Origin of the sequence: Streptomyces sp. NPDC089799, from assembly GCF_040684755.1 — a bacterium.
GTDB lineage: Bacteria > Actinomycetota > Actinomycetes > Streptomycetales > Streptomycetaceae > Streptomyces.
The window spans coordinates 57672-113692 of the sequence record NZ_JBFBGR010000016.1 but is presented as its reverse complement, the minus strand read 5'-3'; the positions used below and the strand labels follow the sequence as shown (position 1 = coordinate 113692).

The window sequence follows — 56021 nt, the reverse complement described above, 5'->3', positions numbered from 1 at the left end:
CAGGACGGACATGCGGGAACCTCACGGAGCGGGACAGAAGGAGCGATCGGTCGAACCACCGAGTAGACCACACGGGCGTTCGACCACCGGAACCGCACGCTCCCCGACGTCTGCCCGACGCAGGCGTCTTTCCGCCCGCCCTCCGCTGCCGAGTCCCTCCGCCGGTCAGTCCAGCAGCGGGATCTCGATGGCGGGGCACTTGTCCATGACCATCCGCAGCCCGGCCGCGCGGGTGCGCTCGTACGCCGCCTCGTCGACCACGCCCAGCTGGAACCAGACCGCGTCCGCGCCCACCGCGGCCGCCTCGTCCGCCACCGGGCCGGCCAGCTCGCTGTTCACGAACACGTCGACCACGTCGACCTTGAACGGGATCTCGGCCAGCGAGGCGTACCCCTGCTCGCCGTGCACCGTCTCCGCCTTGGGATGGACCGGCACGACCCGCTTGCCGTACTTCTGCAGGACCCGGGCCACCCCGTAGGCCGCCCGGCTCCGGTTGTTCGACAGCCCCACGACGGCCCAGGTGTCGCCGAGTCCGGTGAGGATGGTGCGGATGGTTGCCGGGTCGCCGTACACGGGTGGTCCTCCTGTTGCCGGTCGGCGGGCCGGCCCGATGCCCGCCCGCACCCGTTCACAACCGGTCGGACACCGGTCCGATTCCCTTCACCGCTCCGCTTAGGGTGGAGCGGTGAAGGCAGACCAGTACGTGACGGTGGCCCATGAGGGCGTGCACGAGTCGGAGATCAACCGTTCGCGGTTCATCTGCTCGCTCGCGCCCGCCGCGACGGAGGAAGAGGCCCAGCAGTTCATCGCCCGAATCCGCCGGGAGCACCCCACCGCCTCGCACAACTGCTTCGCGTACGTCATCGGGGCCGACGCCTCGGTGCAGAAGGCCAGTGACGACGGCGAGCCCGGCGGCACCGCCGGGGTGCCCATGCTGCAGATGCTCACCCGGCGCGACATCCGCTACGCCGTCGCCGTGGTCACCCGCTACTACGGCGGGGTCAAGCTGGGCGCGGGCGGGCTGATCCGCGCCTACGGCGGGGTCGTCGGCGAGGCCCTCGACACGCTGGGCACCGTCACCCGCCACCGCTACCGGCTGGCGACCGTGACCGTCGACCACCAGCGGGCCGGGAAGATGCAGAACGACCTGCGCTCGACCGGCCGCGCCGTGCTGGACGTGCGCTACGGGGAGGCCGTCGCCATCGAGATCGGCCTCCCCGAGTCGGACGTCGACGCCTTCCGGGCCTGGCTGGCCGACACCACCGCCGGAACCGCCGGCTTCGAACTCGGCGGCGAGGCGTACGGCGACGGCTAGCGCCCGCTTCCGGGGGCGGTCACGGGGTGCCGAACAGGCGGTCCGCGTTGCGCAGGGCGTGCTCGCCGACGGCCCGGCCGAGCCGGACGCCCGCCTCGTCCGCGCTGCGGCTGTGGATCCCCGACCAGACCCGGGCGTCGACGTTGTCCCGGGTCAGCGCCCCCCAGCTGGTGTACGTCCGGGTCACCCCGGGCGCGGTGGGGCTGGTGAACGCGAACGGGGTCGTACGCGGCCCGGTCAGGGCGTCCAGCACGGCCTGGGCGGCACCGGCGTAGGTGGCGTGGCCGCTGGGGTAGTCCGGGTGCGCCGGGGTCTGGTGCAGCGGACGCCAGGCCGGGTCGGTCCCGATCGAGCCGGTGCGGATCGCGGTCACCGGTCGCCAGCGGAGGTGGGTGTACTTGCTGTCCGAGGTCGCGATCTGCGTGTCCACCAGTGCGGTGTGGAACAGCGCAAGCAGCTCGGCGCGGTCACCGGCCGAGCCGGCCGACCGGGCCACCGCCACCCGCAGCGGTTCGGTGTACAGGGTCAGCGAGGAGCCGTACCAGAAGGTCGCGGTCTCGGTCTGCCGCGCCGTACGGACGGTGCTGTCGGCAGCGCCGTACGCGCGCACCTCCGCCAGGTCGGCGCGGTAGCGGCGGGAGTCGAGGGCCGGCGGCGGGCCGAGCCGGTACTGGGACGGCGAGTCCAGCAGGAAGGGCTTCGCGATCCGGTTGCCGTACTGGACCGCCGGGGCGTAGCCGTCCGGCGTGGGCTGCCACACGCCCGGAGCGGCGGGCGGGACCGGGAAGGGGGCGTTGACCGAGGCCGGGTCGAGGCCGTCGCCGGTACGGGCGACGAGGACCGCGCGGGCCTGCCGGGCACCGGCGGCCACCCCACGGTCCTCGGCCGGGCCGTCCGGCACCCGGGCCAGGCTCGCGGCCAGGGCCGCGTCGAGCTCGGCCCTGCGGGACGGTGCGAGGGCGACCAACGCGTCGTGCACGGCGGAGGCCACGGCCGCGTCCTGGAAGGCGGCCCGGGAGCGGCCGTGCGGCGCTTCGCGCGCGGCCCGCGCGGCGGCGAGCCAGCTGATGGCCCAGGTGCGGCTGTTGGTGATCTGGGTGGGGGCGGGAGCGGCCTCCACCGTCCGCGCGGTGGTGTCGTACCAGTCCAGCACCACCGAGCCGCCCGCGGCGTCACGGGGCACCGCGTCCGCCGCGGTGCCGGCGGGGGCGGCCGAGGCACCCGCCGAGGGCAGGACGGCGGTCAGGGCGAGCAGCATCGCGGAGCCCGTGGCGATCAGACCGGGGCGCCGGGTGCGGGTGCGGGAGCGAGTACGGGTGGGGGTGCGTGTGGTCAGCGGCATGCGGGGAAGCCAACCAGCGCCCCTCCGGGCCCACAACCACACGGAACGGTCAGGGCGGTTCGGCCACGGAACCTTCGTGCGGGCGTGGCGCGGGCGTCGTACGCACGACACGCGTCAACACGGCCGACATCGTCCCGCAACGGCAGCGCCGGCCGGAACGGCTTCAGACGAAGTTGACCTCCGCCTCCGCCAGCAGCGGGTCATCGGTCAGCGAGAACAGCGGCACGGCGTTGTTGGTGCTGCGGAACCGCCCGCCGAAGTGCAGGCCGAGCACCCGGTGGTCGGCCAGGTCGAACACCGGTGAGCCGCTGTTGCCGCCGAGCGTCGAGCAGTCGTGGTGCATCGTCAGCCCGTCGGGCAGCAGTTGCGTGGCCATCCCCGGCTGCAGCCGCTTCACGTTGTAGACGTCCATGAAGATCCGGCTCATCGCCACCGGCTCGTTGCGGCGGCCGTCCGCCGCCGGATAACCGACCACGTACACCGGGTGGTTCGTCAGGTCGGGCGGCGCGTCCGCGGCCACGGCGAGGGGTGTCGGCAGGGCCGCGCCGCCGCCCGCCGTGGGCTCGACCCGCAGCAGCGCCATGTCCACCTCCCGGTGGATGCCCACCACCCCGGTCACCGTGAACTCGAAGGAGTGGTCGGAGGGCGGGGCCCCCAGTTCCTCCGCGGTGTCGACGCGGGCACCCATGCCGGGGCGGAAGGTGAACCCGCCCTGCCCGTCCGCGCGGGTGAACTCCGCGGCCACGTGCCGGTTGGTCATCACCACGTCCGGTGACACCAGGAAGCCGGTGCCCAGCCAGTCGAAGTCCGGGTGCCCGGTGACCTCGACCCGGCCCACCCGCATGAGGGACTCCCGGATCGCGGCCCGCTGCCCGTCCAGCACGGCCCAGTCGCCCTGCTGGGAGGCGAAGTCCTGGCCCTGGACGAGGATCGCGGGCCGGCCTTCGAGCAGCACGATGGCCTCCACCCCGAAGTCCTCGTCCTCGTCGATGTCGTCGGCGCGGCCGGCGGCCAGCTTCTCCAGGCCGCGCACACCCGCGTCCAGCACCCGGGCGCGTTCCTCGCGCGCGGCGAGCCGGATCCGTTCGGCCGCCGCCAGATCCGCGGGGAGTTCGACGTCCGACTCCTGGACTTCGGCCTCCGCCTCCCGGTCCAGGCCCTTGCGCACACGGGCGGCCACCGCCAGCAGGTCCTCTGCGAAGACCTGCTCGGGCGGGGTCGCCACCGGGGAACCACCGCGCATCTCACACCTCCTGGGGTCGTTACGGCCGGGGCAGGGCTGCCTGGGCCGCCGTGATCTCGGCGTGCACCTGCGGGGCCTTCTCCTGCAGGTGCCGCATGATGGCGCCGATCTGGGTGCCCACGTTCACGAATGCCGTGCTCTTGCCCTGGAAGCTGACGTCGGCGACCCGGCGGGTGCCGCGGTGCAGGGCCACCACCGTCCAGTCGTCCGTGAGCACCGGCGAACCGGAGGAGCCGCCCCGGGTGTCCGTGAAGTACTTCAGGTCCCGGTCGTCGGCCTCGAAGACCAGGTTGTTGCGCAGCGCGATCCGCTTCGGCTCCCCGCCCGGGTGCTGGATGATGTTGACCGCGACCGGCATGTCCGGGGTCACCCGCAGCGGCTCGGTGGCGATCCGGAGGAAGGGCCGCTCGGGTGCGCCGGACAGCCGCAGGATCGCGAAGTCCAGTTCCTCGTCGCAGGCGACGAGGTCGCCCGCGGTCACCTCGCCGTCGGTGTCCAGGTCCTCCTCGGCCAGGTAGTCGAAGCGGGAGCGGGAGTTCACCGCCTGGAGGCGCAGATCGGCCGGGTCGGCGACCGGACGCTCGTCGGCGGTGCGCTTGCGCGCGTTGACCACGTGGTGGTTCGTCACCAGCAGCCCGGGCGCGATCAGCCAGCCGGTGCCGTTGTGCGGCAGGGCGAGCGGCTGGAGCAGCGCGCCGCCCTCGTACGGCAGCACCTTGACGCGTGCGACCGAGGTGCCGGCGAGTGCCCCGCCGCCCAGGAAGCCGAAGGGGACCGTGTCGTCCCGGAACACGATCTCCTCCTTCGTCTCGCCCGTGGGCAGGTCCGCCGCCACGTCCGGTTCGCCGGCGGAGTCCCGGGACACCCGGTCCAGGGCGCCCTGGTAGAGGTCGCGGGCAGCCGCCTCGGTGAGCTGGTCCACGGCGTTGCGCAGCCACAGGGCCAGCGGGATGCTGCCGTCGATCAGCCGCTCCACCCGGTTCATCGAGTTGAGGTCGGAGAGGACCTGCTGGCCGGGCGCCGGGAACTGCGGCAGGGAGGCCCGGTACTTGGGCAGGATCCCGGCGAAGAGGAGCTGCCGGGTCATGGGGTCGGCCAGGCCCTGCTCCACGGCGGTGTCCTTCAGGCGGACGATCTCGTCCCAGGACAGGTAGCCGCCGGCGGGGGTGTCGCTGCCGGTGCTGCTGGTGCTGGTCTCGGTCATGCTCGCTCAGGCCGCCTGGCGGCCGCTCTCCCTTCCGGTGTCCCCAATGGCCCCACACTCACGCCGGTTGCCGGCGTACCCGCTGTTGCTGTCGTCTTCCCGACCACGCTGTCGGCGTCCCATGCCCCGCCCGGAGCCAGCCCTGCCAGTGCCCCCACGCTCATCGCCGCTGCGACTCCCGAAGCCAGTTCTCCGCTGCGGTCTTGCAGGTCCAGCAGCCGCCGCGCCAGCCCGTTGAGGGTCCCGAGCTGCTGGGCCTCCCGCAGGGAGTCGGGCGTTTCCCTCGGCGTCCGCATCTCGCCGGGCGTTGTCGGTGGGACCTGAGGGGCAGCGTTCTTCAGCAAGGCGTCCAGCTCGTCCCGCAGTCCGGGCTCCTGCGCGACAGCACGGTCGATCGCGAGAGCGAGGGCGGACACGACCTGCTGATCGTCCTGTGGCAGGCCCACGACCTCCAGGGCCCGCTCCAGCAGCTGCGGATGGGCGTGGGCGACCTCGGCCGCGGCCTCCCTCACCAGTGCTGCCTGGTTGGTCAGGTCGGCGTCCGAGAGCTCGTGCAGCCGTCCGGCGAGCTGATCACCTGCGCTGCCGCCTGTTTCCGCTGCGGCACCGAAGCCCAGATTGGCGCGGGCGAACCGCGCGCCGAGTGCCTCCAAGCCGTCGCCCAGCCCCGTGGCGACCCGCTCTGCATCGGCGAGGTCATCGGCGGCCGAGGCCAGGTCGCCGTCTGCCTCGGCAAGCCAGGCAGACAGCGTCAGAAGTTCCAGCTGGAGCCGAGGGAAGCCTGCCTCCTCGGCTTGGTCCACGGTCTCCGCAGCAACTGTGCGGGCCTCTGCGCGACGGCCCAGCCGGTCCAGGGTATCCACCCACAGAGGGTGCAGCGGGCTGCCCGCCGTCCACGGTCGGCGCTCCGCGAGCCGGGCGGCAGCCTCGTGCGCGTACCCCTGGGCCAGCAGATCCGCCACCTCATGGGCAGCGATCCGCTCCCAGTCCTCCTGGTCGGCCTCCTTGAGAACCTCGTCCGGGGTGTAATCGCCGAGCTGTCCGCTCAGGTAGGCGGCGGACCGCCCGGCCATGTCCTCCTCGGCCCCCTCCAGGAACTGCTCCACGCCCGGCAGCCAGCGCTGTTCCACATCCCTCGGGTTCTCGTTCAGCCGCAGCCGGTGGTAGATCTCCTCTGCTCGGGCCTCCAGCCCCTCGCGGGCTGAGTAGTAGGCGACCGCGTGCGCGCCGACGGCTCGCATCAGGTCCATCCGAGCCCTCTCGGCCAGCCGCAGCATGATCGCGCGCAGGTCACTGCGGTGGCGTACGGCACCGGGCCCGGCGGGCTCCACCAGGTCCAGTCGGGACAGCAGGCCGAAGAGCGCCCGGGCCTCGTCGTCGGAGTCCACGCGCAGCCCGCACGGTTCGGCGAGCACCTCCCGGATCAGTTCGGGGGTGATGCTCCGGAGCGCGAGTCCTGCATGGGCCAGGGCGCGGACCCGGTCGTCCCTGATGCGGTCCAGGATGCGGTCGTACAGAGTTCCCTGGATCAGCATCTGGTCGACCTGGCGGAAGAACTGCCGGCGCTGCGCGGGCAGGCTGTCGATCAGGTCCCGCAGCGACCCCACGCCGTTGTCGGACTGCTCGGCGGCGGTGCGTGCGGCCCGGGCTGCCAGCTTCAGGCTCAGGGGGTGGCCGCCCACCCGCTCGGCGAGTTCGCCGGCCAGCCCCTTGTCGGTGACGCCACAGGACATCAGCAGGGTGACGGCGGCCGCCGGGTCGAGCTCGCCCAGTTCGAGGGCGAGCGGCTGCACCACCCGTGCCGGGTGCTCAGCGAGCTTGCGGCCGGACACGACGACCCGCAGCCGAGGATGGGCTTCCTCGAGTGCGGACCAGATGGCCCAGAACCGGCCCAATAGGGGGGAGCCCCGGTACTGGGCTTCCTCGAAGGAGTCGATCACGATCACCAGCGGCGGCTGCGGCTCTCCCGTGGGAGCACCGACCGCCTCGACGACCAGGGCGGCCAGCCGCGCGGCCAGCTCGGCCTCCCGCTTCCTGGCCTGGCCGTGCAGGCCGGCAGAAGAGGACCGCCCCAGCGTCGACCGGGTGGTGGCGAGCTGCTGGAGCGCGTCGACGGAGGCCTGTGCGGCCTGGTGGGCGGTTGCCGTTTCCTCGCACTCGTGGGCCAGGGCGTCGAACGCCTCCCGGTCGTCGGGGTACTGGATGCCGAGCTGGCGGGCCATCTCCGCGATCAGAGTGGAGGGTTCGTGCACCGAGAGGGTGGGCCGCTCGAAGTCGATGTACGCGAAGGGGAACCCCGACGGGAAGTCGTGCAGGCTGTCCAGCAGGAACTTGGCGAGCAGGGTGCTCTTGCCGATGCCACCGGGCCCGTGGAGCACCACCGGCGGCGTGGGCCCGTCGCCCTGCGGCAGCGGACCGAGCAGGGCGGGCAGGTCCGTAGGGATGCCGATGTATGCGCGCAGCGTGGCCAGTTCGGTGGCGCGGCCCTGGAAGGAGTCCTGCACCAGGCGTTGCAAGGGGTGCTGCAGGCGGGCCCGGTCCAGCAGCCGCTGGACGGTCGGGATTTCCGGGATGTGTGCGACGCCCTTGATCAGGGAGAGCCACAGCACGGCCTGAAGGGTGTACGGCAACTCGTCGGCGCTCTGCCGAGGCAGGTCGGGGGGAATGCCGTTCAGGTAAGCGAGGGCGGTGCGTTCGATGCCGGGTCCGGGGGGTAGCTGGTCCATATTGGCGAGCAGGGCGAAGCGGGCCGGCGCCGGGCCGGGAAGGCTGCGCAGGGTCTGCTCGCGGATCTCGGGCTTGAGGGTCCAGCTGGCGGTGGCCATGTTCCCTCCACCACGGCAATCGTCCACCAGCTCCGTCATGGCCCGGCCGGTCGGCTCGTCCTCACCGGCCAGCCGCAGCCGCGTCGGGTCGAACTGGGTGAACAGGCAAGCAGCCTCACGGTAGGCCAGCCGGAGGTCCGACACCGGCGGCGGTTCCGGTTCGGGGGTGGAAATCTGCAGGTCCAGCCTGGAGATGAACGTGGCGTGATGGTCTGTGGCAGGAACCGGGGCAGGACCCGTCGCCGGTCCGATGCCCGGCCCCGAACCCGGACTGGTGTCAGGTTCCGGTCCCCCCGGTCCGGGGCCAGGACCGGAGCCGGGCCCGGGGCCCGGGCCGTGACCAGGTCCGGAGGACCGGTAGAGCCGGACCACCCTCACCGTCGCCGCGCACACCTTCCGCATGAAGCTCTCGGGCCCGGGGGCCTCGGCAGCCTGCAGTACGGCCGGGACGGCTGCATTGACCAGGGCTGCGACTGCGTTCTCCTCGGGCGGCGCTCCGTGGCCCGGAGGCGTGGTCTCGCGGAAGAACCGGCCGAAGAAATCCCGCAGGTCGTCGGGTGTGACGACCCGGGCCGTGTCCCGCACCTCGTTGTTGCGTATCTCGTCCCCGAGTTGCCGCATGCCGTCGGAGTATCCGAGCAGCACCAGACGTGGTGCACCCGCGCGGTCCCCGTACTCGTACACCATCTCGGCGAGCTTGCCGATGCAGTCCCAGACATCGGAGTTGAGGTCGAGGCGGTCGCAGTCGTCCAGGACGAACCAGAACTGTTCCTCGGCGGCGGTGGCCTGCATGACGATGCGGTGCACGGCCTTGTGGACCACGGGCAGTGGATCGTTCAACTGTGTGGGATTCAACGGTGATATGCCGGTGTGCGGGTCGGTCACGTAGTCGGCGAGCCAGTGGACCACCTGGTCGGCCGTCGACGTCTGGTTGAGCGTGACGCGTACCGGCTGGAACCCGTTGTGGGCGCCGAGGTGGCGGATGAGGTTGTAGGTGTAGGAACGGCCGCTGTCCGGGGCACCGTCCACCACCAGGACCGTCTTGTACGGGTCGTCGGCGAATTCCCGTAGCCGCTGCCGCAGATCCAGCCGGTCGATGAAGACCTCGGCCCCGTTCTTCAGGACGCCCGCCTGATAGGGGTCGCGCGGTGAAAGGTCCAGCTCCGCATCGGCTTCCAGTATGTCCCGGAACTGCCGGGCCATTCCGACAATGGGCAACACGGCCAGTGAGTCGACCGTGCAGAGCGCAGCCAGTAGTTGAAACTGTGCTTTGACGCCCCGGTTCCGTACGGCCCTGACCAGAGCCGTCGCGGCGCTCGAAGCGGTGTCCCCGTAGGGGATGGATGCGGCGAACTCCTGGGAGAACCCGAGGTTGACGACCTGGGACTGGTGACTGCTTGCCACGTTGAACACGTGGTCCCTGGCCCATTCCCTGACGAGGTCCCATTGCGTAGTGGTGAGCGGCATGGCGCACCTGCACAGAGCCGCTGAGACAGCGGCGGTACGGACTGCCTGACACCTGTCATGGTTTCACCGGCCCCGTTCGGCTGCAACGCGGCCGAGCGGGGCCGGCCCGGTCCGGCGGGTGGGGCTACTTCCGCAGGACCATGTCGTCGTAGGACTCCAGCTTCTTCCACCGTTCGGCCGGTGCCCGGGTGACGGGCATCAGGTCGGCGGCGGGCAGCGGGCCGAAGTCCAGCCCGGTGAGTTCGACGATGTCGGTGACCGGCACCTGGAAGGTGCGGAACGGGCCCAGCGGGGGAGGACCGCCCTTCGCGCCGGCCATGGCCCGGTCGCGGTCGCGGGAGAGGTCGGGGCTCTGGTCCAGGATGTACCCGGTCGAGGCCAGGACGCCGTCCTGGATGAAGGCGGCCACCTTCCAGAACCGGAGGGGGACCTGGATGCCGCGGTAGGGCGGGTCGGAGTCGTGCAGCACCGGTCCGGTCATCACGGACAGCTTGCGGTCGAACTGGGCGGCGTGGTCGAGGAGGTGGTTCTCCAGGCCCTGCCAGAGCTGCTTCCCCTGGTTGAACACGTCCATCTGGGGGGCCGCGTTGGTGTAGTGGAACGTGTCGGCGTTGGCCAGGTGGGCCTCCGCGTCGGCGCCCCAGACCGGGTCGAGACGGCGCACCAGGTGGCCGCGGTCCAGGGGGTTGTCGCGGTAGATGTCGTTGCCGCTCTGCTGGGACTCCGGCAGCCGGGGGTCGAAGTCCCAGGCGTCGTCGCGGGGTACGTCCTCCAGGAGCTGCGCGCCGTCGATGCAGACGGCGGTGGAGGCGGCGAGCCGGCGGTCGGGGCGGAAGACGACGGTGAAGTGCGTGTAGGGCAGGACCACCGTCCTGACGTCCGGGGTCGCGGGCACCGGCAGCGGGACGGCCGGCCCGAGGAATGCCTCGTCGTAGCCGGTGCGGGTGGCGAAGGAGTCCACACGGGCCTCGGGAGGCGTTTCGATGGCGTTCATATGATGGAAGTACCGCGTGGGGAGGGGCATTCACGGCGCGGTGCGACGGGCCACCCGAACAGCGGGCTTCCCTGATTCGGACGGCGGCGGACGCGGAACCGATGTTGTCGACCCCGCCCGTCCCCCCTGCCCCCAGGAGTCACCGTGCCCACTGGCCTGTCCATCCACGTCGGTCTGAACCGAGTCGACCCCAGCCGCTACGACGGCTGGGACGGCAGGCTCCTGGCCTGCGAGAACGATGCCCGCGACATGGCGGCCGCGGCCCGCGCCAACGGCTTCTCCGACACCGTGATCCTCACCTCCGACGGCACCGTGGACACGGTCACCGGAGCCCTGCGCGATGCCGCCGGCCGGCTGCGCTCCGGCGACATGCTGCTCTTCACCTACTCGGGCCACGGCGGCCAGATGGACGATCTGGCCGACGACGACGACAACGAGACCGACCGGCTGGACGAGACCCTGGTCTTCTTCGACCGCCAGTTCCTCGACGACGAGCTGCACCGCGAGCTCCAGCGGTTCGAGCAGGACGTCCGGATCGTGGTGGTGCTGGACTGCTGCCACAGCGGCACCAGCATCGAGTCGCTCCAGGCGATGCTCCGGCCGGAGGCCCTGGAGTCCCAGTTCCAGACCCGCGACCCGGGCGCCATCGAGACCGCCGTGCGGCTGATGCCGGTGGTCAAGCAGGCCGAGATCTTCGCCCGGGACCGCGACTTCTACGAGGGCCTGCAGCGCGAACTCAGGAACGGCAACGGCGGCCGGCCCGCGCAGAACGCCGTCCTGATCGGGGCCTGCCAGGACAACCAGCTCGCCTCCGACGGCCAGGTCAACGGACTGTTCACCGAACAGCTCCTCAAGGTGTGGCAGAAGGGTGCCTTCCGCGGCGACTACCGCACCTTCCACCGCGACATCCAAAAGCGCATGCCGGCCATCCAGAGCCCGAACCTCTACACCACCGGGCAGCCCACCTTCCTGGAGGAGAAGCCCTTCACCATCTGACCTAGGCTCGAAGGACGGGGGACCGCCGGCCCGCTCCTGTCCGCGGAGGTCCGATGCGCCAGCCCACACCCGTCCCGGCCGCCGGCCGGGCCCGCACCCCGGCGGCCCTGCTGCTGACCGCCGGACTGCTCTGCGGCGCGGCCGCCGCCGTCTCCCCGCCGGCCGCGGCCGCGGCTGCCCCGGCCGTGTCCGCCCCGCCGGCCCTGCCCGCCGCGGCCGCCCCCGGCGACTGCAGGCAGGGCTACGTCCACCGCGGCGCCTACCCCGGGGACCGGGTGTGCGTGACCCCCGGGACCCGCGACCGCACCGCCGCCGAGAACGCCGCCGGGCCCTCCCGGCGCGAGCCCGGCGGCGGGGCCTACGGCCCGGACACCTGCAGGCCCGGCTTCGTCTGGCGCGAGGCCGGTCCCCTCGACCTGGTCTGCGTGCCGCCCGCGAGCCGGGACCGGGCCCGGCGCGACAACGCCGCCGCGATCACCCGGCTGGAGGGCTACCGCTGACCCGTCCGCGTTACTGTGGTGGACGGTGCACTGCGGTGGTGCTGCCGGCCGCACCCGGCACCGGGCCGTGCGGCGGGCGCGAGGGTCGAGGAGCGGAACACATGCGGGTCGGGGCGGGAACCGGGGTGCGCGCGTGAGGCTCCTGCACACCTCCGACTGGCACCTCGGCCGGTCCTTCCACCGGGTCGGCCTGCTCGACGCCCAGGCCGCCTTCATCGACCACCTGATCGACACCGTGCGCGAACGCGAGGTCGACGCCGTCCTCGTCGCCGGGGACGTCTACGACCGCGCCGTGCCCCCGCTGCCCGCCGTCGAGCTCTACGACCGCGCCCTGCACCGCCTCGCCGACCTCGGCGTGCCCACGGTGATGATCTCCGGCAACCACGACTCCGCCCGCCGCCTCGGCGTCGGCGCCGGCCTCATCGGCCGCGCCGGCATCCACCTCCGCACCGACCCGGACGGCTGCGCCGACCCCGTCGTGCTGGCCGACGTACACGGAGAGGTCGCCTTCTACGGCCTGCCCTATCTGGAGCCGGCCCTGGTCAAGGACCGGTTCGCGGTCGACCGGGTCAGCCACGAGGCCGTCCTCGGAGCCGCCATGGACAGCGTCCGCGCCGACCTCGCCGGGCGCCCGGCCGGCACCCGCTCCGTGGTCCTCGCGCACGCCTTCGTCACCGGCGGCCGGGCCAGCGACAGCGAACGCGACATCGCCGTGGGCGGGGTCGAAGCCGTCCCTGCGGCGGTCTTCGACGGGGTCGACTACGCCGCCCTCGGACACCTGCACGGCTGCCAGACGATCAGCGACCGGGTCCGCTACTCCGGCTCCCCGCTCGCCTACTCCTTCTCCGAGGCCGACCACCGCAAGACCATGTGGCTGATCGACCTCGGACCGGCCGGAGAGATCACCGCGGAACGCGTCGGCACCCCGGTGCCCCGGCCGCTGGCCCGCATCCGCGGCCGCCTGGAACAGCTCCTCGACGACCCCGCCCTCGAAGCGCACCGGCACTCCTGGGTCGAGGCCACCCTCACCGACCCGGTCCGCCCCGAGGACCCGATGGCCAGGATCACCGCCCGCTTCCCGCACGCCCTCAGCCTGGTCTTCGACCCCGAGGGCCGCCCGGAGGACGGCACCGCCTCCTACGCGCAGCGCCTGCGCGGCCGGACCGACCAGCAGATCGCCGAGGACTTCGTCGCGCACGTCCGCGGCGGCGGCCTGCCCGACGAGGCCGAGCGGGCCGTGCTCCGCGAGGCCTTCGACACCGTCCGCACCGACACCGCCCGCGCCGAGGGAGTCGGCGCCGAGGGCCCCGGCGCCGCCGGCGCCCGCACCGCCCGGACGGAGACCACCCGATGAGGCTGCACCGGCTGGAGGTCACCGCCTTCGGGCCGTTCGCCCGCCCCCAGGAGATCGACTTCGACGTCCTCTCCGGCGCCGGGATCTTCCTCCTCCACGGTCCCACCGGCGCCGGGAAGACCTCCGTCCTCGACGCCGTCTGCTACGCCCTCTACGGCTCCGTGCCCGGCCCCCGCCAGGCCCCCGGCACCAGCCTGCGCAGCCACCACGCCGACCCCGGCACCCCCACCGAGGTCACCCTGGAGCTCACCGTCGGCGGCCGTCGCCTGGAACTCACCCGGCGCCCCGAACAGGACCGCCCCAAGAAGCGCGGCACCGGCACCACCCGGGACAAGGCGCAGAGCCTGCTGCGCGAGCACACCGCGGACCGGGGCTGGCAGCCGCTGTCCCGCTCCCACCAGGAGATCGGCGAGGAGATCGAGCAGCTGCTCGGCATGAGCCGGGAGCAGTTCTGCCAGGTGGTGCTGCTGCCCCAGGGCGACTTCGCCCGGTTCCTGCGCGCCGACGCCGAGGCCCGCGGCCGACTGCTCGGACGACTGTTCGACACCCGCCGGTTCGCCGCCGTGGAAACCCTGCTCGCCGACCGCCGCCGGGCCGCGGAGGCCAAGGTGCGGGCCGGCGACGAGAAGGTGCTCGCCACCGCCCAGCGGCTGGCCCAGGCCGCCGGGGACTGCGCCGACCTGCGGGACTGGCCGCTGCCCGGGCTCGCCCCCGGGGACCCCGGACTGGCCGGGGCGATCCGCGCCTGGGCGGCCGTCGCCCGCAGCTCGGCCCGGGAGCGCCTGACCGTCGCCGAGTACGCCCTCGCCGCCGCCGAAGGCCGCCACGCGGCCGCCCGCCGTGCCGCCGACGAGGCCCGCGAACTCGACCGGCTCCAGCGCCGGCACGCCGAGACCCTGAGCCGCGCCGCCGCCCTGGAAGCCGCCGCACCCGAACGCGACCGGGTCCGCGCCCGCCTGGACCGGGCCCGCCGCGCCGACCTGGTCCGGCCCGCCCTGCGACTGCGCGAGGCCGCGGCCGACGCCGCCGGGTCCGCCGCCCGTACCGAGGCCGACACCCGCGCCCGGCTCCCGCACACCCTGGCCGAAGCCGGCACCGAACAGCTGGGCGCCCTGGAACAGCGGCTGCGCGAGGACCTCGGCGCCCTCGGCGCCGCCCACCGCGACGAGCAGCGCAGCGCCGAGATCGGCCGCGAACGCGCCGCCCTCGACCGGGAGGCCCGCGCGGACGCGGAAGCGCTCCACGAGGACGCCGACTGGCTGGCCCGCTGGGACACCGCCCGCGCCGCCCTGCGGGGCCGTATCGACGATGCCCAGCAGGCCGCCACCCTCGCCGAGCAGCTCGCCGGCGCCCTCGAACCGGCCCGGCTCCGCCTGGAGGCCGCCCGCCGCCGCGACACCCTCGCCGCCGAAGCCGGCACGGCCGCCGCCGAGCTGCTCGCCGTACGGGAGGAGTCCGGGGCGGCGCGGGAACGCTGGCTGGAGCTCAAGGAGGCCCGGCTCCGAGGGATCGCCGCCGAACTGGCCGAGGCCCTGGTCACCGGCGAGCCCTGTGGCGTGTGCGGCTCGGCGGAACACCCCGCCCCGGCCCGCCCGGCCCCCGGCCACGTGGACCGGGCCGCGGAGGGCGCCGCCCACGCCCGCTACGAACGGGCCGAGGAGCGCCGGGCCGGGGCGGAGCGCAGGCTGGCCGCCGTACGCCAGGCCGGGACCGAGGCCGCGGCCGCCGCCGGCGAGACCGGCACCGCCGAACTGCTCGCCCGTACCCGGGAACTGACGGACCGACATGCCGCCGCGCAGGCCGTCGCCGGCAGGCTGCACGCTGCCCGCGAGGCCCTCGCCGCCGCCGAACGCGAGCACACGGCCCGCAGTGAGAACCGGCAGCGCGCCGAGCGCCTCGCCGCCGCCCGCGCCTCCCGCCGGGAAGCGCTCGAAGCCGAGCAGGACGCCCTGGAAGCCGGACTGCGCCTGGTCCGGGGGGACGCCGGGAGCGTTGCCGAACGGGCCCGCACCCTGGAGACCCGGGTCCGTCTGGTGGCCGCCGCCGCGGACGCCCTGCGCCGGGCCGAAGAGGCCGCGGAGCGCCTCAAGGAAGCCGACGACCAGCTCGCCGACGCCGCCTTCAAGGCCGGTTTCGACACCACGGGACAGGCCGCCGAGGCCCTGCTCGCCGAGGAGGAACGCGCCGCGCTGCAACGCCGCACCGACGCCTGGCAGGCCGAAGAGGCCCTGCTCGCCGACCGGTTCGCCGAGGCGGACGCGGCGGCCGCCGCCGAGCGGGAACCCGCCGACCCGGCCGGGGCGGCTGCCCGCGCCGACCTGGCCGCGACCCGGCTGCGCACCGCCGGTTCGGCCTGCGACGCCGCCCGCGACCGCGGCGCCGAACTCGACCGGCTGTCCCGGCAGGCGGAGGCGGACCTGCGGGCCATCGGTCCGCTGCGCGAGGCCTACGACCGGGTGGCCCGCCTCGCGGCACTCACCGCGGGCACCTCCGCCGACAACGAACGCAAGATGCGGCTGGAGTCGTACGTGCTGGCCGCCCGGCTGGAGCAGGTCGCCGCGGCCGCCTCGGACCGGCTCCTGCGCATGTCCGGCGGGCGGTACACCCTCGTCCACACCGCCGCACGGACCGGCGGCCGCGCCCGCTCCGGGCTGGGGCTGCACGTGGTGGACGCCTGGACCGGGCTGGAGCGGGACACCGCCACGCTGTCCGGCGGCGAGACCTTCTTCGCCTCGCTGGCGCTGGCCCTGGGCCTGGCCGACGTGGTCACCGACGAGGCCGGCGGGACGCGGCTGGACACCCTCTTCATCGACGAGGGCTTCGGCAGCCTGGACGACCAGGCCCTGGACGAGGTGCTCGACGTACTGGACTCGCTGCGGGAACGCGACCGCAGCGTCGGCATCGTGAGCCACGTCGCCGACCTGCGCAGCCGGGTCCAGGCCCAGCTGGAGGTCGTCAAGCAGCGCGGGGGCTCGGAGGTCCGGCACCGGACCGGGGGGCTCGCCGGCTGAGCGGATCCGGCGGCCGGGCGGGCTCACGGGCCGGGCGGTCTCACGGGCCGGGCGGTCTCACGGGCCGGGCCGGCTCACGGGCTGAGCGGCCGCCGGGGGAGGGGCGAGGAGTAGACGATGCTCGTGGTGACCGGGCCGAGACCGGCGATCCGGCCGGTGATCTCCTCCAGGTGCCCCATCGAGCGGGCGGCGACCTTCAGCACGAAGCAGTCGTCACCGGTCACGTGGTGCGCCTCAAGGATCTCGGTGGTGGTGCCGAGCAGGTCGTGGAACGGCTTGTAGTTGCCGTGCGGATAGCGGAGCCGGACCAGGGCCAGGATGGACTTGCCGAGCTTCTCCGGGTCGACGACGGCGGTGTAGCCGGTGATCACCCCGGCCTCCTCCAGCCGGCGGACCCGCTCGGTGACGGCGCTCGCGGACATCGAGACGGTGCGGGCGAGCTCGGCGAAGCCGGCCCGGCCGTTCTCCTGAAGGGCTTCGAGGATGCGCCAGTCCATGGCGTCCGGGGAATAACCTGTCATGTCCGCCATGCTGCCGGGCAATCCCCGGTCCAACAAGCGATACGCCGGGGAAAGTCGCTTCCCCGAGTCGATCACCGACCGTAGATTTCTGGTCATGACCACGACTGAGGCTGTGAACACCACGCCGGGCTCCGCGCCCGCCGCCCCCGCCAACCCCGTGCTGCGCGTGCCGCCGGCCTCACCGGCCGCAGCAGCCGCGTACTTCGCCGCCAGCCTCGCCTTCCACGCGGACGTGTCCGATGTCGCCGCCGCCTTCACGGCGCACCGCGAGCAGGGCGCCGAGCTCGGCTTCCAGCTGATCGACTCGCGCTCCACCGCCTCCTGGGACCAGGCCCACGTGCCCGGCGCGATCCACCTGCCCACCGCCCTCATCCCGGAGCAGGCCGAGCGGCTGCTGGACAAGAGAGTGCCGGTGGTGACGTACTGCTGGGGCCCCGGCTGCAACGGCGGCACCCGCTCCGCACTGGCGCTGGCCGAACTCGGTTTCCAGGTCAAGGAGATGCTCGGCGGCATCGAGTACTGGATCCGCGAGGGCTTCGAGGTCGAGACCTGGCAGGGCACGGACCGGCGCGCCGAGGCCGACCCGCTGACCGCGCCGGTGGACTCCGACGACTGCGGCTGCTGACCCGGCGCAGCGGCGTACGCGACCGGGCGTACGCGTCACCGGTGTACGTGCACCGGGCGTACGCGCACCGGCGTACGCATCCCGGCGCGCGGACGGGCCGCCCGCCCCGCGGGGCGGCGGGCGGCCCGTCCGGCGTACGCGTCGTGCGCCATACGCCGTGCGCCGTCCCGAGCGGTCAGAGCCGGGACAGCTCGTCCACCAGGTCGTCCAGGCCCAGCGAACCCTGCGACAGCGCGGCCATGTGCCAGGCCTTCAGGTCGAATGAGTCCCCGTGCGCGGCCCGCGCGTTGTCGCGGCCCAGCAACCAGGCCCGCTCGCCCAGCTTGTACCCGATGGCCTGGCCCGGCATGGACAGGTAGCGGATCAGCTCGCTCGCGACGAAGTCCGCGGGCCGCCCGCTGTGCAGCCCGAAGAACTCCTCCGCGAGCTCCGGGGTCCAGCGCTCGCCCGGGTGGTACGGGGAGTCGGCCGGGATCTCCAGACCCAGGTGCATGCCGATGTCCACGATCACCCGGCAGGCCCGCATCATCTGGCAGTCCAGGTAGCCGAGCCGCTGCTCGGCGTCCTTGAGGTAGCCGAGCTCGTCCATCAGCCGCTCCGCGTACAGAGCCCAGCCCTCGGCGTTGGCGCTCACGATCCCGACCGTCGCCTGGTAGCGGGAGAGCCGGTCGGCCACGTGGGTCCACTGCGCGAGCTGCAGGTGGTGGCCCGGAACGCCCTCGTGGTACCAGGTCGACACCAGGTCGTAGACCGGGAACCGGGTCTGGCCCATGGTCGGCAGCCAGGTCCGGCCCGGCCGGGAGAAGTCCTCCGACGGAGAGGTGTAGTACGGGGCCGCGGCGCCTCCGGGCGGGGCGATCCTGGACTCCACCTTCCGGACCCGCTCGGCGAGTTCGAAGTGCGTGCCGTCGAGGTTCTCGATGGCCTCGTCCATGATCCCCTGCAGCCACGCCCGGACCTCGTCGACGCCCTCGATGTGGGTGCCGTGCTCGTCCAGGTGCTTCAGCGCCTCCCACGGGGTGGCCCCGGGCAGGATCTTCGCGGCCTCGGTCTTCATCTCGCCGAGCAGCCGGTGGTATTCGGACCAGCCGTACGCGTACGCCTCGTCCAGGTCCAGGTCCGTGCCGTTGAAGTAGCGCGACCAGCGGGCGTACCGCTCCCGGCCCACGGTGTCGGGCTGTCCGGCGACCGCGGGCGCGTACACGTCGCGCATCCAGTCGCGCAGCCCGGCCAGGGCGGCGGTGGCGCCGGCGGCGGCCGCGTCGAGCTCGTCCCGCCGGGTCTCCGGGCCGTTCGCCACGAAGGCGGTGAAGAAGCCGGATCCGTCGCCGTCCTTGCCGTCCTTGCCGTCCTTGCCGTCCTCGCCGTGTGCGCCGGCCTCGCCCGCCCAGCCGGTCAGCTGCTCGATGAAGGTGGCGGTGGGGCGCGGGCCGCCGTACAGGCCCTTGGACAGCCCCAGTTCGAGGCAGGCGCGGTATCCGGCCAGGGCGTCCGGCACGGCCCGCAGGCGCTCCGCGACGGCGTCCCAGTCCTCGTCGCTGTCCGTGGGGGTCAGCGTGAACGCCTCCCGCAGCGAGTGGGCGGGGGAGTGGATGTTGCTGACCGCGCGCAGGTCCTCGTCGGCGTCGTGCACCGCGAGTTCGGCCGTCAGGCGCTCGCGCAGGAGCCGGGCGCAGCGCCGCTCGGCTTCGCCGTCGGCGTCCGGCAGACGCTCGGCGGCGTCCAGCCGGGCCAGCGTGGTGCGGGCCAGGTCGGCGAGCGCCGCACGGCCGGCCGGGGAGAAGTCGGGCAGCCGGCGGGCGCTGGCGGGGTCGCCCAGGTACGTGCCGGTGATCGGGTCGAGGACGATCAGGGCGTCGACGTAGGCGTCGGCGACCTGGCGGGGCAGCTGGTGGTCCTGCTGAGCGGTGGTGTCTGACATGCGGACATCTTCGTACGGAGGCACCGCCTCCGTCACTACCGTCCCGGCCCGGCCGCCTGACACCACCTGTCAGTGTTCCCCGCGCCGGGAGAACCAGTCCGGGACGCCTCCCGGGAGGGCACCCGGGACGGCACCGGGGACCGCGCGCGGGATGTCGTACGCGAGCCCGGACCGGGCGGCGACGGCGTCGAGCCGGGCGGTGATCACCAGGGTGCCCTCCTCGACCTGGTAGTCCAGGGGCAGCGAGAGGCCGCGCATGGCCGCCACCATCCCGGTGTTCGAGGACTGGGTGACGGCGTACACGCTGTCGCACCCGGCTTCCACGGCCATCGCGGCGAGCCGGCCCAGCAGTTCGGAGCCGATGCCGCGGCGCTGCCAGTCGTCCTCGATGAGCAGGGCGACCTCGGTCTCGTCGCCGTCCCAGAGCAGGTGACCGAGGGCGACCAGCCGGCCGGAGGCCGTGGTGGCGGCGAGGGTGCGGCCGAAGCGGGGGCTGAGCAGGTGGCTCAGATAGCGGTCGGCGTCGGCGACCGGGCCGTGGTAGCGCAGCCCGAGGGTGCGCTCGGAGCAGCGCCCGTGCATGGCCACGGCCGCCTCCAGGTCGGCGGGGCCGGCCCGGCGCACGGTGATCTCGTTGCCCTCGGGCAGCGTCAGCACGTCCCGGCCGTGCGGTACGCGCGGGCCGAGGCGGGCGTCGAGCTCGACCAGGGCGCGGGCGCGGGCGAACTCGGTCGGGGTGAAGGGCAGGTAGGGGCGTTCCACGGTGATGGCGCCCCCGGCGGGGTCGCGCAGCCGCATCACGGTGGCCTCCAGGACCCCCTCGACGGGGGCGTCGGCGGCGGCGTTCGGGCGGCCGGAGAGGGTGGTGGCGGGAATCGACTGAATGGTGCAGCGACCGAGCAGGTGGCGCAGCGCGAGGGGGAGTTCGGCGGCGTCGAGGGCGGTGCGGGTGGCCAGGCCGAGCACCCGGGTGGGGGTGTCGACCAGGTCGTGGGCGTCCGCCCGCTCGATCCAGGTGCCGTTGCCGCCGGCCGCGGCGACCGCCCGGGTGATCCCGGACGGCGGCAGCTCCCGAGGGGCGCGCAGCAGGAACTCGTCCACGGTGCCGCCCTCGGCGAGCGGGTGGGTCTGGAGGGCCAGGATGTCGACTCGGTGCGTGGCCAGGGCGGTGCACAGCGCGGCCAGGCTGCCAGGCTCGTCCCGCACGGTCGTCCGCATCCGCCACAGACCGGTGGCGGCGACGGGGCCGGCCGTGGGGACGCCGGTATCGGAGGGCGGGGCCGGCGCGCCCGGTGTGGTCGCGGCGGTCGGCGGTGGCGGCGGTGCGTGGCTGTGCCGGCGCGCCCACCAGGTGTGGAAGGCGGCCGTGACCAGCAGGGCGACGGCGGAGGCGATCAGGAGGAAGGGACCCTCGGGGCCGTGCACGACGAGGTTGGCGAGGGCGTCGGCCACCGCGACGGCGCAGAACAGGGCGGCCAGTTCGACGACGTCGCGGCGCCAGTGGTGCGCCCGGCGGTGCGCGTGAGGGGTGTGCGTGAGGTGATCAGTCATGCCCACCACTGTGGCGAAGCGGTGTTGCGTGATCACGAATGATGTGTGACCGCGCGGTTAAGGATCCCAATGGTCGATTTCGACCCCTTTTCGCGAGGGGACCAGAGGGACGATCCGCTCACCGCCCGTCCGGATCACCCGTCGTCCCCCTCACTGGCCGACGCGACCCGGCTGGAGGGTCCGTGAGAAGAGCACGCCCACGCCCTCGCCGCGCAGCCGCACGGTGAGCTCCCCGCTGTCGCCGTCGATGTCCACCTCTCCGTAGTACGGCGGGTTCTCCGCCGGGGAAAGGTTGGCGAACGGGGCCGACCGTACGAACTCCCGGCGCGGGCCGAAGGTGCCGTCGAGCGGGCCGTGCGGGAAGCCGCCGGCGCCCACCGGGCCGGAGACGAACTCCCAGAACGGCGCGAAGTCGGAGAAGGCGGCCCGCTCCGGCGCGTAGTGGTTGGCGGCGGTGTAGTGGACGTCGGCGGTCAGCCACACCGTCCCGGTGATCCGCCGGTGCTTGACGAACCGCAGCAGGTCGGCGATCTGCAGCTCACGGCCGAGCGGGGCGCCCGGGTCGCCCTGGGCCACCGCCTCGTAGTCGGTGGCGCCGTCGGGGACCACGATGCCCAGCGGCATGTCGGCGGCGATGACCTTCCAGGTGGCCCGGGAGCGGGCCAGCTCGCGCTTGAGCCAGGCCAGTTGCTCCGCGCCGAGGATGCCGACCGCGTCATCGGTCTGCCGGTTCGGCGAGTTGGCGTTGCGGTACGTGCGCATGTCGAGCACGAACACGTCGAGCAGCGGGCCGTGCTGGACCAGGCGGTACATCCGGCCCTCGGTCCGGCCGGGGCCCCCGGCGTACCCGCGGGCGCCCGGGTAGCCGGAGTGGCCGGTGCGTCCGGAGCGGCCGAGGTCGGTGACGGGGAAGTACTCCCCGAAGGCCTGCAGCGCGCGGCCGGCCAGCACGTCCGCCTCCTTGACCGTGTAGCGCGGGTCGTCCAGCAGCTGGCCCGGGTACCAGTTGTTGCGCACCTCGTGGTCGTCCCACTGGGCGACCACCGGGACCTGGGCGTTGAAGGCCCGCAGGTTGTGGTCGAGGAGGTTGTAGCGGAAGTTCCCCCGGAACTCGGCGAGGGTCTCGGCGACCTTCGACTTCTCCTCGGTGGTGACGTTCCGCCACAGGGTGCCGTCGCGCAGCGGGACCTCCGGCCGGATCGGGCCGTCGGCGTAGATCGTGTCCCCGCTGAACAGGAAGAAGTCCGGGGAGAGCCGCCGCATCTCCTCGAAGACGCGGTGGCCGCCCCGGTCGGGGTTGATGCCCCAGCCCTGGCCGGCCAGATCGCCGGACCACAGGAAGCGCACTCCGGAGCGGCGGGTGACGGGGGTGGTGCGGAAGGTGCCGTGGACGGGTTCGCCCGCGCGGCGCGGATCGTCGGGGTCGGTCAGCAGCACCCGGTAGTGGACCTGCCGGCCGGGCGGCAGGCCGTGCAGGCCGGTGATGCCGGTGAAGTCGGTGGCCGGGCCGAGGAAGGGGCCCGGGTGCAGGCGCACGCCGTAGCGGAAGGACTCGCTCGGGGAGGTCTCCACGGACATCCGGGCGGGCCGGTCGGACCGGGTCCAGACCACCGCCGAGAACGGGGTGATCTCGCCGGACTGGACGCCCCAGGGCGCGCCCGGGCGGCCCGAGCGGCTGAACGCGGGCGCGCCCGGAGCGGGCCCGGGAACGGAGGCCGCGGCGGCCGCGGCCGCCGCCGTGGACCCGGACGAGGCGCGTGCCACGGGCGCGCCGGGGAGGGCGAGCACGGCGGACGCGGCGAGGGAGCCGCGGAACAGGGACCGGCGGGTGTGCGGCATCGTTGCGCCTCCAGGGGCGGGGGTGGCCGGGCGGGCCGTACGGGCGGGGTCGGGCCAGTGTGCCGCCGCACTTCCGCCCGGCCGCGTCAAGGACACGAACCGCCGGTGAACAGCGGACGGCGCCGTCTGCACCGTGCCGTCCGCCGTGTCAAGTCCCGTGGCATCCGCGAACATCCCGTGAACGGCTTGATACGTATGCCCGATCTGCCCGGTCCAGGCGTGAGGATTGGTCTTGACCAAGGTGGTGCGTCGCCCTATGGTCACAGGGATAGTGCAGGAACCTTTAATAAACAAAGGCGCGAAACCACGGCATCGAGCTGCCGCTGGAACAACGGCGATTGCAGCGCATGCGGCGAACGCAGGAGGAGTCAGGGTGGGGACGACGCAGCTCGACACGGTGCCGGAGCCGAAGTACTGGCACCTCAAGACCGTGCTCAGCGAGGCGCTCGATCAGGACTTCGCGGTGGGCGAGGTCCTGCCGAACGAGCGCGAGCTCGCCGCCCGCTTCGGTGTCGCCCGTGCCACCCTCCGGCAGGCCCTGGAGCAGCTGGAGCTGGAAGGCCGGCTGCAGCGCCGCCGGGGTGTCGGCACCACCGTCGCCCCGCCCCGGGTCGGCGTGGACGTCGGCACCGCCCGCCAGAACTGGCCCGGAGAGACCGCCGACGGCTGGCAGCTGGTGACCGCCACCGAGGACGAGCCCGGCCCGGCCGTGGCCAGGCTCCTCGGCGCGTCCGCCGACCTGCCCGTGCACACCGTGCGCCGTACCCGGATCACCCACGGCCAGGCCGTCGCCGCGGAACTGCTCTACGTGCCCGCCGCCTCCGTGCCCGGCCTCTCCGCCATCGACGCGCCGTCCGGCCCGGCCCGTGCCCGCGCCGTGCTCCGGGAGCTCCAGCGCCTCGAACTGGAGGGCCAGGACCGGTCGGTGGAGCTCGGCTCGGCCCGCGCCGACGACGCCAGGGAACTGGACCGGCTGCCCGGCGCCCCCGTGCTCGTCGTGACCACCCGCTACATCGCCTCCGGCGGCACGGCCGCCGTGTCGGTGGCCACGTACCGCGCCGACACCTGCCGGCTGACCTTCGGGGACTCCGGCGACATGGAGATCAGCCACGACACGGAAGCCGAGCGCGTCGCCTCCTGAGGCCGCCGGTACCCCCGGCGCGGCCGGCCGATGAGCGCTGCCGCCGATGACTGCCGGTGCGGCCCGCCGGCGCGGCCGGTCAGCCGCGGCGGGCGGGTCAGCGGCGGCGGGCGGGTCAGCGGCGGCGGGCGGGTCAGCGGCGGCGGGCGGTCACCGACTTCTCCACTGCGAACAGCTCCTCCTCGGCCTGGTCGAGGGCCAGCCGCAGCGCACCGGTCGCCACCGCCGCCTCACCCAGCATCGACAGCGCCACCCGCGGCGGCCGCAGGCAGTACCGGGCGAGCTCCCGGCGCAGCGGCTCCAGTACGTCGTCCAGCCCGGCCGCCCAGCCGCCGACCACCACCAGCTCCGGATCCATCGCGAGGACCAGCGCGGCCACGTCGTGCACCAGCCGCTGCACGAACCGCTCCAGCGCCGCCACCGCCCGTTCGTCGCCGCGCCGGGCGCTGGTGAACACCTCCGCGACGGCCTGCTCGTCCAGCGGGTGCAGCGGCTCCCCGGTGGTGGACAGCAGCTTCTCCGGCGACACCTCGCGCCCCAGCAGGTGCAGGGCGCCGATCTCCCCGGCCGCCCCGCCGAACCCCCGGTGCAGCCGGCCGCCGATCAGCGAACCGGCTCCCGGACTCAGCCCCGCCATCACGAACACCATGTCGTCGGTGTCCCGCGCGGAGCCCTTCCAGTGCTCACCGACCGCCGCCGCGTTCGCGTCGTTCTCCACCTGCACCGGGCACCGGAACGAGCGCCGCAGCCGGTCCCCGAGCGGCAGCCCGGTCCATCCCGGCAGCGCCGTGCCCAGCCGTACCGTGCCGTCCGCCTCCACGATGCCGGGGCTCGCGACCCCCACCGCGCGCAGTGAGTCCCGCGGCACCCCGGCCCGGCGCAGCAGGTCGGCGACCGTCGCCCGGACCTTCTCCAGCCGCTCGTCGGCGGAAGCGGTCTCGGAGACCTCCTTGGTGCCCGCCCCGATCACCCGTCCGTCCAGCCCGGACAGCAGGGCGGCGATGCGGTGCGAACCGATCTCGATGCCCAGCAGGTGACCGGCCTCCGCCCGGAACCGGAACCGGCGGGCCGGCCGGCCCTGCCGGCGCGCGCCCTCCTCGACGGCGGCCTCGACGACCAGCCCGGTGCCCATGAGACCCTCCACGACCCCTTCCACCGTCGGCCGGGACAAACCGGTCAGCCGTGTCAGGTCCGTGAGGGTGGGCGATCCGGCCGCGCGCAGCGCGCGCAGCACCACGGCGGAGTTGATCCGTCTGAGCAGAGAGGGATCCCCGCCGGTCAGCTGCCCCAACGTGTGTCCTCCCAGCTAGCGCGCCTGTCAGCCGGATCGTACTGCGCCCCCGGTGGGACGGCGAGAACGAGGGGGGTTACCCGCGGACGCCCACGTCAGGCCGGAGAGACGAACCCCGACTCGTACGCCGTGATCACCGCCTGCGTCCGGTCCCGCGCGCCCAGCTTCCCCAGCACCGCACTCACATGGGACTTCACCGTTTCCGTACCGACGAACATCTCGCCCGCGATCTCCGCGTTGGTCAGCCCCCGCGCCATCAGCCGCAGCACCGCCTCCTCGCGCTCGGTCAGCGCCGCGCGCTCCAGCCTGGTCCGCGCCTTGCTGTTCCCGTACTCCGAGGCCATCGACCGGACCGCCGCCGGGAACAGCAGCGAATCCCCCTCCGCGACCAGCCGCACCGCGTGCACGATCTCCGCCGGCCGGGCGCGCTTCAGCAGGAAGCCGTCCGCGCCGGCCCGCAGCGCCCGGTACACGTACTCGTCGTTCTCGAAGGTGGTCACCACCAGGATCTTCGGCGGCGCGTCGACGTTCCTCAGGACCGCCTTGGTCGCCTCGATCCCGTCCAGCAGCGGCATCCGCACGTCCATGGCCACCACGTCCGGCCGCAGCTGCCGCACCAGCGGGATCACGGCCGCACCGTCGGCGGCCTCACCCACCACCTCGATGTCGGGCTGGGCGTCGAGCACGGCGCGCAGACCCGCGCGCACCAGGGGTTCGTCGTCGACGAGGAGTACGGTGACCGGCATCCCCTCAGCGTATGTGCTCCAGCGGAAGCCGCGCGCGCACCCTCCAACCCCCCTGGTGCGGACCGGAGTCCGCGGATCCGCCCAGCAGCGCGGCCCGTTCCCGCATCCCGCGCAGTCCGCTCCCGCTGCCTCCGCCGGCTCCGTGGCCGACGCCACCCGCGCCGGCCGCCTCCTGACCGGCCGGCAGCGGATTCGTCACCTCCAGCTCCAGACGGTCCCCGGTCACCGCCACCCGCACCCGGACCGGGACCGGCCCGCAGTGCCGCAACACGTTCGTGAGCGCCTCCTGCAGGATCCGGTACGCCTCCCGGGTGACCGGACCGGGCAACGACTCCAGCGGACCGGTCAGTTCGGCGTCCACCCGGGACCCGGAGGCCCGCGTCGACTCCAGCAGCCGGTCCGCGTCGGCCAGCGTCGGGCGCTGCGAGGGCCGGGGCCCGGAATCCCGCAGCACCGCCAGGACCCGCTCCAGGTCCTCCAGGGCGGCGCGGCCGGTCTCCTCGATGGCGCACAGCGCCCGTTCGGTGAACTCCGGATCGCCCGCCGCCCGCGCGGCCCCCGCCTGGACCACGGCCACCGTCAGTGCGTGGCCGATCGTGTCGTGCAGCTCGCGCGCGATCCTGGTGCGTTCCAGCAGCTGTTCCGTCCGCGCCTCCAGGACCGACAGCCGCTCCGCGGCCGAAGGCCCCAGCAGCCGGGTCGCGGTGGCCGTGACGAGCTCGCCCAGCAGGAACACGATCACCAGCAGCACGACCAGCGGTACGGGCACCAGCACGGCCGCCAGCCAGGGCGGCGGCACCACCGGCAGCGCCATGTCCCCACCGACCGGATGGCCGAAGGCCACCGAGACCAGCTCGACGGTGAACGCGGGCAGCCAGACCGTGGGGAACATGGCCGTGAACGCCAGCACCAGCCGTATCTCCAGCCAGAGCACGGTCCGCCAGCGGTCGCCCCAGCGCTTCGAGGCCACCGTGGAGATGCGGCTCTCCTCCGATCCGCGTTCGCCGGGGGTGAGCAGGAACTGCGCCTGCAGCCCCTCCGCGGTCCGCATCCAGGGGACCAGACCGAACGGGGCGATGATCAGGGCCGGCACCCAGGGGGCATCGGACTCGATGAACATCCACAGGGCCACCAGCAGCACGGGCACGCACAGGTGCAACCAGCGCGAATACGTGAGCGGTTGGAGGGGGGCTCTGATCAGTCGGTACATGCCGACATCGTGACATCCGCACGATCACCGCCGTCTCCCCCGCACGGGGGAGACGATCCCCCCGCACGGGGGAGGAACGGGGGTGGGTCCGGCAGCGAAGCTCGATCCATGAACGCAGCGACGCACACCATCGAGATCCGCCGGCTGACCAAGGAGTACGGCGCCACCCGGGCCGTCGACCACCTCTCCTTCGACGTGCTGCCCGGCCGGGTCACCGGCTTCCTCGGCCCCAACGGCGCCGGCAAGTCCACCACCCTGCGACTGCTGCTCGGACTGGACCGGGCCACTTCGGGCACCGCCACCATCGGCGGCCGCCGCTTCACCGACCTCGCCCGTCCGCTCCACCACGTCGGCGCCCTGCTGGACGCCCAGGCCGCACACGGCGGGCGCACCGGCCGCGACCACCTGCTCGCCCTGGCCGTGGGCAACGGCCTCCCGGCGCGCCGGGTGGAGGAGGTGATGGAGCAGGCCGGCATCGCCCCGGCGGGCCGCAAGCGCATCAAGACCTACTCGCTGGGCATGCGCCAGCGACTGGGCATCGCCGCCGCCCTGCTCGGCGACCCCGGGGTGCTGCTGCTGGACGAGCCCACCAACGGCCTCGACCCGGAGGGCATCATCTGGATCCGCGAGCTGATGCGCGGCCTCGCCCGGGAGGGGCGCACGGTCCTGGTGTCCAGCCACCTGATGTCGGAGACCGCCTCCTTCGTCGACCACCTGGTCGTCCTCGGCCGGGGCCGGCTGCTCGCGGACACCCCGATGAAGGACTTCATCGACGAGCGGAGCACCGCGCGGGTCCGGCTCCGCACCTCCGACCCGGTGCGCCTGCGCGCCGCCCTCGCCCGGGACGGCCTCGAACCGACCGAGGCCGGAGACGGCCGCTGGACCGTCGACGGGATACGGGCCGAGCAGATCGGCGCGCTCGCCGCCCGCGAGGGCATCCCCGTGCTCGAACTGTCCGACGAGCGGGCCTCGCTGGAACAGGCCTACCTCGACCTCACCGCCGACCACGGCGAGTTCGCCGCCACCCGCTGACCATGACCGAAGGAATGCGTGCCATGTCCACCACCGCCCTGCCCACCCCGGCCGCCGCGCCCGCCCGAGCCGCCCTGCCCACCCGAGATGCCCTGCACGCGGAATGGATCAAGTTGCGCTCGCTGCGCGGCACCTCGGTGTCGCTCGTGGCCGTCCTCCTGGCGACGGCCGGGATCCAGATGCTCACCGCCGCCGCCATCGGCAGCGCCGAGGACGGCAGCATGGGCCAGGACCCGATGTTCGCCGCCTTCTACGGGCTGATGTTCGGGCAGATCGCCGCCATCTCCTTCGGCGCGAACGCCTTCGCGAGCGAGTTCCACGACAACGCCCTGCGCGTCACCCTGACCTCGGTGCCGAACCGCACCCGCTTCTACCTCTCGAAGCTGCTCGCCGTGGGCGGACTGGCCTTCCTGACGGGCCAGGCGACCGCCTTCACGACCTTCCTGGGCGGCCAGGCGTTCATGGGCCGGTACGCCCTCGGCCTGGGCGACGACGGCGCGCTCCGCGCCACCGTCGGATGCGGTCTCTACCTGACCCTGATCAGCCTGTTCGCCGCCGGGCTCACGGCGGTGTTCCGCAGTGCGGCCGCGACGCTGAGCATCCTCATACCGTTCATGCTGATCGTCTCCTTCGTCGTCGGCGATGTGGTGGGCGGTGCCGCGCAGTACCTTCCGGACCGCGCCGGGCAGATGGTGATGCGCGTCGAGCCGTACGGCGAGCTGGGCCCCTGGAGCGGCCTGGGAGTGATGGCGCTGTGGACGGCGGCCGCGCTTGCCGCCGGCTGGCTGGCGGTCCGCCGACGGGACGTCTGAGGGGCGTCCTCGGTGACGGTGGGCCAGTTGTCAGTGGTCGCCGGAATACTGACGGCATGACCACGGCAGAGCACATCGAGACGATCGACCGGCTCCGGGCGTGTGGCTTTCCGAAGACCCGGACCCGGTCCGGGCAGGTCACCAGCGGCCCCGGTTACCACCTGGCGGAACTGGGCGAGAGCCGCTGGTACGGGGACGAGGACCCGGCCGACCGGATCGAGGGGGAGGAGCGGGTGTCCGCCGAATACGGCGCGCTGGCCCAGGCGCTGACCGGCCGCTGGGGGGCGGCCGACCTGGTGTGGACGCGGGGGATGCTGGAGCGGGCCGGTACGGGGGACCGGCTCGCCGAGCCCTGGCAGGAGTTGAGCGGCACCACCGACCACCTGCACCTGTGGCGGGTGGCCCCCCACTGGGTGGCGCTCTACGCAGCCCAGTGGGGGGCCGACCACTCCCCACAGCTCATGGCCGCCGTCACGGTGACGGACCCGCCCTGAGCGCGGGCCGGGAGACGGAGGGGGAGGGGGAGGGGGAGGAGGGCGTGTGCGGAGGGCCCGCCACGCAGACCGCCCGTGACCCCGTCCGGGAGGACGCGGTCACGGGCGGCGTTCGGTCCGTCGGGGACCAGGGGTCAGAGGATGGACCCGGGCGTGTACCCGGCGGCCTCCGGGTGCTGCTTGGCGATCTCCTCGATGCGGGACACCACCGCGGCCACCTGGTCGCCGGCCGCCCCGGTGAAGGACAGCTTGTCGGCCATCAGGGCGTCGAGCGCGGCCCGGTCCAGCGGGATCCGCTCGTCGGCGGCCAGCTTGTCCAGCAGCTCGTTGCGCTCCGCGCCCTGCTCGCGCATGGCGAGGGCGGAGGCCACCGCGTGCTCCTTGATGACCTCGTGCGCCACCTCGCGGCCCACACCGGCGCGCACGGCACCCATCAGCACCTTGGTGGTGGCCAGGAACGGCAGGTAGCGGTCCAGCTCGCGGGCGACCACGGCGGGGAAGGCGCCGAACTCGTCGAGCACCGTCAGGAAGGTCTCCAGCAGGCCGTCGAAGGCGAAGAAGGCGTCCGGCAGGGCCACCCGGCGGACCACGGAGCAGGACACGTCGCCCTCGTTCCACTGGTCGCCGGCCAGCTCGGCGGTCATCGAGGCGTAGCCGCGCAGGATGACCATCAGACCGTTCACGCGCTCGCAGGAGCGGGTGTTCATCTTGTGCGGCATCGCGGAGGAGCCGACCTGGCCGGGCTTGAAGCCCTCGGTGACCAGCTCGTGGCCGGCCATCAGGCGGACCGTCTTGGCGACCGAGGACGGAGCGGCGGCCAGCTGCACCAGGGCGGTGACCACGTCGTAGTCCAGCGAGCGGGGGTAGACCTGGCCGACCGAGGTGAAGGCGTGCGCGAAGCCGAGGTGGCCGGCGATCCGCTGCTCCAGCTCGGCGAGCTTGCCGGCGTCGCCGCCGAGCAGGTCCAGCATGTCCTGGGCGGTGCCGACCGGGCCCTTGATCCCGCGCAGCGGGTAGCGGCCCAGCAGGTCCTCCAGGCGGCCGTAGGCGACCAGCAGCTCGTCGGCGGCGGTCGCGAAGCGCTTGCCCAGGGTGGTGGCCTGCGCCGCCACGTTGTGCGAGCGGCCCGCCATGACGAGCTCGGCGTACTCGCCGGACAGCTTGCCGAGCCGGGAGAGCACGGCGACCGTGCGGTTCCGGGCCAGTTCCAGGGAGAGCCGGATCTGGAGCTGCTCGACGTTCTCGGTGAGGTCCCGGGAGGTCATGCCCTTGTGGACGTGCTCGTGGCCGGCGAGGGCGTTGAACTCCTCGATCCGGGCCTTCACGTCGTGGCGGGTCACCTTCTCGCGCTCGGCGATGGAGGCGAGGTCGACCTGCTCCAGGACGCGCTCGTAGTCGGCCAGGGCGGCGTCCGGGACCTCGATGCCGAGGTCCTTCTGGGCGCGCAGCACGGCGAGCCAGAGCCGCCGCTCCAGGGTCACCTTGTACTCGGGGGACCACAGGACGGCGAGCTCCGGGGAAGCGTAGCGGCCGGCCAGGACATTGGGGATGCGGGGCTTGGCAGTCACGGATAGGGATTCTAGCCGTCGCCGGGCTGTGCGTTTACGCAGGTCCGGGCCCTGTCTCGGGTTGTGGGTTGCTACGAGTACGGGAGCAGCTCGGGGCGCTTGGCGGGGCGGCCGTCCCCGGAGGAGCGGCCGGTCAGCCGGCGGCCGACCCACGGGACAAGGTGCTGCCGGGCGAAGCGTAGGTCATCGGTCCGCCGGGCCGTCCACCGGGCGGGCCGTGCCGGGGGGAGTTCCGCGCGCCAGTCCTCGGCCGGGGGCAGGCCCAGGCTCTGCCAGACCGCCTCGGCCACCCGGCGGTGGCCCTCGGCGGTCAGGTGCAGCCGGTCCACCGCCCAGAGCCGGGGATCGCCGAGCACGGGCGCCCCGTACAGGTCGGCCACCACGGCGCCGTGCCGGGCCGCGAGCTCTTCCAGGATCCCGAAGAGCTCCTCCATGCGGGGGCGGAAACGCTCCATCACCGGGCCGTTGCGGCCGGGGGAGCGCATGAGGACCAGCGTCCGGCAGCTGGGGGCCAGGCGTTCCACGGCCTCCTCCAGATGGCCGCGGACGCGGCTCATGTCCACCCGCGGGCGCAGTGCGTCGTTGAGCCCGCCCACCAGGGTGACCACGTCGGCCCGCATGGCGGCCGCCGGCTCCACCTGGTCGGCGACGATCTGCCCGATCAGCTTGCCGCGCACGGCGAGGTTCGCGTACCGGAAGTCCGGTTCGAGGGCGGCCAGGCGGGCGGCGAGCAGATCCGCCCAGCCCCGGTAGGAGCCGTCCGACAGCTCGTCCGACATGCCCTCGGTGAAGGAGTCGCCGAGGGCGACGAAACTGGTGTACGGCGCATTCATCTCCATGGCGAAGCGATGTTACCGCGCGGTCGGTCCGTTCACGGGCCGGTCGGCGGACTCCTGCCGAACGGCCGGCGGTCGGTGCCGATCGGTCGGTGCCGATCAGTCGGGGCCGACCGGTTCGGTTGGGTCCGGTGCCGATCGGTTCAGTGGCCCTTTCCGAACAGCTCGCGCAGCACGTCCTCCATCGTCACCAGCCCCGCCATCGCCCCGTCCGCGTCCAGCACGGCCGCCAGGTGCGTACTGGTCCGCCGCATCGCGGTCAGTACGTCGTCCAGCGGGGTGTCCGCACGGATCCGGGCGATCGGCCGCACGGCCGAATCGGGGAACGGCTCCTCCCGCGACGGGGCGTCCAGGGCGTCCTTGACGTGCAGGTACCCGAGGATCTTCCGCTGCTCGTCGACGACCGGGAACCGCGAGTACCCGGACGACGCCGACAGCTGCTCCAGCTCCCCGGGGGTGATGCCCTGCCGCGCCCGGACCACCTCGTCCGCCGGCAGCACCACATCGGTGACCGGCCGCCGCCCCAGCTCCAGCGCGTCGTGCAGCCGCTCGCTCGCCCGGTCGTCGATCAGCCCCGCCTCGCTGGAGTCGCGGACGATCCGGGCCAGCTCGTCGTCCGAGAAGGTCGCCGACACCTCGTCCTTGGTCTCCACCCGCAGCAGCCGCAGCAGCAGGTTGGCGAAGGCGTTCACCGCGAAGATCACCGGCCGCAGCGCCCGGGCCAGCGCCACCAGCGGCGGCCCCAGCGCCAGCGCCGTGCGCACCGGCTCGGCCAGGGCCACGTTCTTCGGCACCATCTCTCCGAACAGCATGTGCAGGTACGTCGCCAGGGCCAGCGCCACCACGAAGGAGACGGCGTGCGTCAGCCCGTGCGGGACCCGGAGCAGCTCCAGCAGCGGGCTCAGCAGGTGGGCGATGGCCGGCTCGGCCACCACGCCCAGCACCAGCGTGCACAGGGTGATGCCCAGCTGGGCCGCCGCCATCAGCGCGGACACGTGCTCCAGGCCCCACAGCACACTGCCGCCCCGCCGGTCGCCGCGCTCCGCGTACGGCTCGATCTGACTCCGCCGGACCGAGATCATCGCGAACTCCGCCCCGACGAAGAAGGCGTTGACGACCAGCGTCGCCAGGCCGATCAGCAGCTGTACCGCGGTCATCGGGCCCCTCCCTGACCCCCGGCGGGCTCCACCGGCGCGTGTAGCAGCACCCGTGCGGCCCGCCGCCCGGAGGCGTCCACCACCTCGATGCGCCAACCGTCGAGCTCCAGGCTGTCCCCGGCGGCGGGGATGCGCCCCAGCTCGGTCGCTATCAGCCCGGCCAGCGTCTCGTACGGTCCCTCCGGCACCCGCAGGCCGATCCGCTCCAGCTGGTCGGTGCGCGCCGCGCCGTCCGCCGCGTAGAGGCGCCGCCCGGCGGCGTCCGTACCGGCCGGGGCCAGGTCCGGGGCCTCGTGCGGATCGTGCTCGTCCCGGACCTCGCCGACCACCTCCTCGACGATGTCCTCCAGGGTGACCACCCCGGCCGTGCCGCCGTACTCGTCGATGACCACGGCCATCGTCTGCCGGCCCGCCATCCGGTCCAGCAGCCGGTCCACGGTCAGCGACTCCGGCACCAGCAGCGGCTCGCGGAGCAGCCGCGCCACCGGGTACCCGTGCCGTTCGGAGGCCGGCAGGGCCAGCACGTCCTTGATGTGCACCGTCCCGACCACGGTGTCCAGGCTGCCCCGGTAGACCGGGTAGCGGGACAGCCCGGTGGCCATGGTCGCGTTCGCCACGTCCTCCGCCGTGGTCTGCACGTCCAGCGCGGTCACCTGCACCCGCGGGGTCATCACGTTCTCCGCGGTCAGGTCGGCGAGGTTCAGGGTGCGGACGAACAGCTCGGCGGTGTCCTTCTCCAGCGCCCCCGCCTTCGCCGAGTGCCGGGCCAGCGCCACCAGCTCCTGCGGGGTCCGGGCGGAGGCCAGTTCCTCGGCCGGCTCCAGGCCGAACCGGCGCACCGTGTGGTTCGCCGTGGTGTTGAGGTGCGCGATCAGCGGCCGGAAGACGCGGGTGAACACGCGCTGCATGGTCGCCACCCGCTTGGCCACCGCCAGCGGCGAGGAGATCGCCCAGTTCTTCGGCACCAGCTCGCCGACCACCATCAGCACCACCGTCGACACGGCCGTGCCGAGCACCAGGGCGGTGGAGGAGGCCACGGCCGGGGACAGGCCCATGGCCTCGAACGGCCCCTGGAGCAGGGCTGCGATCGACGGTTTGGCGAGCATGCCGATGATCAGGCCGGTGACGGTGATGCCGAGCTGGGCCCCGGACAGCTGGAAGGTCAGGCTCCTGACGGCCGACAGGGCACTCTCCGCGCCCCGCTCACCCCGTTCGACGGCGCGTTCGAGTTCGCTGCGCTCGACGGTGGTCAGCGAGAACTCGGCCGCGACGAAGACACCGCAGGCCAGGCAGAGCAGCAGCGCCACGATCAGCAGAAGCACTTCGGTCATCGGTCCACCTCCATCCCATGATCAACCAGGAGGCGGCGGGACGCGCGGCGGGAGGCCCCGGGGAGGGGATCGCAGGGCAACGGCGACGAGGGCTCCGGGGAGGGACCGCAGAGAGCTCCGGGAGGGGCCCGCGGGGGATCCGGCGGGGGCTCCGGGGAAGGGCCCGCGGGGACCCTGGTGAGGAGTCAGGGGGGGAGGGGGCCGGGGCAGGCGCCCGGGGCAGGCGTCCGGAGGAGGGGGCCGGAGGAGGGGTCCGCGGTGCGGAATCCGGTGGCGGCGCCGGCCGACCGGGAATGGGGCCCGCGGGGGACCCGGCGAGGACTCCGGGGCAGGGGCAGGGGCAGGGGCTGGGGAAGGGGTCCGCGGTGCGGAATCCGGTGGCGGCGCCGGCCCCCCGCGTGCTTGGCTGCCGGCCATGATCGAACCGCAGCTCCGGGCCGCCGTGCCGGCCGATGCCGAGAACGTCCTCGCCTTCTGGAAGGAAGCCGCCGAAGGCACGTCCATCACGGACGACGTGGCCGGAGTGACCGCCCTGGTCAGCCGGGACCCCGAGGCGCTGATCATCGCCGAGGCGGCGGGCCGGATCGTCGGCTCGGTCATCGCCGGATACGACGGCTGGCGCTGCTCGCTCTACCGCCTCGCCGTGCTCCCGTCGCACCGCCGCCGGGGCATCGCCGGCCGCCTCCTGGACGCCGCCGAACAGCGCTTCCTCGCGGCCGGCGGCCGCCGCGGCGACGCCATGGTGCTGGAGGCCAACGAGCCGGCCCACCACGCCTGGGCCGCGGCCGGCTACCACCGCGAGGACCACTGGCGCCGCTGGGTCAAGCCCTTCCGGCCCGCCCGCGCGGATGCGCCGGCCGACCCCGCGGGGGCCGGCACCACGCCGGCAGACACCATGCAGGCCGACCCCGCGCCGGCGGAGGCTCCGTAGGGGTGTACCGCGACCACGTGTATCGCGGGCGTATCGAAAACCGCATACGCCACCGCAACTGCCCTCCGCCTCCAATCGGGGCATGAACCACGACGCACCCCCGGCGGCACCTGCCCGCCCGGCCGGCCCGGTCCACCCGGCCCACCCGGCACCGCCCCGCCGCACCCGGCGGATCGTGCTCGCCGGCCTGGCGGTCACCGGTCCGGCAGGCGCCGCCTTCGTCCTGCGGCGGCCGCTGATGATGTCCGCTCCGAGGTGCATGGCCGGGCGGTGGCACGGCTGCTTCGACACCTTCAACGGAGTGGTGCTGATGACCCTGGTCACGCTGCCGCTCGCCCTGCTGGTGTCATGGTTCCTGGCGCACCGCCGGCGGCGCGCCGGCCTCCCGGGGGCGTGGCGGACCTCGGTGGCCGAGGTGGGGATGGTGCACGGAACGGTGCCGTTCGTGTGGCTGACCATGATGCCGGGGGCCGGAGCCGGCACCGTCCCCGGCCGGCTGAGCCCGGTGCCGCTGCGGGACCTGGTCACCATGGGGCCGCTCGGGATCGCCGGCAACCTGCTGGTCTTCGCCGCGCTCGGGTTCTTCGCCCCGATGCGGTTCGCGGCGCTCGCCTCCGCACCGCGGATCCTGGCGCTCGGGGCGGGCTGCTCGGTCCTGGTCGAGACCGCGCAGTACGTCCTGCGCCTGGACCGGGTGTCCTCGGTGGACGACGTCCTGGTCAACGCCGCCGGCGCGGTGCTGGCCGGAATGGCTTCGCGCCGCTGGTGGCGCACCGTGGCAGAAGCGCCGCCGGACCGTACCGGCCCCGGGCCGGCGCCGGCCGGCTGAGCCCCCATACGTCCGGGATACACGGCGCTGCCTAGGCTTCCGGCATGCGCGTACTGATCGTGGAGGACGAGCCCTATCTGGCCGAGGCCGTCCGTGACGGTCTGCGCCTGGAGGCCATCGCCGCCGACATCGCCGGCGACGGCGATTCCGCCCTGGAGCTGCTGAGCATCCACTCCTACGACCTCGCGGTCCTCGACCGGGACATCCCCGGCCCCTCCGGCGACGAGGTCGCCCGGCGCATCGTCGCGTCCGGCAGCGGCATCCCGATCCTCATGCTGACCGCCGCCGACCGCATCGACGACAAGGCGTCCGGCTTTGGACTCGGTGCCGACGACTACCTCACCAAACCGTTCGACCTGAGGGAGCTCGTCATGCGGCTGCGGGCGCTCGACCGCAGGCGCGCCCACGCCCGGCCCCCGGTCCGCGAGATCGCGGGCCTGCGCGTGGACCCCTTCCGCCGGGAGGTCTTCCGCGACGGACGCTACGTCGCGCTCACCCGCAAGCAGTTCGCCGTACTGGACGTCCTCGTCGCCGCCGAGGGCGGTGTCGTCAGCACCGAAGGGCTGCTGGAACGGGCCTGGGACGAGCACGCCGACCCCTTCACCAACGCCGTCCGCATCACCGTCTCCGCGCTGCGCAAACGGCTCGGCGAACCATGGATCATCGCCACCGTGCCCGGCGTCGGCTACCGCATCGACACCCCCACCGACACCGACACCGACACCGACACCGACACCCACACCCACACCGCCCCCGACGCCGCCCGCCCCGACCCCGCTGCCACCGACCGCACCCGCCCCGGCCCCGCGCATGCGTAGACGTCCAGGGCTCAGCGCCCGGCTCAAACTCACCCTCAGCTACGCCGGATTCCTCGCCGTCGCCGGCGCCCTCCTGCTGGCCGTGGTGTGGGTGTTCCTGCTGCGCCACGTCCCCGACAACCCCCGGGGCCTCCTGGGGATCTCGCCCAACCGCTACCTCCTGGTGCACACGTTCGCCCCCGCCGCGGCCTGGGCGATGGCCTTCCTGCTCGTGTTCGGCCTCGCCGGCGGATGGATCCTGGCCGGCCGGATGCTCGCCCCGCTCACCCGCATCACGGCCGCGGCGCGGACGGCCGGGACCGGATCGCTGTCGCACCGGATCGGCATGGAGGGCCGGCAGGACGAGTTCCGTGAACTCGCCGACGCCTTCGACACCATGCTCGAACGACTCGGATCGCACGTCGCCGAGCAGCAGCGGTTCGCCGCGAACGCCTCCCACGAACTGCGCACCCCGCTGGCCATCTCACGGACCCTGCTCGACGTCGCCCGCAAGGACCCCGCGCGGGACCGCGAGGAACTCCTTGCCCGCCTGCAGGCCGTCAACACGCGCGCGATCGGCCTCACCGAGGCCCTCCTGCTGCTCAGCCGCACCGACCGGGGGACCTTCACCCGCGAGAGCGCCGACCTCTCCCTCCTCGCCGAGGAAGCCGCCGAGAACCTGCTCCACCTCGCCGAACGGCGCGGGACCACCCTAGAGGTCACCGGGGGAGCGGCACCCACGAGCGGCTCCGCGGAGCTCCTGCTGCGGATGGTGACCAACCTCGTCCAGAACGCCGTCGTCCACAACCTCCCCGCCGGCGGCACCGTGACGGTCCACACCGAGGCGCGGCACGACGCGTGCGTGCTGCGGGTCGAGAACACGGGCGGGCCGGTGCCGCCGGAACTGATACCGACCCTCACCGAACCCTTCCGGCGCGGCACGGAACGCGTGCGCACCGACGAGCACGCCGGCGTCGGCCTCGGCCTCGCCCTCGTGCACAGCATCGTCCGCGCCCACGACGGGACGCTCGACCTCACCCCCCGCCCGGACGGCGGCCTCCTCGCCACGGTCCGGCTCCCCCGTCACCCCGTGAGCGAGGCCCGGCCCCGGGGCCCTTCCGGCCCTGATCCGCGGACAGGGACCCAGACCGTCTCCTTCGGAGATCCTGGAGAGACCGTTCAGGCGGCCGTCCCGGCCCGGGGGCACCGTCGTCGGGGGCGGGCCGCCTGGGGCGGGATGGCCCGATGATCGCCACAGTGCTCTGGGAGCGCGAACTGCACCAGCGGGGCGGCGCTTCCGTTTTCGTCGTGGGGCCGGACTGTGTCGTCCTGCACGAGCGGCACACCCGGCTGGTCTGCCTGGAGCGTGCCGACGGCGCGGTGCGCTGGGACGTCCCGCTCGGTACCCGGCCGCGCGGGATCGTCCTCGCGGGGGACCGCGTGCTGGTGTTGCCACAAGCACCGAACCTGCTGTCCTGCATCGATCTGCGGACGGGTGCGTCGCTGTGGAGCGCCCCGACACCGAGTGGACGGGAAACCTCGCCGTCCACTCGGACACCGTGGTGATGGGCGGTTGGCGTGGCTACACCCCGATGAGCGGCCTGGACCTCGCCGACGGGGGCGTCCGGTGGACGACTCCGTCGCCGGCGACGTCCGTACGGACCCTCGCGTGGGCCGGCGGGGTGCTGACCGGCAGCGGGTACGAGGCGGTTCTCCTCGATCCGGCCGACGGGAGCGACCTGGCGCGGTGGCGGCTCGGGCAGGGGGTTCCTCGCGGTGGATCCCGCCGTCGGGACGTCGCGGTGGTCGGTCGGGGCGGATCGGCGGATGGTGGCCGACCCGCTGCCGTACGCCGACGGCCTCCTGGTGGGGGACGCCAACGGCGGCATCCGGCGGCTGGGGCCCGACGGCCGGACCGTGGAGGGGTGTTCCCTGCCGGGTCGGCGTCTTGACGCACTGGCCGCCGCCGGTGACGGGGGTCTGTTCTTCACGGCGAAGGGCAGCTTCGGCTCCTTCACCCTCACCCCGAAAGCCCGGCGGCCGACCACGTCTGCAGGCAGCGTGGGAGGCCTCTCCGTCCACGAGCCCACTCGGCAAGATCCGAAAGAGACGGCCTAGTCGTCCAGCGGGCGTCGTGCCGAGCCGATCACGCAGTACGAGGTCGGCAGCGCGGGCCCCCGCTCCGGAAGCCGGAACCGCCGCTGGCCGGTGATCCTGAAGCCGGCCGCCTCGATCGCCGCCACCGGGTCCCGCGAGGTGTGGCAGCCGCCGAACAGGTGGGGCCACACCGTCCGGTCCAACGCCTGCTGCACCGCCGCCATCCCCGGTCCCGGCGCCAACCCGTGCTCGAAGAAGCGCAGTTCGGCCCCGGGGCGCAGCACCCGCCGCATCTCGGCCAGCGAGCGCGGCAGATCCCGTACGGTGCACAGCACCAGCGAGGCCACGACCCCGTCGAACGCCTCGCTCTTCACCGGCAGTGCCTCGGCGGCCCCGGGGACCACGTCCACCGGGACCTCCGCCCGCAGCGCAGCCGTACGTGCCAGGCCGCGCAGGCTCCGCTCCGGCTCCACGGCGACGACCTCAGAGACGGCACGGGGGTAGTGGGCGAAGTTCAGGCCGTTGCCCGCGCCGATCTCGATGACCCGGCCGGAGAGCCCCGCCAGCAGCTCCTCGCGGAGCGCGGCGACCCCGGCGTGCGCGTCGGCCCGCACGCTCAGGCGGGCGTAGAACCGGGCGAACAGGGGATGGTGGACGGAATCCTGTGGAAGCGGCCGTTTCGGGCGCCACGGCATGGTGGTCCTCCTCGCAGCGGAACGTCTCCTACCGCGAGTCTTCCCCGGGGGCGGGCCGGAGAACACCCGACCCGCCCGGCAGCCGGAGCGCCCGGAGTGGCCCGGGGCCCGTCCGGCGGATCGTGACCGGGGCCCCGGCGGCGGATCGTGACCGGGGCCGCGGCGTCCGGCACGGCGCCTCGTCGGGTTGCCGGAAGGCCCCGATGGCTCCGCCGTCGATACGCTCCGGCGCGCCTCGCGGTGCACCGCACCGGACGCCGGGGCCTGTCCCGCCCTTGATCCGCCGCCGGACAGGCCTACGCCGTCCAGCGGGCCAGGAACCCGGCGGCCGGCCAGCCGCCGCCCAGCACCGGGTCCAGCCAGCCGGCCGCCGCCGCGCGGAACTCCGCCGGGGCCAGCGCACCCGCACCGTGCGGCACCGCACCCAGCAGCGGCAGCCCCGAGACCGCGGGCAGGTCGGCCAGGTTGCACCGCGAGGCCAGGTCCGGTTCGGCAGGCCAACTGCCCACCACCACACCCGGGGACCGCAGCGACCGGGCCCGCAGGGCCTCGGCGGTCAGCGCCGTGGAGTTGAGGGTGCCCAGGCCGGCCGGGGCCACCACGAGCACCGGAGCGCCGAGCAGCCGGGCCGCGTCGGCCAGCGTGTGCCCCTCCTCGTCGAACCGCACCAGGAGTCCGCCCGCACCCTCGACCAGCACCAGGTCGTGCGAGGCGGCCAGCTTCTCGGCGGCCTCCGCGACCCGCTCCGGCGACACCGTCGCCAGACCGGACCGGCGGGCCGCCGCGGACGGCGCCAAGGGCTCGGGGTAGCGGGCCAGTTCGGCGGTGGTCACCCCGGGCCCGGCCAGCCGCGCGACCTCCGCGGCGTCCCCGGGCTCCTCGGGACCGACCCCGGTCTGCGCGGGCTTGAGCACCGCCACCGACCGGCCCGCGGCCAGCGCCAGCGCGGCCACCGCCGCGGTCACCACGGTCTTGCCGATCTCGGTGCCCGTCCCGGACACCACCACGATCCGGCCCGCGCCCTCGCCCGTGCCCTCGCCCGCGCCGTTGCCCGGGCCGGCGGACCCGCCCGCCGGCCCGCCCGCGAACCCGCCCATGTCCTCGCCCATCTCAGCCCTCCCGTGCCGCCGCGCACACCGCACGGCAGATGCGTGCCACGTCCGCGTCACCGGTCACGAACGGCGGCATCGTGTAGATCAGGTCGCGGAACGGGCGCAGCCACACGCCTTCCCGGACCGCCGCCGCGGTCGCCGCGGCCATGTCCACCGGGTGGTCCAGCTGGACCACGCCGATCGCGCCCAGCACCCGTACGTCCTTCACGCCCGGCAGCGCCGCGGCCTCCGCCAGCCCCTCCCGGAGCCCGGCCTCGATCCGCTTGACCTCCTGCGTCCAGTCCCGGCCGAGCAGCAGGTCGATCGAGGCCAGCGCCACCGACGAGGCCAGCGGGTTGCCCATGAAGGTCGGGCCGTGGGCCAGCACCGGCACCTCGCCCTGTGAGATCCCGTCCGCCACCCGCGGCGTGCACAGCGTGGCGGCCATGCTCAGGTAGCCGCCGGTCAGCGACTTGCCCAGGCACATCACGTCCGGCGTGATGCCCGCGTGGTCGGCGGCGAACAGCGCCCCGGTGCGCCCGAAGCCGGTGGCGATCTCGTCGAGCACCAGCAGGACGTCGTACTCGTCGCACAGGTCGCGCAGCACCCGCAGGTACCCGGGGTGGTGGAAGCGCATGCCGCCCGCGCCCTGCACCACCGGCTCCACGATCACCGCGGCCAGCTCGTGCGCGTGCGCGGCCATCAGCGTGCGCAGGTGGTCGGCGTACGCCGGGTCGACGGGCGTGTCGAAGTCCCCGGGCGGGGCGTCGGCGAACAGCTGCTTCGGGAGGTGCCCCGACCAGAGTTCGTGCATGCCGCCCTCGGGGTCGCAGACGGCCATCGGCTGCCAGGTGTCCCCGTGGTAGCCGCCGCGCCAGGTCATGAGGCGGGTCTTGCCGGCCCGTCCCACCGAGCGCCAGTACTGCAGGCACATCTTGACCGCGACCTCGACCGCCACCGAGCCCGAGTCGGACAGGAACACGTGCTCCAGGCCCGCCGGGGTCAGCTCGACCAGCCTGGCGGCCAGCCGTACGGCGGGCTCGTGGGTGAGCCCGCCGAACATGACGTGCGACATCCGGCCCAGCTGGCCGGTGACGGCCTCGTTGAGCACCGGGTGGTTGTAGCCGTGGATGGCCGACCACCAGGAGGACATGCCGTCGACCAGCTCCTCCTGACCCTCCGCGGGGGCGGCCAGCCGCAGCCGGACCCCCGAGGCGGAGGCGACGACCAGCGGGTCCTGCCGACCGGGCATCGGCCCGTAGGGATGCCAGACGTGCTGCCGGTCGAGGGCGATCAGCTCCTCGACCGGCAGCACGTGGTGCAGGTCAGGCATTGGGGGCGAGCTCCGTACCGGCCCCGCGGCGGCGCACCGCCACCAGCTCGGGACGCACGTCGCCGGGCGCGGCCTGCGCCGGGGCGGCCTGCTCCGCGGCGGGCGCGTCCGCCTCCGCCGTCACCTCGGCCGTCACCTCGGCCGTCACCTCGGCCGGCTCGCCGGCGGTCTGTGCGGCCGGCTCGTGGGAGCCGCAGCCCCCGCAGCCCGAACCGCAGCCCGCGCCGGCCTCGGCACCGGCGCCCGAGCCGCAGAGCGAGGCACCCCCGCCGTGCGACCCGCAGCCGCCGCCCGCCCGGGCGGCCGCCACGTCCGCGCGGTGCGCGGGAAGGGTCGTCGAACCGGCGCCCTCCACCTCGAAGCCCGCGTCCGCGATCATGTCGAGGTCGGCCTGTCCGGCCTGGCCCTCACTGGTCAGGTAGTCGCCCAGGAAGATCGAGTTGGCCAGCTGGAGGGCGAGCGGCTGCAGGGTGCGCAGGTGCACCTCGCGCCCGCCGGCCAGCCGCACCTCGACGTCGGGGCAGACGAACCGCACCATCGCCAGGATCCGCAGCGCACGCTGCGGCGTCAGGTTCCACTCCTGGGCGAGCGGGGTGCCCTCGAACGGGATCAGGAAGTTCACCGGCACCGAGTCGGGGTCGAGCTCGCGCAGCGCGTAGACCACGTCGACCAGGTCCTCGTCGGTCTCGCCCATGCCCGCGATCAGGCCCGAGCAGGCCGACAGGCCGGCGGCGTGCGCCTTCTGCACGGTGTCCACCCGGTCCTGGTACGTGTGGGTGGTCGTGATCTCCCCGTACGTCCCCTCGGACGTGTTGAGGTTGTGGTTGTAGGCGTCGGCGCCCGCCTCGCGCAGCCGCTCCGCCTGACCGTCCGACAGCAGACCGAGGCAGGCGCAGACCTCCACGCCCTCGTTCTGCTCCTTGATCGCCTCGATGGTCTGCGAGACCCGCTCCACGTCCCGGTCCGTCGGACCGCGGCCGCTGGCCACCAGACAGACCCGCTTCGCGCCGCCGGCGACCCCGGCCGCAGCGGCACGGGAGGCGTCCTCCGGCTTCAGCCAGGTGTACTTCAGGATCTCGGCCTTGGAGCCCAGGCGCTGGGAGCAGTACGAGCAGTCCTCCGGGCACAGGCCCGATTTCAGGTTCACCAGATAGTTCAGCTTGACCCGGCGGCCGAACCACCGGCGGCGCACCTTTCCGGCCGCGGCCACCACGTCGAGCAGGTCGTCGTCGGAGGTCGCCAGCACGGCGAGCGCTTCTTCGCGGGTCGGCAGCTCACGCCGCAGTCCCTTTTCCACCAGGGTGTTCAGCAGGTCCATGAGGGCGATCCTGTCCCACAGCACCCATCCCGGCCAAGGAGGAACCATCCAAGATGGCTGGAAGGGAGTGTGTGTATCGCCACACCAACCACGCCGGTCACGGGCCGATAGGGTCGGGGATGGCCTGTGGACAGCCGACAAAAGACGATGCGAGGGACCGGCATATGGACGTGTTCGCCTGGATCGACGACGAGGCGCTGGCCCGGGAACGGGCCGGACTGGTCCGCACCCTGCGTCCCCGCCCCGCCGTGTCGGACCTGCTGGACCTGGCGAGCAACGACTACCTGGGCCTGTCCCGGCATCCCGAGACGGTCCGCGGGGCGTCGGAGGCGGCCGAGCGCTGGGGGGCCGGGGCCACCGGATCCCGCCTGGTCACCGGCACCACCGAACTCCATGCCGAGCTGGAGCGCGAGCTCGCCGCCTTCTGCGGCTTCGAGGCCGCCCTGGTCCTGTCCTCCGGGTACGCCGCCAACCTCGCCGCCGTCACCGCGCTGAGCGGCCGCGGCACCCTGGTCGTCTCCGACGCCGGGAACCACGCCTCGATCGTGGACGCCTGCCGGCTCTCCCGCGCCGAGACCGCGGTGGTCCCGCACTCGGACCCGGAGACCGTGCGCAAGACCCTGGCCACCCGCCCGGCCGGCAGCCGGGCCCTGCTGGTCAGCGACTCGGTGTTCTCGGTGGACGGGGACGCGGCGCCCCTCGCGGAGTACGCCGCCGCCTGCCGGGAGGAGGGCGCGGCCCTGGTCGTGGACGACGCGCACGGGCTGGGCGTCCTGGGCGAGGGCGGCCGGGGCGCGCTGCACGCGGCGGGGCTGGCCGGGGCGCCCGGCGTGGTCGCCACCCTGACCCTCTCGAAGTCCCTGGGCAGCCAGGGCGGGGCGGTGCTCGGCCCGGAGCGGGTGATCCGGCACCTGGTCAACACGGCCCGGACCTTCATCTTCGACACCGGCCTCGCGCCGGCCGCCGCCGGTGCCGCGCTGGCGGCGCTGCGGCTGCTGGCCCGGGAACCGGAACGCGCCGGGCGGGCCCGGGAGGTCGCCGCGGAACTGTACGGGCGGCTGACGGCGTCCGGCCTGACCGCGGCCCGGCCGGACGCCGCCGTGGTGTCGGTACGGGCCCCGTCGCCGTCGGCGGCACTGCGCTGGGCCGCCGACTGCCGCGGGGCAGGACTGTCCGTGGGGTGCTTCCGCCCGCCGTCCGTGCCGGACGGCATCTCCCGGCTCCGGCTGACCGCCCGGGCCGATCTCACGGGGGACGAGATCTCCCGGGCCGTGGAGACGATCCTGCGGACCGCTCCGGAGGGAGCGGCGGCCGGGTAGTCCGCCGCGGCCGCGCAGCCGGTACGGGCGTCCGCGACCGGGCAGTGCCTAGCGGGCGTCCGCCCGTACCGAGGCGAGGAAGCCGTGCCAGGCCGGCCCGGTGAAGAGCACGGCCGGGCCGTCCGTCCGCTTGGAGTCGCGGACGGCCAGCAGACCGCCGTCGAGGACGGCGGCTTCCACACAGTTGTTCATTCCGGTGCTGCGGCTGCTCTTGCGCCACACTGCGCTGTTCGGAAGTCCGCTGGTGCTGGAGGGGGTTGCGGACACGGGATTGCCTCCTTACGCGCCGTCAGCGATCACGCTTCCTGCGATCCCGCTGATCAGTTCCGACGAGTCCTGGGGCGGGAGGGCGTGCGACTGGATGGTGCGGAACGCGGCGCCGTACGCCTCAAGGTCTTCCTTCCGCTCCAGATAGAGGCTACTCGTCAAATGGTCGAGTACGACCACATCCAGATCGGCGATGTTCGGAAATGAGAAAATAACGAACGGTCCGGTCAGGCCGAGATGGCCCCCCACGCTGAACGGCAGTACCTGGAGCCGGACATGGGGCAGTGCCGCCACGTCCACCAGGTGCCACAGCTGCTCCGCCATCACCTCCGGCCCGCCGATCTGCCGCCGCAGCACCGCCTCGTCGAGTACGGCGTCCAGCTCCAGCGGCGGATCCGCCCGCAGCACCGACTGCCGCGCCAGCCGTACGTCGACCAGCGCGTCCACCTTGGGTTCCGGAAGCCCGCCCAGCGCGGCCCGGGTGACCGCCCTGGCGTACGCGGGGGTCTGCAGCAGACCCGGGACCACCGAGAGCTCCACCGTGCGGGCGGACCGGGCGCCCGCCTCCAGGCTGATGAAGTCCCGGTACTCCTGCGGCAGCAGGCCACGGTAGTCGTGCCACCACTGCCGCCCCCGGCCGGTGTCCGCGCCGGCCGCCGGACCGGCCGCCGAGACCGACAGCGCCTCCAGCAGCGCCCGTTCCCGCTCGCCCACCCCTCCGTAGGCGTCCAGCAGCAGCCGGACGTCCTCCGGTTTCACGCCACTGCGCCCGGTCTCGATCCGGCTGATCTTCGACTGGTGCCATCCCACGATCCGGGCGGCCTCGCCGCTGGTGAGTCCCGACCGGTCGCGCAGAGCTCGCAGTTCCTCGCCGAGCTTGCGCCGGCGCACCGCGGGGCCGTGCTGCATACCCGCCTCCTTCCACCGGCACAGATCGCACCAGTCTGCCTTTCAAATACGGTCTCTCGTAGCAGAGTTCACCGCTTTGAGCGACAGATATATGCAGATCTTGGGGGAACGGCCGCACCGGCCGGGTGAAGAGTGGCAGTCTGGCGCGAAGAACAGATCCGGGGCCTATCACCCCCGGTGGGAAAGGGACAGCGCGCCATGGCAGACCACCAGGAAGCATCCGTCACTCTGCCGAGCGATCCCGCCTCGGTGTCGGCCGCCCGCCGCTATGTCGCGGACGTGCTCGGTGAATGGGGCCTGCCGGACGAACACGTCACGGCGGACACCGTCCGGCTGATCGTCTCCGAACTCGCCACCAACGCCGTCCAGCACACCTTCGGCAAATCCCCCACCTTCACCGTGGACGTCCGCCTGGAGCGCGACGAACTGCTGCGCGTCGGCGTCACCGACAGTCACCCGCGCTGGCCCAGACGGCTCCCCGCCGCCGTGCAGCAGGACAACGGGCGCGGGATGGTGATCATCCGCTGGCTGGCCGCCGAATCGGGCGGCAGGCTGTCGGTCACGCCGACGGCGGACGGCGGGAAGACGGTCTGGATCGCCCTCCCGTGGACGGTCGGAGCCACCGCCGAGCCACGGACCCGCTGATCCCCCGTACGTCCCCGGCTCCCCGTACGTCCCCGGCTCCCCGTACGCCCCCGGCCCCCCGTACACCCCAGGCCCCTCACCGCACCCGCCCGTACCGGACGCTGCCGGTCCAGATCTTCTCCAGCCTGACCCTGGTCCCCGGCTTGGGCGCGTGCAGGATCCGCCCGTCGCCCGCGTACATCCCCACGTGGTAGACCCGCCGCCCGGCCAGGAAGAAGACCAGATCGCCCCGCTGCGGGGCACGACCTCCTATCCGGGAGGTCCGGTTGTACTGCTGGGCCGCCGTGCGCGGCAGGTGCTTGCCGACCTGTTTGTACGAGTACTGGGTCAGTCCCGAACAGTCGAAACCGTTCGGCCCGGTGCCGCCCCACTCGTAGGGCGCGCCCTGTTTGGTGACGGCGACCGCGAAGGCCTGGGCGGCGCGCGTCGCGGCCTCCGCCTCCGGGGCGGTGCCGGCGAGCGTCAGGGTGAGCGCGGCGGTGAGGCCGGCGCAGGTCATCACGGACGGGAAGGCGTTCTTCAGCGCGGACATCGGGACCCTTCGCACCGGCCCGCCTGGGTGGCGGGCTGTCGTCCCGGATCCTGGCGTACGAAATGCCCGATTTCGGCATTGATTAGACGGTATGTGACCTACATCACTTATTTAGCCCTTACGGTGTTTCGTGCTTCCGGAGTCCGGGTCAGGGTGACCAAACCCGCTCCCGACCAGCGCGGTTGCGTCCACCCCCGGCCCGGGGTCCGGGTAAGTCCACTCCGCCGTCGCCCCGTTCCTCCGCTACTCCGAACGGGCGAGGGTGTCGTGTGACTCCGCGTCCCGCACTGTGTACGGTCCGCAATCACGGGCCACTCGAAGTTGCGCGGTCCGTATACGGAGCGCGCACCGGCGGGGACCCTGTGTCGAACCGGGCCGCCGCCCGAAACGTGGGTTAACGCAACGGAAAAGGGCGCAGTCTAGCGTGGCGTGGCCGTACCGGTCGGTCTGCAATGACCCATGGGGCGGTAAAGCGCTGGTAGTTGGCTCGAAAAGGCTTTCCATGCTTCGGCAAGGAGTTGCCCCTGGATGGAAATGCGAAGGTCAACAACTTGTTGAAGAGGGCTAACGTCGCGCCCGGCGCGCAGACCGATCATGTCATGGGAACTGGGGGATTCAGGTGCAGTTGACACCTCACGAGCAGGAAAGGCTGCTCATTCACGTGGCGGCCGACGTCGCAGAGAAGCGCAGGGCGCGAGGTGTGCTCCTCAACCACCCCGAAGCCATCGCCCTGATCACGAGCCATGTGCTCGAAGGCGCCCGCGACGGACGGACGGTGGCCGAGCTGATGGCCTCCGGCCGCACGGTACTCGGCCGTGCCGAGGTCATGGAGGGCATCCCCGAGTTGATCAGCGACGTCCAGGTCGAAGCGACGTTCCCGGACGGGACGAAGCTCGTCACCGTCCACCATCCGATCGTCTGAGTCCGGAGGGGACAGTCGCAATGATTCCCGGAGAGATCCACTACGGAGACGGCCCGGTCGCCATCAACGAGGGCCGGCCGGTCACCCGCATCACCGTGCTCAACGCCGCGGACCGGCCCGTCCAGGTCGGTTCCCACTACCACTTCGCGGAGGCCAACCCGGGCCTCGAGTTCGACCGGGCAGCCGCCCGCGGCCTCCGCCTCAACATCGCCGCGGGCACCGCGGTCCGCTTCGAACCGGGCATCCCGGCCGCCGTGGAGCTGGTTCCGCTGTCCGGCCTGCGCGTCGTACCGGGCCTGCGCGGCGAAACCGGAGGGCTGCTCGATGGCTGAACTCACCCGTGAGGCGTACGCCGACCTGTTCGGCCCCACCACCGGGGACCGGATCCGGCTCGCCGACACCGACCTGCTGATCGAGATCGAGCAGGACCTCGCCGGAGGGCCCGGCCGGGCCGGCGACGAGGCCGTGTTCGGCGGCGGCAAGGTGATCCGCGAGTCGATGGGCCAGGCCCTCACCACCCGCGCGGAGGGCGCTCCCGACACGGTCATCACCGGGATCGTCATCGTCGACCACTGGGGCATCGTCAAGGCCGACATCGGCATCCGCGACGGCCGGATCACCGGCATCGGCAAGGCGGGCAACCCGGACACCATGGACGGTGTGGACCCGGCGCTCGTGATCGGCCCGGAGACCGAGATCATCTCCGGCAACGGGAAGATCGTCACCGCGGGCGCCATCGACACCCACATCCACTTCATCTCCCCGACCGTCCTCGACGCCGCCCTCGCCTCCGGGATCACCACCCTGGTCGGCGGCGGCACCGGCCCCGCCGAGGGCAGCAAGGCCACCACCGTCACCCCCGGACCCTGGCACCTTGCCCGGATGTTCGCGGCGCTGGAGGCCCACCCCGTCAACATCGGCCTCCTCGGCAAGGGCAACACCATGTCCACCGAGGCCATGCACTCCCAGCTGCGCGGCGGCGCCCTCGGGTTCAAGATCCACGAGGACTGGGGGGCCACCCCGGCCGTCATCGACGCCTGCCTGAACGTCTGCGAGGAGACCGGCGCCCAGGTCGCCATCCACACCGACACCCTCAACGAGGCCGGTTTCGTGGACGACACCCTCGCCGCCATCGCGGGCCGGACCATCCACGCCTACCACACCGAGGGCGCGGGCGGCGGGCACGCCCCCGACATCATCACCGTGGTCGGCGAGCAGCACGTGCTGCCCAGCTCCACCAACCCGACCCGGCCGCACACCGTCAACACCATCGAGGAACACCTCGACATGCTGATGGTCTGCCACCACCTCAACCCGGCCGTCCCCGAGGACCTCGCCTTCGCCGAGTCCCGGATCCGGCCGTCCACCATCGCGGCCGAGGACGTCCTGCACGACCTCGGGGCCATCTCGATCATCTCCTCCGACTCCCAGGCGATGGGCCGGGTCGGCGAGGTCATCATGCGGACCTGGCAGACCGCCCACGTGATGAAGAAGCGCCGCGGCGCCCTCCCCGGCGACGGTCCCGCCGACAACAACCGGGCCCGCCGCTACGTCGCCAAGTACACGATCAACCCGGCCGTCGCCCAGGGACTGGCCCGCGAGATCGGCTCCGTGGAGGTCGGCAAGCTCGCCGACCTGGTGCTCTGGGACCCGGCGTTCTTCGGCGTCAAGCCGCTCGTGGTCATCAAGGGCGGACAGATCGCCTACGCGCAGATGGGCGACGCCAACGCCTCCATCCCCACCCCGCAGCCCATGCTCCCGCGCCCCATGTTCGGCAGCTACGGACGGGCCCCCGCGCTGAACTCGATCAACTTCACCGCCCAGGCGGCGATCGACGACCACCTGCCCGAACGGCTCGGTCTCGGCAAGCAGTTCGTCGCCATCGAGTCCACCCGCAAGGTCTCCAAGGCGGACATGCGCAACAACGACGCCGTACCCCGGGTGGAAGTCGACCCCGACACCTTCACCGTCAGCATCGACGGGGAGGCCGTGGAACCCGCGCCCGCGGCCGAACTCCCCATGGCCCAGCGCTACTTCCTCTTCTGATGAGTCGCGCTGCCCTGCTCGTGCTCGCCGACGGGCGCTTCCCCGCCGGCGGGCACGCCCACTCCGGCGGGGCCGAGGCCGCCGTCAAGGCGGGCCGGATCCGTGACGCCGCCACCCTGGAGGCGTTCTGCCGGGGCCGGCTGCACACCGCCGGACTCGTCGCGGCCGCGCTCGCCGCGGCCGCGGCCGCCGGCCTGGACCCGGCGGAGCTCGACGCCGCCGCCGACGCCCGCACCCCCTCGCCCGCGCTGCGCGCGGCCGCCCGCAGACTGGGCCGGCAGCTGCTCCGGGCCGCCCGCGCGACCTGGCCCGTGCCCGAGCTCGACGAGCTGGCCGCCGCCTTCCCGCGCGGCGCGCACCAGCCGATCGTGCTCGGGATCACCGCCCGCGCCGCCGGGCTGGGTCCGGCCGACGCCGCGTACGCCGCCGGCTACGAGAGCATCGGCGGCCCGGCCACGGCCACCGTACGCCTGCTGGGCCTGGACCCGTTCCAGGCGAGCGGGGTGCTGGCCCGGCTCGCCCCCGAGCTCGACGGCGTGGCCGGACGGGCCGAGGAGTACGCCCGCCGGGCCCTGGCCGAAGGAACGGACGCCCTGCCGGCCGCCGCCTCCCCGCTGCTGGAGATCGGCGCGGAGGCCCACGCGGCCTGGCCGGTACGCCTGTTCGCCTCCTGAGGTCCCGTCCGCCACACCCCTCCCCACCCCCCACCCCGGGCGGCGGGACCGCCGGCCGCGGTCCCGCCGCCCCCCTGACCACGAGGAACCCGCCATGCACCTGGACCACGCCGAGACGTATCCCCACCGGCACACCCACAGCGCCGACCCCCTGCGCGCCGACGGCTCCCGCAGGGCCCTGCGCATCGGACTGGGCGGCCCCGTCGGCTCGGGCAAGACGGCCACCGTCGCGGCCCTGTGCCGGGCGCTGCGCGCCGAGTACTCCATGGCCGTCGTCACCAACGACATCTACACCCGCGAGGACGCCGAGTTCCTGCTCCGCGAGGCGGTCCTGCCGCCCGAGCGGATCGCCGCCGTCGAGACCGGGGCCTGCCCGCACACCGCCATCCGGGACGACATCTCCGCCAACCTGGAGGCCGTGGAGGAACTGGAGGACGCCTTCCGCGAGCACGGACCGCTCGACCTGGTCCTCGTCGAGTCCGGCGGCGACAACCTGACCGCGACCTTCTCCCGCGGCCTGGTCGACGCCCAGATCTTCGTCATCGACGTGGCCGGCGGCGACGACATCCCGCGCAAGGGCGGCCCCGGCGTCACCACCGCCGACCTGCTGATCGTCAACAAGACCGACCTCGCCCCGTACGTCGGCTCCGACCTGGACCGGATGGCCCGGGACGCGGCCGCCCAGCGCACCGAGCTGCCCGTCGTCTTCCAGTCCCTGCGCAGCCCGGAGGGCGTGGACCCGGTCGCCCGCTGGGTGCGCGAGCAGGTCGGCGCCTGGGTGTCCCGTTGAGCACGGCCACCGGGCGGTCGCGCACCGGCCTGCTCGCCACCGCCCGCATCGTCGCCGAGGCCGACGGCCGGGGCGGCACCGCCCTGCCCGTCCTGGCGGGCGAGGGCCCGCTCGCCCCGCGCCGCACCCGCGGCACCGGCGCCGAGGCCGGGGTGATGCTGGTCGGCGCCATGAGCGCGCCGCTCGGCGGCGACCACCTCACCGTCCGGGCCTCCGCCGGGCCGGGCGCCCGCCTGAGCGTCGGTTCGGTGGCCGCCACCCTCGCCCTGCCCGGACCGCACGGCGAACCCGCCCGCTACGACGTCCACCTGAGTCTGGCCGACGGCGCCGAGGTGCGCTGGCTCCCCGAACCCCTGGTCTCCGTCCGCGGCAGCGACCTGCGGGTGCGCACCCGGGTCGAACTCGCCCCCGGCGCGCGGCTGCTGATGCGCGAGGAGCAGGTCCTGGGCCGGTTCGGCGAGGCCCCCGGACTGCTCCGGAGCCGGCTGAGCGTGCTACGGGCCGGCCGGCCGCTGCTGGACCAGGAGCTGTCCTGCGGGCCCGGCGCACCCGACGGCTGGGACGGCCCGGCCGGTCTCGCCGGGTGCCGCGCGGTCGGCCAGCTGCTCGTGGTGGACCCGGCGTTCGAGAAGGACCCGCCGGCCGGCGGCCCGCTCGGCGAACTCGCCGCCGTCACCCCGCTCGCCGGACCCGCCGTCCTGATCAGCGCCATCGCCCAGGACGCCCTGCGGGTGCGGGAGTTGCTCGACGAGGCGGTCCGCACGTACGCCTGGTGACCCGGCCGGCGCCGGCGGACACCATGGACCGGCGGACCGGCGGACTCGCGGTCCCATGCGGAACGGTCGGCCGCCGGGCCGCCGGCCGCCCAAGTCCCCGGCGGAACGCCACAGTCCGCTCGTGTACCGCTCTCCGGTACACGCAACTCCGGTTATCGGCTTGGCAAAGAACCCCGCCGGGACCTGTCGCCGGAGGTTACCCGGGAGGAAAGATCTCCCTGCATGTGACCGAGCCGCCACGCGCGGCACACCTGATGCAGGGGGAACCACCACGTGATACGCAACGCGGCGCTGGGGAGCGCCGCCACCTTCACCGTCGGCGCGCTCGCGGCCGGCCTGATGCTCGCCCCGTCGGCCTCCGCCGCGCCCGCGGAGAGCGCCTCGTACGGCGCCTCGTACGGCGTCCCGGAGTCCGTCGGCGTGCAGATCGCCGCCGCCCGTGCCCAGCACGCCGGCATCGACTGGAAGGACTGTCCGGCCGACTGGGGCTTCGAGAAGCCCATCCAGTGCGGCGTCGTCAAGGTGCCGCTGGACTACGCCAAGCCCTTCGGCAAGACGATCGACATCGCCGTCGACCGCATCGGCAACACCGGCACCAAGGACGAGCGCCAGGGCGCCCTCGTCTACAACCCCGGCGGCCCCGGCGGCTCCGGCATGCGCTTCCCGCGCCGCGTCACCACCAAGAGCCCGCTGTGGGTCAACGCCTCCAAGGCGTACGACTTCGTCGGCTTCGACCCCCGCGGCGTCGGCCACTCCACCCCGATCTCCTGCATCGACCCGCAGGAGTTCGTCAAGGCGCCCAAGGCCGACCCGGTCCCGGACAGCGAGGCCGACAAGCGCGCCCAGCGCAAGCTCGCCGCCGAGTACGCGGACGGCTGCAAGGAGCGCAGCGGCTGGATGCTGCCGCACATGACCACCCCGAACACCGCGCGCGACCTCGACGTCATCCGCGCCGCGCTCGGCGAGAAGAAGCTCAACTTCCTCGGCGTCTCCTACGGCACCTACATCGGCGGCGTCTACGCGACCCTCTTCCCGGGCCACGTCCGCCGCATGATCGTCGACAGCGTCGTGAACCCGAAGCAGGAGCAGATCTGGTACCAGGCCAACCTGGACCAGGACGTCGCCTTCGAGATGCGCTGGAACGACTGGAAGGCGTGGGTCGCCAAGAACGACGCCACCTTCCACCTCGGCAACACCGCCGCCAAGGTCGAGGCCCAGTGGCAGAAGCTCCGCGCCGCCGCCAAGGCCAACCCGATCGGCGGCAAGGTCGGCCCGGCCGAGCTGATCTCCTTCTTCCAGAGCGCCCCGTACTACGACTCCTCCTGGGTGCCGGTCGCCCAGACCTGGAGCGCGTACGTCGCCGGTGACACCCAGGCCCTCGTGGACGCCGCCGCCCCCGACATGACCGACATCGCGGGCAACATCGCCTCCGAGAACGGCAACGCGGTCTACACCGCCGTCGAGTGCGCCGACGCCAAGTGGCCCACCAGCTGGAAGCGCTGGGACCGCGACAACACCCGGCTGCACAAGAACTACCCGTTCATGACCTGGGCCAACGCCTGGATGAACCTGCCCTGCGCCACCTGGAAGGCCAAGCAGAGCAACCCGATCGAGGTCGGCGCCAAGCGCATCGCCCCGGTCCTGATCGTCCAGTCCGAGCGCGACGCCGCCACCCCGTACGACGGCGCCGTCGAGCTGCACCACCGGCTGGCCGGCTCCCGGCTGATCACCGAGAAGGGCGCCGGCTCGCACGGCGTCACCAGCCTGAAGAACCCCTGCATCAACGAGCGCGTCGACGGCTACCTGCTCACCGGCAAGGTGGACGCGGCCGACGTGACCTGCGCCCCGCACGCGGCCCCGGTCGCCCCGGCCCCGCAGGCCAAGGCGGCCGGAGCCACGCAGGCCTCCCCGCTCCTGGAGGAACTGCCGGCCGTCCGCCGCTAGCCTCGGCCCGGCGGGAAACCGCCGACCCGAAACGGGCCGTCCGCCCCGCGAATTCCTTCTCGCGGGCGGGCGGCCCGCCCACGGGAAAAGGGTCGCATGTGGACGGTCGCGGCCCCTTGCCCCGTGAAATTAACCCTGCGTTCGCCTCATGATCATGTTACGATCGCCTGACTCGGACCCTGATCGGGTCGTCTGACGATAATGCCATTGATTGCGGGGGCGCATGGCACTTCATCAGCATTTACCGGTTCCGGAACATCGCCGGAACGTGGGAGCGGTAATCCTGGCCGCGGGACGCGGAGAGCGACTCGGTATCGGCCCCAAGGCTCTCGTTGAAATCGGGGGCAGGCCTCTCCTCTTACACGTGCTGGATTCCGTCTGCTCAAATGCGGACGTGAAGTCCGTCGTCGTGACCGCTCCCGACGGCATGGCCGGGGAGTTCCGCCGCCTGATCGCTTCGGCGGAGCCCGGCACCGAGGTCCTCGTGACCCCTGGAGGGTCCACCCGGCAGGCCAGCGCGCACGCCGGTGTCCGCGCCCTGCCCCCGGAGGCGGACTGGGTGGCGATCACCGACGTGGCGCGGCCCTTCACGGCCCGGGGAGCGATCGACGGCCTGCTCGGGCACTTGCTGGGTGTGGCCGACCGTGTCGCACCCTCCGGCCGGCGGCCCTGCGGGGTCATCCCCTCACTGCCCCTGGTCGACAGTCTCCACCTCCTGGACGAAGAGCCCTTCCTGGGTGATCCGTTCGACCGGAACCGGCTGCGTGCCGCGCAGACTCCCCAGCTGTTCGCCCGTCGTTGCGTCAACGACGCCTACGAGGCGGCGGCCAGGGAGTCCATGGCCTTCACGGACGATGCGGGCATGGTGCGCTGGTTCGGCGGCAGCGTGGCCGCCGCACCGGGGGACGCCGCCAACTTCAAGATCACCTTCGAGCGTGACCTCGCTCTGGCGGAAGCCGTGCACGACCGCCTCCACGCATCCTCCACCCTGGGAAATCCCCGGCATGAGTGATCTGAAGGGCAAGGTCGCCGTGATCACCGGCGCCAGCTCCGGCATAGGCGCGGCGACCGCACGCAGACTGCACGAGCTGGGCGCCAGCGTCGCCCTGGGGGCCCGGAGAACGGACCGCCTCGAAGAGCTCGCCGAGGACCTGGGCAACGAGAGAGTGGTCTGGGCCGAGGCCGACATCCGCTCGCGGAGTCAGCTGGAGGACCTCTTCACCCGCGCGGTCGACGCCTTCCACGGGATCGACTGCCTGGTCGCCAACGCCGGAGTGGGTGCCTACGGGGGGATCCTCGACCTCTCCGACGAACAGGTCGAGGAACTCGTCGACACCAACCTCACCGGAACGATCTGGTCCGTGCGCCAGGCCGTTCCGCTCCTGTCCGGCCACGGTGGCGACATCGTCCTCGTCAGCTCCGTGGCGGGACTTCGCGGTCGACCGGACGAAGCCGTGTACGCGGCCACCAAGCACGGCATCGTCGGGCTCGCCGGTTCGCTGGACCGCGAACTCCGGCCCCTGGGTATCCGTGTCACCGCTCTCTGCCCCGGTGCCACGGAAACCGAATTCGCCATGGGCGCCGGACGCTCCCCGGAAATGCCCGGCCTCGGGTCGATGATGCGGGCCGAAGCAGTCGCGGACGCCATTGCCTATTCCCTTATGCAGCCGCCTTCCATGCGGACGCTGCTCTGGAGCATGCGCAGTGTTTCGTCGGAAAACTGAACCAGAAGGAATATCGGGCCCGCACCATGCCACTTGACCGATCCATAACCGTCCGC

Annotated in this window: 53 protein-coding genes (2 of these 53 cut by a window edge); 28 read left to right on the top strand and 25 right to left on the bottom strand. The window is 73.4% G+C overall.

From position 1 onward, the window contains the following. Nucleotides 1–12, bottom strand: partial view of a DMT family transporter gene (locus AB0O36_RS19485; protein WP_365111673.1) — the 5' portion only. Its footprint begins 855 nt before the window's first position; only the first 12 of its 867 coding nucleotides appear in the window; it begins with the start codon at nt 10–12; its stop codon lies off the left edge, out of view. A 153-nt stretch (nt 13–165) separates the two neighbouring features. Continuing rightward, nucleotides 166–573: a CoA-binding protein gene (locus tag AB0O36_RS19480; RefSeq protein WP_365111670.1), complete on the bottom strand. Its 408-nt coding sequence runs from the start codon at nt 571–573 to the stop codon at nt 166–168. A 112-nt stretch (nt 574–685) separates the two neighbouring features. On the opposite strand from AB0O36_RS19480, the gene AB0O36_RS19475 reads away from it, so the two are divergent. Then, nucleotides 686–1315 carry a YigZ family protein gene (locus AB0O36_RS19475; RefSeq protein WP_365111668.1) on the top strand — a complete coding sequence of 210 codons (630 nt, stop codon included), beginning with the start codon at nt 686–688 and terminating at the stop codon, nt 1313–1315. Nucleotides 1316–1334: 19 nt separating this feature from the next. Here AB0O36_RS19475 and AB0O36_RS19470 read toward each other — a convergent pair whose 3' ends face one another. From AB0O36_RS19470 to AB0O36_RS19450, 5 genes are all read right to left on the bottom strand, one after another. Then, complete coding sequence (locus tag AB0O36_RS19470) at nt 1335–2657, bottom strand: vanadium-dependent haloperoxidase (RefSeq protein WP_365111665.1); 1323 nt, start codon at nt 2655–2657, stop codon at nt 1335–1337. A 163-nt stretch (nt 2658–2820) separates the two neighbouring features. Next, the gene (locus AB0O36_RS19465) at nt 2821–3900 is read right to left on the bottom strand and encodes a serine protease (protein WP_365111662.1); all 1080 of its coding nucleotides are present in this window, start codon (nt 3898–3900) and stop codon (nt 2821–2823) included. A 19-nt stretch (nt 3901–3919) separates the two neighbouring features. Continuing rightward, nucleotides 3920–5104, bottom strand: a complete 1185-nt coding sequence (locus tag AB0O36_RS19460; RefSeq protein WP_365111659.1) for a trypsin-like peptidase domain-containing protein — start codon at nt 5102–5104, stop codon at nt 3920–3922. After that, nucleotides 5101–9396, bottom strand: a complete 4296-nt coding sequence (locus AB0O36_RS19455; protein WP_365111656.1) for an AAA family ATPase — start codon at nt 9394–9396, stop codon at nt 5101–5103. The genes AB0O36_RS19460 and AB0O36_RS19455 overlap by 4 nt, the downstream gene beginning before the upstream one ends. Nucleotides 9397–9520: 124 nt before the next feature. Continuing rightward, nucleotides 9521–10390, bottom strand: a complete 870-nt coding sequence (locus AB0O36_RS19450; RefSeq protein ID WP_365111654.1) for a DNA/RNA non-specific endonuclease — start codon at nt 10388–10390, stop codon at nt 9521–9523. Between the two features lie 144 nt (nt 10391–10534). On the opposite strand from AB0O36_RS19450, the gene AB0O36_RS19445 reads away from it, so the two are divergent. The 4 genes from AB0O36_RS19445 to AB0O36_RS19430 all read left to right on the top strand — a co-directional run bounded on the left by AB0O36_RS19445 (nt 10535) and on the right by AB0O36_RS19430 (nt 16251). After that, complete coding sequence (locus AB0O36_RS19445; protein ID WP_365111651.1) at nt 10535–11386, top strand: caspase family protein; 852 nt, start codon at nt 10535–10537, stop codon at nt 11384–11386. Nucleotides 11387–11439: 53 nt separating this feature from the next. Beyond that, on the top strand, nt 11440–11886 hold the full coding sequence (locus AB0O36_RS19440; protein ID WP_365111649.1) for a hypothetical protein: 447 nt from the start codon (nt 11440–11442) through the stop codon (nt 11884–11886). A 133-nt stretch (nt 11887–12019) separates the two neighbouring features. Next, on the top strand, nt 12020–13240 hold the full coding sequence (locus AB0O36_RS19435) for an exonuclease SbcCD subunit D (protein ID WP_365111648.1): 1221 nt from the start codon (nt 12020–12022) through the stop codon (nt 13238–13240). After that, nucleotides 13237–16251 (top strand): SMC family ATPase, encoded by a 3015-nt coding sequence (locus AB0O36_RS19430; protein ID WP_365111647.1) that lies wholly within the window; start codon nt 13237–13239, stop codon nt 16249–16251. Before AB0O36_RS19435 ends, AB0O36_RS19430 begins: the two co-directional genes overlap by 4 nt. 74 nt (nt 16252–16325) lie before the next feature. On the opposite strand, the gene AB0O36_RS19425 is transcribed toward AB0O36_RS19430, so the two are convergent. Then, nucleotides 16326–16772 carry an Lrp/AsnC family transcriptional regulator gene (locus AB0O36_RS19425; RefSeq protein WP_365111645.1) on the bottom strand — a complete coding sequence of 149 codons (447 nt, stop codon included), beginning with the start codon at nt 16770–16772 and terminating at the stop codon, nt 16326–16328. Nucleotides 16773–16866: 94 nt separating this feature from the next. Between AB0O36_RS19425 and AB0O36_RS19420 the strand changes: the two genes are divergently transcribed. Beyond that, nucleotides 16867–17397 carry a rhodanese-like domain-containing protein gene (locus tag AB0O36_RS19420; RefSeq protein ID WP_365111642.1) on the top strand — a complete coding sequence of 177 codons (531 nt, stop codon included), beginning with the start codon at nt 16867–16869 and terminating at the stop codon, nt 17395–17397. Nucleotides 17398–17572: 175 nt separating this feature from the next. Here the strand turns inward: AB0O36_RS19420 and AB0O36_RS19415 are convergent, their stop codons facing one another. The 3 genes from AB0O36_RS19415 to AB0O36_RS19405 form a co-directional block, all read right to left on the bottom strand. Then, nucleotides 17573–19318 (bottom strand): DUF885 domain-containing protein, encoded by a 1746-nt coding sequence (locus tag AB0O36_RS19415; RefSeq protein ID WP_365111639.1) that lies wholly within the window; start codon nt 19316–19318, stop codon nt 17573–17575. A 69-nt stretch (nt 19319–19387) separates the two neighbouring features. Next, nucleotides 19388–20869, bottom strand: coding sequence for a GNAT family N-acetyltransferase (locus AB0O36_RS19410; protein WP_365111637.1), 1482 nt, complete (start codon nt 20867–20869; stop codon nt 19388–19390). 150 nt (nt 20870–21019) lie between these two features. Then, complete coding sequence (locus AB0O36_RS19405; protein ID WP_365111634.1) at nt 21020–22708, bottom strand: alkaline phosphatase D family protein; 1689 nt, start codon at nt 22706–22708, stop codon at nt 21020–21022. 373 nt (nt 22709–23081) lie between these two features. Between AB0O36_RS19405 and AB0O36_RS19400 the strand changes: the two genes are divergently transcribed. Next, nucleotides 23082–23849: a GntR family transcriptional regulator gene (locus AB0O36_RS19400; protein WP_365111632.1), complete on the top strand. Its 768-nt coding sequence runs from the start codon at nt 23082–23084 to the stop codon at nt 23847–23849. Nucleotides 23850–23982: 133 nt separating this feature from the next. Here the strand turns inward: AB0O36_RS19400 and AB0O36_RS19395 are convergent, their stop codons facing one another. The 3 genes from AB0O36_RS19395 to AB0O36_RS19385 form a co-directional block, all read right to left on the bottom strand. Next, a complete protein-coding gene (locus AB0O36_RS19395) occupies nt 23983–25140 on the bottom strand; it encodes an ROK family transcriptional regulator (protein WP_365111629.1) in 1158 nt (385 codons plus the stop codon). A 95-nt stretch (nt 25141–25235) separates the two neighbouring features. Further along, nucleotides 25236–25886 carry a response regulator transcription factor gene (locus AB0O36_RS19390; RefSeq protein WP_365111626.1) on the bottom strand — a complete coding sequence of 217 codons (651 nt, stop codon included), beginning with the start codon at nt 25884–25886 and terminating at the stop codon, nt 25236–25238. Between the two features lie 4 nt (nt 25887–25890). Further along, nucleotides 25891–27096: a histidine kinase gene (locus AB0O36_RS19385; RefSeq protein WP_365111623.1), complete on the bottom strand. Its 1206-nt coding sequence runs from the start codon at nt 27094–27096 to the stop codon at nt 25891–25893. 108 nt (nt 27097–27204) lie between these two features. On the opposite strand from AB0O36_RS19385, the gene AB0O36_RS19380 reads away from it, so the two are divergent. From AB0O36_RS19380 to AB0O36_RS19370, 3 genes are read left to right on the top strand one after another with little or no spacing between them, the layout of a single operon-like run. Then, a complete protein-coding gene (locus AB0O36_RS19380) occupies nt 27205–28128 on the top strand; it encodes an ATP-binding cassette domain-containing protein (protein ID WP_365111620.1) in 924 nt (307 codons plus the stop codon). 23 nt (nt 28129–28151) lie between these two features. Next, on the top strand, nt 28152–28940 hold the full coding sequence (locus tag AB0O36_RS19375) for an ABC transporter permease (protein ID WP_365111617.1): 789 nt from the start codon (nt 28152–28154) through the stop codon (nt 28938–28940). 56 nt (nt 28941–28996) lie between these two features. Continuing rightward, complete coding sequence (locus AB0O36_RS19370; protein WP_365111615.1) at nt 28997–29434, top strand: hypothetical protein; 438 nt, start codon at nt 28997–28999, stop codon at nt 29432–29434. A 134-nt stretch (nt 29435–29568) separates the two neighbouring features. Here AB0O36_RS19370 and purB read toward each other — a convergent pair whose 3' ends face one another. From purB to AB0O36_RS19350, 4 genes are all read right to left on the bottom strand, one after another. Continuing rightward, entirely contained in the window at nt 29569–31002 is a 1434-nt protein-coding gene (gene purB, locus AB0O36_RS19365) for an adenylosuccinate lyase (RefSeq protein WP_365111613.1), read from the bottom strand. Nucleotides 31003–31073: 71 nt separating this feature from the next. Continuing rightward, nucleotides 31074–31841, bottom strand: a complete 768-nt coding sequence (locus AB0O36_RS19360; RefSeq protein ID WP_365111611.1) for an SGNH/GDSL hydrolase family protein — start codon at nt 31839–31841, stop codon at nt 31074–31076. Between the two features lie 140 nt (nt 31842–31981). Then, on the bottom strand, nt 31982–32995 hold the full coding sequence (locus AB0O36_RS19355; RefSeq protein ID WP_365111608.1) for a hemolysin family protein: 1014 nt from the start codon (nt 32993–32995) through the stop codon (nt 31982–31984). Continuing rightward, nucleotides 32992–34326, bottom strand: coding sequence for a hemolysin family protein (locus tag AB0O36_RS19350; protein ID WP_365111606.1), 1335 nt, complete (start codon nt 34324–34326; stop codon nt 32992–32994). Before AB0O36_RS19350 ends, AB0O36_RS19355 begins: the two co-directional genes overlap by 4 nt. A 415-nt stretch (nt 34327–34741) precedes the next feature. Here AB0O36_RS19350 and AB0O36_RS19345 point away from each other — a divergent pair, with 415 nt between their 5' ends. The 6 genes from AB0O36_RS19345 (at nt 34742) to AB0O36_RS19320 (ending at nt 39001) form a co-directional block, all read left to right on the top strand. Then, a complete protein-coding gene (locus AB0O36_RS19345; RefSeq protein WP_365111604.1) occupies nt 34742–35257 on the top strand; it encodes a GNAT family N-acetyltransferase in 516 nt (171 codons plus the stop codon). Nucleotides 35258–35339: 82 nt separating this feature from the next. Further along, entirely contained in the window at nt 35340–36086 is a 747-nt protein-coding gene (locus AB0O36_RS19340; RefSeq protein ID WP_365111602.1) for a VanZ family protein, read from the top strand. Nucleotides 36087–36130: 44 nt separating this feature from the next. Continuing rightward, complete coding sequence (locus AB0O36_RS19335) at nt 36131–36904, top strand: response regulator transcription factor (RefSeq protein ID WP_365111599.1); 774 nt, start codon at nt 36131–36133, stop codon at nt 36902–36904. Further along, entirely contained in the window at nt 36897–38132 is a 1236-nt protein-coding gene (locus AB0O36_RS19330; RefSeq protein ID WP_365111596.1) for a HAMP domain-containing sensor histidine kinase, read from the top strand. The genes AB0O36_RS19335 and AB0O36_RS19330 overlap by 8 nt, the downstream gene beginning before the upstream one ends. Further along, nucleotides 38129–38449: a PQQ-binding-like beta-propeller repeat protein gene (locus tag AB0O36_RS19325; RefSeq protein ID WP_365111593.1), complete on the top strand. Its 321-nt coding sequence runs from the start codon at nt 38129–38131 to the stop codon at nt 38447–38449. The genes AB0O36_RS19330 and AB0O36_RS19325 overlap by 4 nt, the downstream gene beginning before the upstream one ends. A 261-nt stretch (nt 38450–38710) precedes the next feature. Beyond that, on the top strand, nt 38711–39001 hold the full coding sequence (locus AB0O36_RS19320) for a hypothetical protein (RefSeq protein WP_365111591.1): 291 nt from the start codon (nt 38711–38713) through the stop codon (nt 38999–39001). On the opposite strand, the gene AB0O36_RS19315 is transcribed toward AB0O36_RS19320, so the two are convergent. From AB0O36_RS19315 to bioB, 4 genes are all read right to left on the bottom strand, one after another. After that, nucleotides 38998–39675 (bottom strand): class I SAM-dependent methyltransferase, encoded by a 678-nt coding sequence (locus AB0O36_RS19315; RefSeq protein WP_365111588.1) that lies wholly within the window; start codon nt 39673–39675, stop codon nt 38998–39000. The genes AB0O36_RS19320 and AB0O36_RS19315 overlap by 4 nt on opposite strands. Before the next feature lie 296 nt (nt 39676–39971). Next, nucleotides 39972–40784, bottom strand: coding sequence for a dethiobiotin synthase (gene bioD / locus AB0O36_RS19310; RefSeq protein WP_365111585.1), 813 nt, complete (start codon nt 40782–40784; stop codon nt 39972–39974). A gap of 1 nt (nt 40785) precedes the next feature. After that, on the bottom strand, nt 40786–42099 hold the full coding sequence (locus tag AB0O36_RS19305; RefSeq protein WP_365111582.1) for an adenosylmethionine--8-amino-7-oxononanoate transaminase: 1314 nt from the start codon (nt 42097–42099) through the stop codon (nt 40786–40788). Continuing rightward, nucleotides 42092–43417, bottom strand: coding sequence for a biotin synthase BioB (gene bioB / locus AB0O36_RS19300; RefSeq protein ID WP_365111580.1), 1326 nt, complete (start codon nt 43415–43417; stop codon nt 42092–42094). Before bioB ends, AB0O36_RS19305 begins: the two co-directional genes overlap by 8 nt. Before the next feature lie 164 nt (nt 43418–43581). Between bioB and AB0O36_RS19295 the strand changes: the two genes are divergently transcribed. Next, nucleotides 43582–44736: an 8-amino-7-oxononanoate synthase gene (locus tag AB0O36_RS19295; protein ID WP_365111578.1), complete on the top strand. Its 1155-nt coding sequence runs from the start codon at nt 43582–43584 to the stop codon at nt 44734–44736. A gap of 48 nt (nt 44737–44784) precedes the next feature. Here AB0O36_RS19295 and AB0O36_RS19290 read toward each other — a convergent pair whose 3' ends face one another. Together AB0O36_RS19290 and AB0O36_RS19285 are read right to left on the bottom strand one after the other, a co-directional pair. After that, nucleotides 44785–45003 (bottom strand): DUF397 domain-containing protein, encoded by a 219-nt coding sequence (locus tag AB0O36_RS19290; RefSeq protein WP_365111575.1) that lies wholly within the window; start codon nt 45001–45003, stop codon nt 44785–44787. A gap of 12 nt (nt 45004–45015) precedes the next feature. Continuing rightward, nucleotides 45016–45912 (bottom strand): helix-turn-helix transcriptional regulator, encoded by an 897-nt coding sequence (locus tag AB0O36_RS19285; RefSeq protein WP_365111574.1) that lies wholly within the window; start codon nt 45910–45912, stop codon nt 45016–45018. A gap of 198 nt (nt 45913–46110) precedes the next feature. Between AB0O36_RS19285 and AB0O36_RS19280 the strand changes: the two genes are divergently transcribed. Beyond that, complete coding sequence (locus AB0O36_RS19280) at nt 46111–46557, top strand: ATP-binding protein (protein ID WP_365111572.1); 447 nt, start codon at nt 46111–46113, stop codon at nt 46555–46557. Between the two features lie 76 nt (nt 46558–46633). Here the strand turns inward: AB0O36_RS19280 and AB0O36_RS19275 are convergent, their stop codons facing one another. Next, nucleotides 46634–47089, bottom strand: a complete 456-nt coding sequence (locus AB0O36_RS19275) for a C40 family peptidase (protein ID WP_365111570.1) — start codon at nt 47087–47089, stop codon at nt 46634–46636. A 619-nt stretch (nt 47090–47708) separates the two neighbouring features. Here AB0O36_RS19275 and AB0O36_RS19270 point away from each other — a divergent pair. The 10 genes from AB0O36_RS19270 to AB0O36_RS19225 all read left to right on the top strand — a co-directional run. Next, nucleotides 47709–48011 (top strand): urease subunit gamma, encoded by a 303-nt coding sequence (locus AB0O36_RS19270; RefSeq protein WP_365111567.1) that lies wholly within the window; start codon nt 47709–47711, stop codon nt 48009–48011. Between the two features lie 20 nt (nt 48012–48031). Further along, complete coding sequence (locus AB0O36_RS19265; RefSeq protein ID WP_365111564.1) at nt 48032–48343, top strand: urease subunit beta; 312 nt, start codon at nt 48032–48034, stop codon at nt 48341–48343. Next, nucleotides 48336–50057, top strand: coding sequence for an urease subunit alpha (locus AB0O36_RS19260; RefSeq protein ID WP_365111561.1), 1722 nt, complete (start codon nt 48336–48338; stop codon nt 50055–50057). Before AB0O36_RS19265 ends, AB0O36_RS19260 begins: the two co-directional genes overlap by 8 nt. Next, a complete protein-coding gene (locus tag AB0O36_RS19255; protein WP_365111559.1) occupies nt 50057–50731 on the top strand; it encodes an urease accessory UreF family protein in 675 nt (224 codons plus the stop codon). Before AB0O36_RS19260 ends, AB0O36_RS19255 begins: the two co-directional genes overlap by 1 nt. A 94-nt stretch (nt 50732–50825) precedes the next feature. Then, on the top strand, nt 50826–51521 hold the full coding sequence (gene ureG / locus AB0O36_RS19250; protein ID WP_365111556.1) for an urease accessory protein UreG: 696 nt from the start codon (nt 50826–50828) through the stop codon (nt 51519–51521). Beyond that, a complete protein-coding gene (locus AB0O36_RS19245; RefSeq protein WP_365111553.1) occupies nt 51518–52297 on the top strand; it encodes an urease accessory protein UreD in 780 nt (259 codons plus the stop codon). The genes ureG and AB0O36_RS19245 overlap by 4 nt, the downstream gene beginning before the upstream one ends. Nucleotides 52298–52636: 339 nt before the next feature. Continuing rightward, entirely contained in the window at nt 52637–54241 is a 1605-nt protein-coding gene (locus tag AB0O36_RS19240) for an alpha/beta hydrolase (RefSeq protein ID WP_365111822.1), read from the top strand. A 223-nt stretch (nt 54242–54464) separates the two neighbouring features. Further along, entirely contained in the window at nt 54465–55253 is a 789-nt protein-coding gene (locus AB0O36_RS19235) for an IspD/TarI family cytidylyltransferase (RefSeq protein WP_365111551.1), read from the top strand. After that, nucleotides 55246–55965: an SDR family oxidoreductase gene (locus AB0O36_RS19230; RefSeq protein WP_365111549.1), complete on the top strand. Its 720-nt coding sequence runs from the start codon at nt 55246–55248 to the stop codon at nt 55963–55965. Before AB0O36_RS19235 ends, AB0O36_RS19230 begins: the two co-directional genes overlap by 8 nt. Nucleotides 55966–55991: 26 nt before the next feature. Further along, nucleotides 55992–56021, top strand: the beginning of a protein-coding gene (locus AB0O36_RS19225) for a 4-(cytidine 5'-diphospho)-2-C-methyl-D-erythritol kinase (protein WP_365111546.1). It continues 924 nt past the right edge of the window; 30 of the gene's 954 nt are visible here — the first part of the coding sequence; the start codon lies at nt 55992–55994; the stop codon falls past the right edge of the window.

Bases quoted from the DNA above. Each gene is read 5' to 3' on its own strand.
- AB0O36_RS19280 (WP_365111572.1), top strand. From the start codon at position 46,111: ATGGCAGACCACCAGGAAGCATCCGTCACTCTGCCGAGCGATCCCGCC.
- AB0O36_RS19260 (WP_365111561.1), top strand. From the start codon at position 48,336: ATGGCTGAACTCACCCGTGAGGCGTACGCCGACCTGTTCGGCCCCACC.
- AB0O36_RS19450 (WP_365111654.1), bottom strand. From the start codon at position 10,390: ATGAACGCCATCGAAACGCCTCCCGAGGCCCGTGTGGACTCCTTCGCC.
- AB0O36_RS19275 (WP_365111570.1), bottom strand. From the start codon at position 47,089: ATGTCCGCGCTGAAGAACGCCTTCCCGTCCGTGATGACCTGCGCCGGC.
- AB0O36_RS19355 (WP_365111608.1), bottom strand. From the start codon at position 32,995: ATGACCGCGGTACAGCTGCTGATCGGCCTGGCGACGCTGGTCGTCAAC.
- AB0O36_RS19305 (WP_365111582.1), bottom strand. From the start codon at position 42,099: ATGCCTGACCTGCACCACGTGCTGCCGGTCGAGGAGCTGATCGCCCTC.
- AB0O36_RS19350 (WP_365111606.1), bottom strand. From the start codon at position 34,326: ATGACCGAAGTGCTTCTGCTGATCGTGGCGCTGCTGCTCTGCCTGGCC.
- AB0O36_RS19325 (WP_365111593.1), top strand. From the start codon at position 38,129: ATGATCGCCACAGTGCTCTGGGAGCGCGAACTGCACCAGCGGGGCGGC.
- AB0O36_RS19345 (WP_365111604.1), top strand. From the start codon at position 34,742: ATGATCGAACCGCAGCTCCGGGCCGCCGTGCCGGCCGATGCCGAGAAC.
- AB0O36_RS19255 (WP_365111559.1), top strand. From the start codon at position 50,057: ATGAGTCGCGCTGCCCTGCTCGTGCTCGCCGACGGGCGCTTCCCCGCC.
- AB0O36_RS19230 (WP_365111549.1), top strand. From the start codon at position 55,246: ATGAGTGATCTGAAGGGCAAGGTCGCCGTGATCACCGGCGCCAGCTCC.
- AB0O36_RS19405 (WP_365111634.1), bottom strand. From the start codon at position 22,708: ATGCCGCACACCCGCCGGTCCCTGTTCCGCGGCTCCCTCGCCGCGTCC.
- AB0O36_RS19360 (WP_365111611.1), bottom strand. From the start codon at position 31,841: ATGGAGATGAATGCGCCGTACACCAGTTTCGTCGCCCTCGGCGACTCC.
- bioB (WP_365111580.1), bottom strand. From the start codon at position 43,417: ATGGACCTGCTGAACACCCTGGTGGAAAAGGGACTGCGGCGTGAGCTG.
- AB0O36_RS19415 (WP_365111639.1), bottom strand. From the start codon at position 19,318: ATGTCAGACACCACCGCTCAGCAGGACCACCAGCTGCCCCGCCAGGTC.
- AB0O36_RS19430 (WP_365111647.1), top strand. From the start codon at position 13,237: ATGAGGCTGCACCGGCTGGAGGTCACCGCCTTCGGGCCGTTCGCCCGC.
- AB0O36_RS19370 (WP_365111615.1), top strand. From the start codon at position 28,997: ATGACCACGGCAGAGCACATCGAGACGATCGACCGGCTCCGGGCGTGT.
- ureG (WP_365111556.1), top strand. From the start codon at position 50,826: ATGCACCTGGACCACGCCGAGACGTATCCCCACCGGCACACCCACAGC.
- AB0O36_RS19320 (WP_365111591.1), top strand. From the start codon at position 38,711: ATGGTGGCCGACCCGCTGCCGTACGCCGACGGCCTCCTGGTGGGGGAC.
- AB0O36_RS19235 (WP_365111551.1), top strand. From the start codon at position 54,465: ATGGCACTTCATCAGCATTTACCGGTTCCGGAACATCGCCGGAACGTG.
- AB0O36_RS19380 (WP_365111620.1), top strand. From the start codon at position 27,205: ATGAACGCAGCGACGCACACCATCGAGATCCGCCGGCTGACCAAGGAG.
- AB0O36_RS19375 (WP_365111617.1), top strand. From the start codon at position 28,152: ATGTCCACCACCGCCCTGCCCACCCCGGCCGCCGCGCCCGCCCGAGCC.
- AB0O36_RS19385 (WP_365111623.1), bottom strand. From the start codon at position 27,096: ATGTACCGACTGATCAGAGCCCCCCTCCAACCGCTCACGTATTCGCGC.
- bioD (WP_365111585.1), bottom strand. From the start codon at position 40,784: ATGGGCGAGGACATGGGCGGGTTCGCGGGCGGGCCGGCGGGCGGGTCC.
- AB0O36_RS19285 (WP_365111574.1), bottom strand. From the start codon at position 45,912: ATGCAGCACGGCCCCGCGGTGCGCCGGCGCAAGCTCGGCGAGGAACTG.
- AB0O36_RS19265 (WP_365111564.1), top strand. From the start codon at position 48,032: ATGATTCCCGGAGAGATCCACTACGGAGACGGCCCGGTCGCCATCAAC.
- AB0O36_RS19455 (WP_365111656.1), bottom strand. From the start codon at position 9,396: ATGCCGCTCACCACTACGCAATGGGACCTCGTCAGGGAATGGGCCAGG.
- AB0O36_RS19240 (WP_365111822.1), top strand. From the start codon at position 52,637: ATGCTCGCCCCGTCGGCCTCCGCCGCGCCCGCGGAGAGCGCCTCGTAC.
- AB0O36_RS19315 (WP_365111588.1), bottom strand. From the start codon at position 39,675: ATGCCGTGGCGCCCGAAACGGCCGCTTCCACAGGATTCCGTCCACCAT.
- AB0O36_RS19465 (WP_365111662.1), bottom strand. From the start codon at position 3,900: ATGCGCGGTGGTTCCCCGGTGGCGACCCCGCCCGAGCAGGTCTTCGCA.
- AB0O36_RS19295 (WP_365111578.1), top strand. From the start codon at position 43,582: ATGGACGTGTTCGCCTGGATCGACGACGAGGCGCTGGCCCGGGAACGG.
- AB0O36_RS19425 (WP_365111645.1), bottom strand. From the start codon at position 16,772: ATGACAGGTTATTCCCCGGACGCCATGGACTGGCGCATCCTCGAAGCC.
- AB0O36_RS19335 (WP_365111599.1), top strand. From the start codon at position 36,131: ATGCGCGTACTGATCGTGGAGGACGAGCCCTATCTGGCCGAGGCCGTC.
- AB0O36_RS19410 (WP_365111637.1), bottom strand. From the start codon at position 20,869: ATGACTGATCACCTCACGCACACCCCTCACGCGCACCGCCGGGCGCAC.
- AB0O36_RS19470 (WP_365111665.1), bottom strand. From the start codon at position 2,657: ATGCCGCTGACCACACGCACCCCCACCCGTACTCGCTCCCGCACCCGC.
- AB0O36_RS19330 (WP_365111596.1), top strand. From the start codon at position 36,897: ATGCGTAGACGTCCAGGGCTCAGCGCCCGGCTCAAACTCACCCTCAGC.
- AB0O36_RS19460 (WP_365111659.1), bottom strand. From the start codon at position 5,104: ATGACCGAGACCAGCACCAGCAGCACCGGCAGCGACACCCCCGCCGGC.
- AB0O36_RS19390 (WP_365111626.1), bottom strand. From the start codon at position 25,886: ATGCCGGTCACCGTACTCCTCGTCGACGACGAACCCCTGGTGCGCGCG.
- AB0O36_RS19440 (WP_365111649.1), top strand. From the start codon at position 11,440: ATGCGCCAGCCCACACCCGTCCCGGCCGCCGGCCGGGCCCGCACCCCG.
- AB0O36_RS19420 (WP_365111642.1), top strand. From the start codon at position 16,867: ATGACCACGACTGAGGCTGTGAACACCACGCCGGGCTCCGCGCCCGCC.
- AB0O36_RS19340 (WP_365111602.1), top strand. From the start codon at position 35,340: ATGAACCACGACGCACCCCCGGCGGCACCTGCCCGCCCGGCCGGCCCG.